Source organism: Hymenobacter lapidarius (genome assembly GCF_001816145.1).
GTDB lineage: Bacteria > Bacteroidota > Bacteroidia > Cytophagales > Hymenobacteraceae > Hymenobacter > Hymenobacter lapidarius.
Map to the genome: position 1 here is coordinate 110725 of NZ_MDZB01000098.1, position 57671 is coordinate 168395.

Sequence of the window (57671 nt, forward strand, 5' to 3'; positions counted from 1 at the left end):
AATCCCGCTTCCAAATAGGTGCCACCGCCGAAAACCTGCTGAACGTGGACTGGAACGAAGCCCAGTTTGCCAACCCCAGCCGCCTGCGCGGCCAGACCACGCCCGTAGAGGAGCAGCTGCATTTCACGCCCGGCACGCCGTTCTTCATTAAGGTGAACGCCAGCGTGCTTTTCTAGGTAATGGCTGGTCTTTGCATCGAAAGCTAAAAACCAAAAAGCCTCTCCAGGAGTTGGAGAGGCTTTTTTCGTGGTTCAGGAATAGCTCGCTGAACTTACCGCAGTGCCACTTTGCGGCTGATTCTGAACTCCGGCACCGTCAGCTGGTACAGGCCGGTTCCCAGGGCCCGCTTCACGTTCAGGCGCGCTTCATTGGAGCCAGGGTAGAGGCGTAGAGTCTCTTCGTGCACCAAGCGGCCGGTGAGGTCGTGCAGGCGCACGGTGACGTTCTGCTGGCGGTTGGTTTGCAGCACCACGTCAATGCGGTCGGCAGTGGTAGGATTGGGAAACACCGAGACCTCGGCGGCCGTCAATTCTTCGGCGGCCTTGGTGACCACCGCGTCGCGGCGGCCGGTCATGGCGCCGGTTACCACGGTGGGGGCAGTGTAGGTCACCTTCACAAAGGCGCGCTGGGCGGGGTTGGTGGCCACGGCGTTTTTGGCTTTAAGCGTGTACCAGCCCTCGGCGGTGGGGGTATAGGCACCCACGCGGTTGCCGGTGCCGGTGCTGCTGCTCACTACCGTGCCGGCGCTGTTCAGCACGGCCACGGTGAGGCTGCGGGTAGCATCGGTGGGGAAAAGGGTGTAGCTGATGCTCTTGTTGGCGGCCACGTAGATGCGGCCTGCCGTGCGGTAGGCCGTGGAGGAGGCTGGAAGCTGACCGCCTTGCTGCAGGGAGCGGGCGTCGGAGTCGCCCAGGTCGTCGGCCAGCTCCCATTCCTGGGTGGTGGCGCGGCCCACTTTGGCGTAGTTGGTAACGGCGGTGGTGGGGGCCCACACCGAGTAGCCCCGGCGGCCGCCGGCCGCAGTGCCGTTGCAGGGCGGCGTGTTAATCACCACCGTCTGCGAGCCGCTCACCGTGACGGTGGTCGTGCCGTTGGCCCCGGAGTAGTCCTTGAGCACGGTGCCGGGCGCGAAATCGCAGCTCACGGTGCTGTTCTGCCAGGTGCTGAAGTTGTCGTTGATGCCGATGATGGCCTTGGTGCTGCGCTCAATCACGAGGTGGTCGGCGGCCTGCCAGCGCACCTTGTAGGCACCTTCCTTAAACTTCAGGTTTTGGTGGCACCAAATCAGGTTTTCGATGTCGGAGCGCACGGGCAAATCCACGGTGCTTTTGGGGCTGTGCGAGTAGCGCTTGCCGGTGCTGCCGATGTTGAACAAGTCCTCGAAAAACAGCTGAGGTGAGCCGTCCACGGACAGCAGCACGGCATAGGCCGCCGAGAGGCGAGGGTCGAAGGGGTCGATGTGCGGGGCCAGTTCCGAGCCGGTGTTCCAGCCGGTGTAGTTGCCGGTGGCGTCTACCTGCGGCCGGAACGTGTCGTGGTTGTTCACGAAGGGCACCGTGCGGTGCACGTAGGTGCCGTTGGTGAGCACCACGCGCCGGCCCTGCTGGTAGCCGGGCAGGTTGCCGATATTGAAATTGCCGCCCCCGCTTACCATGGAGTAGATGCCGTCGCGCATGCCAAAGTCAAACGTACCGGCGCGGTCCTGCACCTCGGTGCACCACTGGTCCAGTTGGCTCGCGCCGCCCACCCATTCGCCCACGGCGTACATGGTGGGGCCACCGTTGGCCCAGCCGGCGCTGCTTTGCATGCTGTAGAGAAAATCCTCCATGGCGAAGGACGGGAAATGCTTCACGGCATCAAGCCGCACGCCGTCGAAGCCTACCTGTTTCTTGTACCAAATCAACCATTCGCGCTCCTTGTTGCGCATGTAGTCGGCGCCTTGCACGGGGTTGAAGGTGGCGTTGGAGCTTTGGCCGTACGAGCCGTTGTAGTAGCTGATGTCGGGCCCGAAAAGCACGGAGTTCAGGTCGCCGCTGGTGGTGTTGTTGCCGGGGTTGGGGTTGAAGTTCTGCCAGTTTTTGGAGAAGCGGCCGCTGCGGGCCAGGTAGTTTGCCGATGTTTCGGCGGTTGCCGGCGTGGCGTAGCTCACGTAGCGAAAGTTCTTGTACTTGCTGGTCGTGAAGTCTTCGTACGCCGCCGGGTCCTGGCCGCCCGCGCCGTTGGAAGAGCCCGCGCCGTCGTTGTGGTTCAGCACAATGTCCTGCACCACGTCGATGCCGTTGGCGTGCAGAATGGCCACGCCGCGCAGCAGCTCGTCCTTGTTGCCCACGCGGGTAGCCAGAAAACCCTTTTGGTACTTGTCGCCCAGGTCGTAGTTGTCGAAGGGCGAGTAGCCGTTGCCCTGGTTGGGGCTCTTGATGGTGGGCGGCATCCATACGGCGTCAATGCCCATGGCCTTGAGGCGCGGGGCCAGGTCGGCAATGTAGTTTGCCCAGCCGTTGGGGTAGTTGCTATTCCAGTAGTCCCACCAGAACCCCTGCAGCACCACCTGCTGGGCGCGGGCCGCCTGCGTGCCAAGACCCAGGAGCAGGGCCAGCAGTAGCAAAGGGCGGGTGAAAGAAAATTTTGTAGAATGCTTCATGTTTGGGAATTGAATTTGAGACAAAAAAAAGAACAAAATGCATCCATTTTATTTTTTTGATGCACCTGGAATGACTGAGGCTTAGGAGCTTGTAAGGTATTATTTTATTGCGTTTTCGCTGCCTGAAAGCCACAATGTTTTATACTCACTTTTCAACCAGTAACCTCTTGTATTTTTTGTAGGCGGAGAGCACGGCGCTGCGGCACGGAAAGCAGGCACGGCCGGGCCGAAGAACGGGCCCGCGGTGCACCCGGCAACCCGCATTCTTGCGCTACCAGGGGGACAATGGTTCGGGCTGCCGTACTTTCAGGCAATGGTTTGGTTGAATGAAATGAAGACGGCCGCGATAAAGACGGCGGATAACTGGAAATGGCTGGCTGCGGCCGCCGTGCTGAGCATAACGGGTTGCCAGCTCCGCGTTGATGAGCCAAGCCGCGCCGCCGCGCCCATGCAGCCAAAAATCAGCGCGTATGCCACAATACCGGGGGCGGCCGGTACGCTCCCCGATTCGTTGGCCCTCACGCCGGTGCCGGTAGTGGCCCACGTGCCCGACACCCTGCGCCTGGCTATCCGGCGGCTGCACGCCGTCCTGGGTCCCGCCGCGGCCGGCCTGCGTCCCGAAGTGCTCGAACAAGCCTGCGTGGGCTACCTCACGCTGCACCCCATCGGCCGCATTGAGCGCGCCGGCCTGCTGGCCGTGGCCGATATGGACCTGCCCAACACCACCCCCCGCCTCTGGGTGTTGGACCTGCGCTTGGGCCGGGTGCTGCACCACAGCTTGGTGGCCCACGGCGCAGGCTCGGGCAAGCTGCGCGCCACGCGCTTTTCCAACCAGGAGAAGTCAGCCTGTACGTCGCTGGGCTTCTATCGTACCGCCGATACATACAATGGCATTCACGGCTACTCGCGCCGCATCGAGGGGCTCGATAAAGGCCAAAATGCCAATGCTTTCGACCGCTACGTGGTGTTGCACGCCGCCGACTACGCCAGTCCCAGGTACATTGAGCAGCATGGCCGACTGGGCTACAGCCGCGGCTGCCCCGCGCTGCCGCCCGAGCAGTACAAAGCAATTATTGCCTCGGTGCGGGTGGGCAGCATGCTGCTCATCAGTGGGCCGGGGCTGGCTTCGCGCTGGCTCGATGGCCGCGCCGCCGGCAAGCGCTTCCTGGCCCGGGGCTGGGATTGAAACCGGAAGAATGGAGGCCGGCGCGAAGGAGACAACATAGCCCAAACGGAATCTTTTGGCCAGTCCAGTTGTTCATAAACCAGCCGCCAGTCCGCAAGCTTCGTATAAGGTTGCGGACCAACAGCTACACACGAGCCAACTGGTTCGGCTTGCCTCACCTGCCAATTCCAAGAAACTATGCACCAGACCAGCGTAATTCAGCGCAAACGCAAGATGCAGCGGGCCCGATTAGCACGTCGGGTGTTGCCTTTCCTCGCGTCGTTGTTTCTGGCCACTCCGTTGGCAACCCCCGTTACCAAGTCGATGGCTGGTAATGTGGGCAATGAAATCCGCATGCCCAAGGTGTCCATTTCGCCAACTGCGATGTTCGACCTGAAGCTGCGTTCCAGCTACGAAGCCCTTGGCGCTGAGCAGCAGGGCCTCAAGTTCGAAACCTTTGCCAAGGCCATGACCGGCTACCTCAACCTGCGCGAAGCCGGCCAGTTGACCGAGGACAAACAGCTATTGACGGTGGTCGATTTCGACCTGCCTTCCACCGAAAAGCGCCTGTGGGTGTTCGACTTGGCTACCAATCAAACCAAATTCCACACCCTCGTGGCCCACGGCCACAACTCCGGCGAGAACGAGGCCACCAACTTCTCCAATACCGACGAGAGTAACATGAGCAGCCTTGGTTTCTACGCCACCAGCAAGGAGTACCAGGGCAAGCACGGCCGTAGCCTGCGCCTTGAGGGCCTCGATGAGGGCTTCAATACCAACGCCGCGGCCCGTTCCGTGGTGATGCACGGCGCTGATTACGTCAGCGAGGCCTTCATCAAGCAGAACGGCCGCTTGGGCCGCAGCCTCGGCTGCCCCGCTTTGCCCATGGATTTGAAAGATGAAATCATAGAAGCCGTGAACGGCGGCACCTGCCTGTTTATCAACAAGTCTAACGCCGGCTACGATTCGAAGTACCTGAACCAGAAAGCCGCAATGACTGCTTTGGTGTCCACGGCCACGGCCGCCGCCCACAGCTAGTTAACAAAATTGCTGCAATACAAAAGGCCCGTCTGGATTTCCAGATGGGCCTTTTACGTTGTTTGCTGGCACGGATTGCACAAGGCGGCTTTAAAGCACCTGCGCAAAAGTAAACGCACATTGAATTTCCGTAAAGCACTATAGGACGGACCTAAGCTTGCGGCCTTTAGCTTAAAGCTCATGGCTGACTGCTTACTACAGCTTCACGCCAAATTTCTGCCCGACGCCTTCTAAGTCCTTTATTACAGCGTCCAGCAGCGGAATACCGTCCAGCAGGCGCACGGCGGCCATCTCGCGTTCCGGGTCGCCGGGAATGAGTACTTTTCTGCCCTCAATGGCGTGCGCATTGCGGAATGTGGTAATCCAGTTGTCCATGTGCGCCTTGAACTCGTCGGCGGGCCGGAACGCATCCACGCGCATAGCCCCGAAAAAGTGGCCCAGGCCCTGGCCCACGGGGTCAGTGGGCGGCTGAAGGAAAGCTACAAACGGCGGCACCCACGGCCCGTAGTTCGCCCCCGAAAGCACGGCCGAAAAAATATCAACCACCGCGCCCAGGGCGTAGCCCTTATGTGAGCCCGTGGCGCCGCCCAGGGGCAACAGTGCGCCGCCGTTCTTAACGGCGTTGGCATCGGTTGAGGCGCTGCCGTCGGCGTTTTGCACCCAGCCTTCGGGCACGGGCAGCTGCTTGCGCTGGGCGATTTCGAGCTTGCCGTTGGCGGCGGTGGTGGTGGCGAGGTCGGCCACGAAATCGGGCTGCTCGCCGGCGGGCACGGCCACGGCAATGGGGTTGGTGCCCAGCAGGCGGTCGAGCGAGTGGGTGGGCGCGACCAGGGGCGAGGCATTGGTCATGGCCACGCCTATCATGTCGTGGGCCAGGGCCAACATGGCGTGGTAGCCGGCAATGCCGAAGTGGTTGGAGTTCTTCACAGAAACCCAGCCGGTGCCTACTTGTCGGGCTTTTTCGATGGCCACGCGCATGGCTTTCGGACCCACCACCAGGCCCAGGCCACCGTCGCCATCCACCACGGCTGTGCTGGGCGTTTCGTACGTCACGCCCACTCTGGGGGTCGGGTTGATGCGGCCCGCTTCCCAGAGGCGCACGTAGCCCACCAGCCGGGCCACGCCGTGCGAATCGATGCCGCGCAGGTCGGCCGAAAGCAGGGTTTCGGTGGCCAGGGTGGCATCGTCTTCCGGGCAGCCGATGCTGCGAAAAACGGCCTCGGTGAAGGTAAAAAGCTGGTTGTAGGAAAACGTCATAGGTAGGAGTTAAACGGCCAGCATTTCCGCCAACAGGCCTTCTTTCAGGGCGTAAGCTGAGGTCCGAATGCGGGTGATGCCAGAGATGCCCAGCACAAAATCGATGAGCACGGCGGCCACCACCAGCATATCGGCCCGCATGGGCAAAATGCCGGGCAGGGCCATGCGCTGCTCGTGGTTGCCGCTGAGCAGGTGCCGGTAGCTCTGCTGGAAGCTCTCGGCCTGCAGCTCGGTGTGCGGCGGCAACTGGGCTTCGGTGCGCAGCTCGCCAAGCTGCATGTCGGCCAGGCTATCAAAGCTGCCCGAAGCACCAATCAGGCCCACGGGTTTGTAATGCGCAATGGCTGCGGTGAGCGGCGCCAGCACGGTGTTGAGGTACTGCTGTTCGGCGGCCACCGCCGCGGCGGGCATTACGCCTTCGGGATTGGGAAAAAACTGGTCCAGCAGGCGCTGGGCCCCAATCTCGAAGCTTTGCTTCCAGAAGATGGTGGCCTCGTTGGCAATGATAAACTCCACCGAGCCGCCGCCGATGTCCATGAGCAAATGCGGCTCGGAGCCCAGCGCCACGGCCTGGCGAATGCCGGCGCAAATCAGTTCCGCCTCCCGCTCGCCGGCAATTACATCAACCTGAATGCCGGTTTGCGCAAAAATATCGCGCACCAGGTCCGGGCCGTTGCTGGTCACGCGCATGGCGCTGGTGGCTGTGGCGCGGATTTCGGTCACTTCGTGCAGCTCAATCTCCTCCTTAAAGCCCGCCAGCGTGTGCAGGGCACGAGCGTAGGCTTCGGGCGCAATAATGCCCTGGCTGATGCCGCCCTCGCCCAGGCGCACGCCGGCTTTGGTGCGCAGCAGGGGCACGGGCTTTTCACCGGGCTGGGTTGGCATCTCCACAATGAGCAGGTGGAAGGTGTTGGTGCCGAGGTCAATGAGGGCGAGGCGGCGAGGATGAGTGTGTGCGGTGTGCATGGAGTAGCAGGATACTCCCCTCCTTACCAAGGAGGAGATATTTTTGCGAAGCTAAAATTGGGGTGGCGGGCGTTGAACGACTCGCATAAATGTCATTCCGATACCGTTCAACGCCCGCAACCACCCCCGTCCGAGCCGTTGGCTCGAACATCCCCTCCTTGGTAAGGAGGGGAGTTTGATGTTCAGTTAGCAAACCGACAGAACGTGCCCAGCGGCAGCTTGCGCTGGCCCGCATCGTGCAGGTAAATTTCGCCCAGCTCCCGCACGGCTTTCGGGCCCGGGAAGATGGCCGTGGTCAGGTTATCCAGAATCAGGGCCGAGAAGCCCAGGGAGTACAAGTTCACCACGAAAAAATGGTCTTCCGGGTCCAGCAGCTGCTGGCTGAGCTTGAGCATCTCATTCAGCTCGTCTTCGAGCTGCCATTTTTCGCCGTTGGGGCCGCGGCCGTAGGCGGGCGGGTCCAGGATGAGGCCCTGGTACTTGCTGCCGCGCTTCACTTCGCGCCGCACGTACTTCATGGCGTCTTCCACCAGCCAGCGGACGCCGTCGAGCTGGCTGGCTTCCATGTTGTCGCGGGCCCAGAAGTTCACCTGCTTCACCGAATCGAGGTGCGTAACGTCGGCGCCGGCGGCGCGGGCGGCCAGCGTGGCCGCGCCCGTGTAGGCAAACAGGTTGAGCACGCGCGGCAGTTTGGCCCGGCGCCGGCGCGTCTGGTTGTAGATGAACTGCCAGTTGGGGTCCTGCTCCGGAAACAGGCCCACGTGCTTGAACGACGACAGGCCCAGCCGAAACTTTAGCTTCAGGCCGTCGGGCCGCTCGTAGCCAATCACCCACTGCTCGGGCATGTCGGGCTTGAGGCGCCACTGGCCCTTTTCGGTGCTGCCGGGGGCGCGGGCGAAGGCGGCATCGGCCTTCTCCCATTCTTTCAGGGGCAGGTGCGGGTCCCAGATGGCCTGGGGTTCGGGCCGGGCCAGCACGTATTTACCAAAGCGTTCCAGCTTCTGAAAGTTGCCGCAGTCGATGAGCTCGTAGTCGGGCCAGGGCGAGGTGGTGAGGAAATCGTACATAGAGCGCGCAAAGGTAGGGGCCGGCTAATTGGGTAGTAACCCTGCCCAAGCCCTTTGGGGGCTGGGGCCGTATAGGGCTACAACCAGCTTCTGATTAGTTGTTGGTTGGTTGTTGTCAATTATCAGTGTTCGTCCAACCTGTTGGCTGAGAAGTGCCAACAGGTATATGACTACTCGCGTCGGCCAATAAGTCTCAGCAGCTACGTAAACTACTTCCGCATAAAACACAGATGTTCAAAATTCGAAAAGACCCGGAATTACCGGCTTGGGTGTTCCTGACCCTGCGGCTGGGTTCGCTGCTCGCCGTGGCCGTAATTGCCGCCGTTGTGGTCAAATGCAGCGGTTACTAATTCCGGTGCGAAAATTGGATAGGAGGGGTAGGGACGCAAGATGTTGCGTTCCTATATGTACAAATATTCAAAAGCGGATACTTGGTAATTACGTCTCATCTGCAGAGTCGCTAACCTCGTTTGTCGAAAAGTGTCAGCTACCCTTGCAGTCACCACCTAGCTTTAGCAGATGTTAATGGCTCTTGCCCCCTGGAAAACCTGTCTTTTTGCCTGCGTTCTGATGCTGACGGCTTGTTCATCGCCGGCGCAACAGCCCGAAGTGCTGGTGGCGGATTCCTCCCTGGGGCCCCTTACCCCGCGCCGCGACCTGTCGGAATTACCCCGGCGGGGCCGCGTGCTCGACCGCAACGACTCCGTGCTGGTAGCTACCCGGTCGGTGTACCTGCTCACCCTGCCGGTGCGCCCGCCGCTCGACTCCGCCGGGCTCAACCGCCTGCTAGGCTGGCGCGACAGTGCGCTCCGGGACCGCATTGCCGCGGCCCTACCCTACGAAGGCGCCCGCCCCAAAGGCGGCGTGAAACTGCTGCTCACCAACGCGGAAGCCGAAAGAGTCCGCAAGCGCCAGAAGGAGTGGCCCATGCTCAGGCTCACGCAACAGACCATGCGCACCTACACCACGAGCACGGGAGCGCCCATACTTGGCTACGCCGCCGATCAGGCGCAGGCCTTCCTTAGCTCGGCTCAGCGCTACCGCCGGGGCCGGTTCTACCGCCTGCGCAATGGTGGGGTCGAAAGCTACTACAACGGCCTGCTCAACGGCCGCCGCGGCGCCCGGCACCCGCTCCTCGACTCCACGGGCCAGGAACGGGGCACCTGGGCCGCCGACACCGTCTTTCAGCAAAGCCAGGACCTGCACCTTAGCCTCGATACCAAGCTGCAGGCCTATGCCGAAAGCCTGCTGGGCGGCCGCAAGGGCTACCTCATTGCCCTGGACCCGCGCACCGGCGAAGTGCTGTGCGCTGTGTCGGCGCCCACTTTTGCGCCCGGCACGCTCACCGCGCCCGACCGTGCCGGCACCCGCCGCCAGTTGCTGGAAAACGAAGACATGCCCCTGCTCAACCGCCCCGCCACCCTGGCCAACCCGCCCGGCTCGGTGTTTAAGCTGGTGAATGCGGCCATTGCCCTGCAGATGGGAGCCATCCGGCCCACGTCTGGGTTTCGGTGCGACCAGTCGCTCATCAATTGCGTGCACCACCACCCCCGGCCCAATAACCTGACCGTGGCCCTGCAGTACAGCTGCAACCCCTATTTCTACCAGGTGATGCGCAGCCTTATCGACCACGTGCCCGATAGCTTGGTGGCCGATACCGTGACTGCCCGCCACGCCAACCTGGCCACCTGGCGGCGCTACGCCCGCACATTCGGCCTCGACACGCTGCTGGGCGTGGACTTGCCCCGCGAGCAGGCCGGCTTCCTGCCCACCCCGGCGTATTACGACAAGGCCCGGCGCACCCGCAACTGGAAGTTTCGCTCCATCTATTCGCTGAGTGTGGGTCAGGGCGAAGTGAACCTCACGGGCCTGCAAATGGCCAACATGATGGCCATTATTGCCAACCGTGGCTGGTACTACACGCCGCATTTTGTGCGCAGCGTGGGCACAGATGGGCCACTGCCCCGCTTCACCGAAAAGCGCTATACCCTCATCGACAGCGTGAACCTGGAAGCGCTGGTGCCCGGCATGATAGCTGTGATGCAGCGCGGGGGCACGGCCGAGTCCTCCAGTCTGGCCGACGTGGGCATTACCATAGCCGGCAAAACCGGCACCGTGGAAAACGACGAAGGCGACGACCACGCCACCTTCGTGGGGTTTGCCCCCGCCCAAAACCCCAAAATTGCGATAGCCGTGTACTTGGAAAACGCGGGCTTCGGGGCAACGGCCGCCGCGCCCGCTGCCGCACTGGTTATTGAAAAATACCTGCGCGGTAGTATTGCACCCAAGCGAAAACGCTCGGAGCAGCGCATGAAATACCGCACCGCCAGCTACCAGCGTGAGCACCGGTAGGGCGGCAGGCGCCCCAACTAAGGCAGCGGCAGGAAGTAACCTTCTGCCAGAAAGGGACCACATGCCCGCAACAGTCTAAACTTGCTGACCTTTGCACCTTCTTCCATCGGGCGGCTCCACCGGCCGGCGGGAGGTATAAAACCAGTAGTTTAGCTCCGCGATGACTTTCCACAAATACCACGGCACCGGCAACGACTTCGTCATCATCGACGACCGCGCCATGCAGTTCGACGAAACCGACCACGCCCGCATTGCCCACCTCTGCCACCGCCGCTTCGGCATTGGGGCCGATGGGCTGATGCTGCTGCGGGAGCTGACCGGCTACGACTTCGAAATGGTGTACTTCAACGCCGATGGCCACCCCAGCTCCATGTGTGGCAACGGGGGGCGCTGCCTGGTCGCGTTCGCCAAATACCTGGGAATTGTGGAAGACGACGCCCACTTCCTGGCCGTGGACGGCCCGCACGATGCCCAAATTGAAGCCGACGGCACCGTGCGCCTCAAAATGCAGGACGTGGCCATGCCCCGGCGCGCGTCGGTAGGCGAGGGCGACGTGTTCCTGCACACCGGCTCGCCCCACCACGTGCAGTTCCTCGGCCCCGCGAAAATGCCGCTGGCCGAGCTTGACGTCTTTGCCGCTGGCCAGGCCATTCGCTACCACCAGGCCTACGGCCCCGCCGGCACCAACGTAAACTTTGTGGAAGTGCCCGCCGACTCCCGCCAGCCCTGGTCCGTGCGCACCTACGAGCGCGGCGTGGAGGGCGAAACCCTGAGCTGCGGCACGGGCGTGACGGCCGTGGCGCTGGCCGCCAGCAACCGGGGCGCCGCCTCCCCGGTGCGCCTGCGCACGCCCGGCGGCGAGCTGGAAGTTGCCTTCAACCAACGCCCGGACGGTGGCTTCGATAATATTTGGCTGAGCGGCCCGGCCGTGCGGGTGTTTGGCGGCGAAATATAGGTTCCGGTTTTAATCAGTAGCAAATGCCTGCCGACCCCGTTTTCCCAGCCGCTCATGCCCCCGCCGTGTACCTGCGCGCCCTGGAGCCCGAGGACCTCGACTTTCTTTTTGCGTTGGAAAACGACGCCGACATCTGGGGCGTGTCCGACACGCTGGCGCCGGTGTCGCGCCACGCCCTGCGGGAATACCTGGCCCATGCCAGCGCCGATTTCTACCTAGTGCGGCAGCTGCGGCTTGTGGTTACTACTGAAATTGGCCGCACGCCCGTAGGCGTGGTCGACCTCTTCGACTACGACCCGTTGCACCAGCGCGCCGGAATTGGCATCACCGTGCTGGCCACCGAGCGGCGCCACGGCTACGCGCGGCAGGCCCTGGCGCTAATGAAAGAACACGCCCGGCGAGTACTCCGGCTGCACCAGCTTTATGCTACCGTGGGGGCGGATAATACGCCCAGTATGAAGCTGTTCCATGCTACGGGGTTTCGGCAGGTGGGCACCCGGCAGCAGTGGCTGCGCACGCCCGGCGGCTGGCTCGATGCCGTGGAATGGCAGTGCCTGCTCTAAATCAACTACGCTTTACTGCAATAGTTACTTTTATGGCAACAGGACGCACACGGGTATGGGGGCAATTGGCAGGATAAGCTGAACCATATCCTTCGGTCGGGCTGGTGCGTATAGTAGGGCAAGCGCCCCGGTTATGTATCCCGCGTGTTGTGCCGGCGCGGCGCGAAACCTTACCTTCTTGCCGTTTTTCATGCCCCCATCGTCGACGGCGGAAGCACCCCTGCGTGCCTCCTCCAACGCTGTCCAGCCCAGCGCATCAGCTACCGAAACTACTGCTTACACCCTGCCGGACTTGGTTTGCTTTGCGCATTTGCATTGGGACTTTGTGTGGCAGCGGCCGCAGCATTTGCTGTCTCGTTTTGCGCAGCACGGCCGGGTTTTTTATGTCGAAGATGCTTTCTATCACCACGATGACCTCGTTGAGCCGCACATTGAAATAAAGGACCGCGACAACGGCGTAAAGGTGGTGGTGGTGCACTTGCCCCAGCACTTCCGCCACGACGAAGATGCCAGCGACCAGGCCCAGTTTGAGGTTTTAAGCCATTTCTTTGCCGAGCACAGCATCACCAAATACGTTTTCTGGTACTACACGCCCATGGCCCTGGGCAAGTCGCGGCATTTCCAGCCCCTGCTCACCGTGTATGACTGCATGGACGAGTTGGCCAACTTCAAGTTTGCCCCGCCCGAGTTGAAGAAGCGCGAGCAGGAGCTGTTCCAAAAGGCCGACCTCGTGTTTACCGGCGGCCACACGCTTTACGAAGCCAAGCGCGAGCAGCACCCCGACGCCCACGCCTTCCCCAGCAGCATCGACAAGGCCCACTTCGGCCAGGCCCGCGGCCCCCTGCCCGAGCCCGCCGACCAGGCTTCCATTCCACACCCGCGCATTGGCTTCTTCGGGGTGGTGGATGAGCGGCTGGACATTGAGCTGCTGCGCGAGCTGTCCCAAAATCATCCTGAGTGGCAATTTGTCATCATCGGGCCGGTCGTGAAGATTGACCCGGCCACCCTGCCCCGCACGGCCAACGTGCATTACCTCGGTGGCAAGGATTACAAGGAACTACCTGCCTATTTGAAGGGTTGGGATGTAGCAACATTGCTATTCGCCGATAACGAAAGCACCAAGTTTATTTCGCCCACCAAAACCCCCGAGTACCTGGCCGCCGGCAACCCCGTGGTGAGCACCCCGATTCGTGATGTGGTGCGCCCCTACGGCTATTTGAAGCTGGTGCACATTGCCGACAATGCCGCCGATTTCGGCAAGGCCATTGCCACGGCCCTCACCCAGCGCACCGACGCCGATTGGCGCCAGCGCACCGACGACTACCTGGCCACCATCTCCTGGGACCAAACCTGGCAGGACATGGTGAGCCTGATGCAACAGCGCCTGGCCGCCAAGGCCCCCGATGCGGCCACGGCCGCGGGCACCCCACTGGCCAGCAAGGTGTCGGAGGTAACGCCTCCAACTGCGTCTGCGCCCTACTAGCCCAACCCATTCAATCAGTCCTTCTACACTTCCATACTCCTACGCACCATGTTCGATTACCTCATCGTTGGGGCCGGTTTTGCCGGCAGCGTGCTAGCCGAACGGCTGGCCACCCGCAGCAATAAGAAGGTCCTCATTATCGATAAGCGCAGCCACATTGCGGGCAATGCCTACGACCATTACAACGAAGACGGCATTCTGGTGCACAAGTACGGCCCGCACATCTTCCACACCAATTCCAAGGACGTATTCGATTACCTCGGCCACTTCACCGACTGGCGCCCATACGAGCACCGCGTGCTGGCCTCGGTAGACGGCCAGCTGGTGCCCATGCCCATCAACCTCGACACCATCAACCAGCTATACGGCCTGAGCCTGACCAGCTTTGAGGTGGAGCAGTTCTTCGAGTCGGTGGCCGAGAAGGTGGACGTCGTTAAAACCTCAGAAGACGTGGTGGTGAGCAAAGTAGGCCGTGAGCTCTACAACAAGTTCTTCAAGAACTACACCAACAAGCAGTGGGGCCTCGACCCCTCACAGCTCGATAAGTCGGTGACCAGCCGCGTGCCTACCCGCACCAACCGCGACGACCGCTACTTTACCGACACCTACCAGGCCATGCCCCTGCACGGCTACACCCGGATGTTCGAGAAAATGCTCGACCACCCCAACATCAAGGTGATGCTCAACACCGATTACCACGAGGTAATGGACTTTATTCCTTTCAAGGAAATGATTTTCACGGGCCCGGTTGATGAGTATTTCGACTTCAAATTTGGCAAGCTGCCCTACCGCTCGCTGGAGTTCCGGCACGAGACGCTGAGCAAGGAAAAGCACTTGGCCGCGCCCGTGGTGAACTACCCCAACGACAACCTCTACACGCGCATCACCGAGTTTAAGGCCCTCACCGGCCAGGAGCACCCCAAAACGGCCATCGTGTACGAGTACCCACAGGCCGAGGGCGACCCGTACTACCCCATTCCGATGCAGGAAAATGCCGAGCTCTACAACAAGTACAAGAAGCTGGCCGATGAGACGCCCAACGTGCACTTTGTGGGCCGCTTGGCTACCTACAAGTACTACAACATGGACCAGGTAGTAGCCCAGGCCCTCACGCTCTACAAGAAGCTGACTGAGAAAGAGAAAGCTACCAAACCGGTACTGCCCACAATCTCGGGCAGCACGGCGCTGGTCGACAAGCTGGTGAGCCGCTCGCCTAAGCAGGAGTAGTTTTTCGCTCTGCAGAATAGATAAAGAACGTCATGCTGAGCGTAGCCGAAGCATCTCTACCGCTGTAGTAACCCAATCAAAAGGGCTAGAGGCGCGGTAGAGATGCTTCGACAAGCTCAGCATGACGTTCTACAAATTCTAGGAATCCCCGCCTGGCAGGGCTCCGCCAATTTGGCGGGGCTTTTTGTTTTGGGACGGTTTTAGCGGAACGCTCCGTAAATTTGCGGGGCGCGCCAGCGCCATTCGCTATAAAAACCACCTGATGTTTGAATTCCTAGGCAAGACCGTCGCCAAACTATTTGGCTCCAAGTCGGAGCGCGATTTAAAGGAAATCGTGCCCTACGTGGCGCTGATTAACGCCGAATATGCCAAACTGGCCGGCCTGACCGACGACCAGCTGCGCGAGCAGACCCAAAGTGTCCGGGTGCGCATTGCCGAGCGTCTGGCGGGCATTGATGAGCAGATTGGCGGTTTGCATGGGCAAATCGATAACCAGCCCCAGCTCGACGTAGCCCAGAAAGAGGTGCTTTTCGAGCAGATTGACGTGCTGGAGAAGCAGCGCAACAAAGACCTCGAAGCCGTGCTGCTGGAGGTGTTGCCGGCGGCCTTTGCCATTGTGAAGGAAACTGCCCGCCGCTACAAGGAAAACGGCCAGCTGGTGGTGACGGCCAGCGCCCACGACCGCGAGTACGCCGCCACGCACGCCAACTGCGTGATTCAGGGCGACCAGGCCATCTGGGCCAACAAGTGGCTGGCCGGCGGTGCCGAAATCACCTGGGACATGGTGCACTACGACGTACAGCTCATCGGCGGCGTGGTGCTGCACCAGGGCAAAATTGCCGAAATGGCCACGGGCGAGGGCAAAACGCTGGTCTCGACTCTGCCGTCGTTCCTGAATGCGCTGTCGAAGCGCGGCGTGCATCTAGTGACTGTCAACGACTACCTGGCCAAGCGCGACTCCGAGTGGAACGCGCCGCTGTTCGAGTTCCACGGCATCACCGTGGACTGCATCGACAAGCACCAGCCCAACACGCCCGAGCGCCGCGCCGCCTACCAGGCCGACATTACCTACGGCACCAACAACGAATTTGGCTTCGACTACCTGCGCGACAACATGGCGCGCGACCCCGAGGAGCTGGTGCAGCGCAAGCACCATTTTGCCATGGTCGACGAAGTAGACTCCGTGCTGATTGACGATGCGCGGACGCCGCTCATCATCTCCGGACCCGTGCCGCGCGGCGACGTGCACGAGTTCTACCAGCTCAAGCCGCGCATCCAGCGCTTGGTAGACGAGCAGAAGAAGGTGGTGCAGGCCTACCTCGTGGAATCCCGCAAGCAGATTGCGGCCGGCAAAACCGGCCCCGAGGAGGGTGACAAAAACGGCGAAGGCGGCCTGATGCTGTTCCGCGCCCACCGCGGCCTGCCCAAGAGCAAGCCCCTCATCAAGTTCCTCTCTGAGCCCGGCATTCGGGCGGTGCTGCAGGCCACCGAAAACCACTACCTGGCCGACAACTCGCGCCAGATGCCCAAGGCCGACATGCCGCTGTTCTTCACGATTGACGAGAAGAACAACCAAATTGAACTGACCGAAAAAGGCATCGACCTGATTACGGCCCAGGGCGAAGACCCGCAACTGTTCATCATGCCCGACATCGGCATGGCCATTGCCGACATCGAGAAAAGCGCTACGCTCACCAGCGAGGAAAAGCTGCATCAGAAGGAGAAGCTGATGAGCGACTACCAGGAGAAAAGCGAACGGGTGCACACCGTGAACCAGCTGCTTAAGGCCTACACCCTGTTTGAGAAGGACGACCAGTACATCCTAACCGACGACGGCAAGGTGAAAATTGTGGACGAGCAGACCGGCCGCGTCATGGAAGGCCGCCGCTACTCCGATGGCCTGCACCAGGCCATAGAGGCCAAGGAAAACGTGCGCGTGGAAGACGCCACCCAGACCTATGCCACCGTGACGCTGCAGAATTACTTCCGCATGTACCACAAGCTGTGCGGCATGACCGGCACAGCCGAAACCGAAGCCGGCGAGTTCTGGGAAATCTACAAGCTCGACGTGGTAGTAATTCCCACTAACCGCATCATTTCGCGCAAGGACTCCGACGACCAGGTGTACAAGACGGTGCGCGAGAAATACAACGCCGTAGCCCTGGAAATCCAGAAGCTGGTGGAAGCCGGCCGCCCCGTGCTCGTGGGTACGACTTCGGTCGAAATTTCGGAACTGATGTCGCGCATGCTCAAGCTACGCGGTATTCAGCACCAAGTGCTGAACGCCAAGCAGAACCAGCGCGAGGCTGAGATTGTGGCCGGCGCCGGTTTCCCCGGCACCGTGACCATTGCCACCAACATGGCCGGTCGCGGCACCGACATCAAGCTGCGCGAAACGTCGAAAGAATCGGGTGGCCTGGCCATCATTGGTACGGAACGCCACGAAAGCCGCAGGGTAGACCGCCAGCTGCGAGGCCGCGCCGGCCGCCAGGGCGACCCGGGCACCTCGCAGTTTTTCGTGAGCCTGGAGGACAACCTGATGCGCCTGTTCGGCTCGGACCGGATTGCGAAGCTGATGGACCGCATGGGCATGGAAGAGGGCGAGGTGATTCAGCACTCCATGATTACCAACTCCATCGAGCGCGCTCAGAAGAAGGTGGAAGAGAACAACTTCGGCACCCGCAAGCGCCTGCTGGAATACGACGACGTGATGAACGCCCAGCGCGAAGTGGTGTACAAGCGCCGCCGCAACGCCCTGCACGGCGACCGCATGGAAGTTGATATCCTCAATATGATTTATGACGTGAGCGAGGACATTGCGGCCGGTCACAAAATCACGGGCGACTTTGAGGACTTCAAGCTGGCAGTTATCAAGGTGTTCGGCTACGATACGTACCTCACGGCCTCGGATTTGACCAGCCTGCAGCTGCCCGCGCTTACCCAAAAGTTGTACGAAGAGGCCCTGGGATACTTCCAGAGCAAGAATGAGCACATCGCCAGCAATTCCCTGCCGCTGGTGAACGACCTGCTCAACAACGGCTCGCCCTACGAGAACATCGCCGTGCCCTTCACCGATGGCAAGAAGCAGGTGCAGGCCATTGCCAACCTGAAGCGCGCCCAGGCCACCGGTGGCCACGACATTCTGCGTCAGATGGAGAAAGTGGTGGTGCTGAGCGTGATTGACACGGCTTGGACCCAACACCTGCGCCAGATGGACGACCTGAAGCAAGTGGTGCAAAACGCCGTGTACGAGCAGAAGGACCCGCTGTTGGTGTACAAGTTCGAATCGTTCGAGCTGTTCAAGCGCATGATTGGCAAGGTGAACGAGGAAACGACTTCGTTCCTGTTCCACGCCGACGTGCCGGTGCAGCAAGGCGCTGTGGGCACCAACGAAGAGCAGGACTACTACCTCGAGGACGAGGAGCCCACCCCGGAGCTGACCTCGGAGCACGAGAGTAATCTGGACAGCTTGGGCGCCGGGCCCGAGGACATGGGCCCCGACTATCAGTCGCCCCAGGTGGCGGAGAAGCAGGTGCCTGTGCGCAGCCAGAAAGTGGCCAACCGCAACGACAAAGTGAACGTGCAGTACATGGACGGCACCGTGAAACGCGACGTGAAGTACAAGTCCGTGGAGCAGGACGTGGAAAGTGGCCGCGCCGTACTAGTGGAATAACGAACTGCATTTAAGATGAACGTAGAAACGCCCCCGGCCAATTGGTCGGGGCGTTTTCGTTGGTGGGGCCAGATAGGGCAAGCAGGCTGGGTATATTTACCGAGCCCGAAACAAACGGGTGCCGTGGCTGGAAAGCTTTTTTTGGATGGAAACCATATACTCTTGTGTGCGTGGCTGGCAATTTGCTGCATTATTATTGGTCTTGGCCATGGGGCCAATTGCTCGCGGGCAAGCGCCGGCCTGGCAAACAGTGGTGAGTGCCAATCAAGCTAGTGGCAGCTTTTCCACTGCCAGAGCAGTCGCAACCGATGCTGCTGGTAATGTGTATATAGCCGGAGCTTTTCGCGGCACGGTTCAGTTTGGCAGCATCGCTTTAACCAGTAGTGCCAGCAACGACATCGAAGGCTTTTTGGCCAAGTGGAATAGCGCCACCGGGTTTGCCTGGGCGCAGCGCTTTGGTGGGGGCGGTAGCTTTTCTGTGCGGGGGTTGGCCGTAGGGGTGAATGCCGTGTATTTGGTGGGTTCGTTCAGGGGCACCACCAGCTTTGGCAACATTAGCCTGACCAGTACCGGCGGGAATGATGGATTCGTGGCTAAGCTCACTGATGCGGGTACCGATGCAAGCTTTGACTGGGCCAAAACGGCCGGTGGGGTCGCCGATGACGACGCTCAGGCAGTAGCCGTGAACGGGAACAGCGTGTACATAACCGGTGATTTTTCAGGAGCCCAGGCTAGTTTCGGCACTGCGCGTCTCAGCAGCGCTGGGGGGCAGGACCTGTACGTGGCCAAACTGACCGACACGGGCGCGAGCGCTGACTTTGCCTGGGCCCAACAGGCTGGCGGCTCCGGCGACGACTATTCCCAGGCGGTAGCCGTGAGCGGGGCGAACGTGTACATAGCTGGTAGCTCCAATAGCACGGCTGCGGCGTTTGGCGGCGTCACCTTGACCACTACCGGACTAAGCGACGTAATTGTGGCCAAACTCGCAGATGCCGGCGCCACCGCAAGCTTCGTGTGGGCCCAGCAGGCCGGTGGGGTGCGAAACGACCGCGCCGTGGCAGTGGAAGTAAGTGGGTCAAATGTGTATGTGGCCGGAACGTTTGAAAGCTCGGCCAGCTTTGGCAGCATTGCCTTAACCAATGCTGCACCTGCGGGCAGCTTTGCCACCGATGCCTTTGTAACGAAAATGACGGATGCCGGCACCAGTGCCACCTTTACCTGGGCCCGCCAGGCGGGGGGCGAAAGCGACGACTTTGTCACTGACATGGTACTGAGTGGCCCGAGCGTCTACCTAGTGGGTCGGTTCAACAGCGAAACTGCCAGTTTCGGCAACACGGCTTTAACCAACTTAGGTTACAATGGCGTCAACCCCGATATTTTTGTAACCAAGCTCACCGATGCGGGTTCGGCGGGCACCTTCGTTTGGGCGCAGCAGGCAGGCGGCGCGTTTTCCGATATAGCCACCAGCGTGGCCCTGAGCACTACCAACCTCTACGTGACGGGCGCAGTTAACCCGCCGGCTCGCTTCGGTAGCCAAAACATCACGGGGCTTTCCACTACTGCCACAGTTGCTTACTTGGCTAGCTTTAGCACAATCACCGGCCTGAGTGCGTTGTCTCCGGCATTACCTGATGGCTTGGCGGTATTCCCTAATCCCTCGCACACGAGCGTCACGGTGCAACTGCCGCCCATTGTTGGGGCTGCCAGGGCCACGCTCACCGTGCTCGACGCCCTAGGACGCGCCGTGCATACCCAAACTGTAGCGCTGCCCGCGTCAGAACGCCAACTGGAATTAAACTTGGCTGGCTTCCGCGCCGGTCTGTACGCCGTGCAGGTAAGCGCCGGTGGCAAGGCCGCAACCTGCCGCCTCGTGGTGGAGTAGGCCAGACTTACCCGCTACCTTTGCCCCATGACCCTTGCCGCCCACATCGACCACACCCTGCTGCGTCCGGATTGCACCGAAGCACAGATATTGCACCTGTGCGAAGAAGCCGCCGCTCACGGCTTTGCCAGCGTGTGCGTGCCGCCGTGCTACGTGGCCCTGGCCGCCGAAAAGCTGGCCGGGACAGCGGTGGGCATTTGCACCGTAATTGGATTTCCGTTGGGGTATTCTGCTTCCAACGTTAAGTTCAAGGAAGCGGAAGTGGCGCTGTACAACGGTGCCACCGAGTTGGACATGGTTATCAATATTTCGGCCCTGAAGTCGGGCAAGACCGAGGCCATTCAGGCCGAAATTATCGACTTGGCCGACCTGTGCCACGTCCACCAGGCCCTGCTGAAAGTCATTATTGAAACGGCTTTGCTTACCGAAGCCGAAATAGAGCTGGCCTGCCAGCTTTGCGTGGCCGGCGAGGCCGACTTCGTGAAAACCTCCACCGGCTTTGCCAGCCGCGGCGCCTCGGTGGCCGATGTGGAGCTGATGCGCCGCGTGCTGCCCGAAACCGTGCGCATCAAAGCCGCCGGGGGCATTCGCACCCGCGAAGCCGTCGATGCCCTGGTAGCTGCCGGCGCCGACCGCATCGGCTCGTCTAATAGTGTGGCCCTGATTACTGCAACCGATGAAACGACTGCTGCCTAAGATGCTGATGGCTTCCCTGCTGCTGGGGCTGGCCGCCTGTGCCAGCACCGCCACCCAGGCCCCGCGCGCCAGCGCCCCGGCCGACACCACCAAAAAGCCGGCTTCGGCGGCGGCCAGCGCCGCGCCCATGCCGGCGGAGGACGTGACCCGGTACCGGCCCGTGTTCCCGGCGCCCAAAGCGGCGCCCGCGGGAGCCCCCGTGCGCCCGGCCCCGGTGCCCACCAACCAGGTGAACGCCCAGATAGAGCAGCGCCTGCGTGACCAGGCCTACACCAACCAGAACGTGAAATATGCCCAAGGCTACCGCATTCTGGTGTACCTGGGCCTGGAGCGCGACAAGGTGATGGCCATTCGCCGCAGCATTATTGGGCGCTACCCAGAAGAGACCGATTACATCACCTTCAAGTCGCCGGTGTACCGCCTGTACATCGGCGACTACCTCACCAAGCTGGAAGCGGCCCGGGCGCTGGCCAAGCTGCGCGGCCTGGCGCCCAAGCTGGAGCTGGAATCCACGCAGGTGCTGCTGAATAAGAACCCGTAGGGGAGGGGGAAAGAACGGTAACTCCCCTCCTTACCAAGGAGGGGACGCCGGTGCGAAGCACCGGCTGGGGTGGTTGTAGGCGTTGCAAGACTTGCGAGCGAGCTGTTCCGTTACTGTTCAATGCCTTTACCACCCACGTCCGCGCTGAAGCACGAACATCCCTTCCTGGCTAAGGAGAAGAGTTTACCGCCAACGTTTCCTGTTATGTCCGAAATCCTCGCCCAGATTCAGCGCCTCGCCACCCAACACGCCGCCGATACCGTGGCCCTGCGCCGCCACCTGCACGCGCACCCCGAGCTGTCATTTGAGGAAACCAACACGGCGGCTTTCGTGACGCGGGAATTGGAAAAGCTCGGCCTGCAGCCCCGGCCCATTGCCAACACCGGCGTGGTGGCCCTGATTGAAGGCCTGCCCGGTGGCCCCACCATTGCTCTGCGGGCTGATATGGATGCGCTGCCCATTCTGGAGGCCAACGACGTGCCCTACAAATCCACCAACCCCGGCGTGATGCACGCCTGCGGCCACGATGTGCACACGGCCTCGCTGCTGGGCGCGGCGCGCATTCTCAACGAGTTGAAGGGCGAGTTCAAGGGCAATATCAAGCTGATGTTTCAGCCGGGGGAGGAGCGACTGCCCGGCGGTGCTTCGCTCATGATTAAGGAAGGCGTGCTAGAAAACCCAGCGGTTTCCCGCGTGCTGGGCCAGCACGTATTTCCGCATTTGCCGCGGGCAAGGTGGGCCTGCGCTCAGGCCGCTACATGGCCAGCACCGACGAGCTGTACCTGACCGTGCGCGGCAAGGGCGGCCACGGTGCCATGCCCGAAATGAACCTCGACCCGGTACTGGTAGCGGCCCACATCATCGTGGCCGCGCAGCAGATTGTGAGCCGCCGCGCCAACCCCAAGCTGCCGTCGGTGCTGAGCTTTGGGAAGGTCATCGCCAACGGCGCCACCAACGTTATTCCCAACGAAGTCTACCTCGAAGGCACCTTCCGAACCCTGAACGAGGAGTGGCGCAACGAGGCCCACCAGCACCTGCGGCGCCTCTGCGAAGGCCTGGCCGAGAGCATGGGCGCGGTGTGCGAGCTGGAAATCCGCCGGGGCTACCCGTATCTGGAAAACGAGCCTGCCCTCACGGCCCGCGTGAAAGCCGCCGCCGAAGAATACCTGGGCCCTGAAAACGTGGTGGAGCTGGACCAGTGGATGGCGGCCGAGGACTTTGCCTACTTCTCCCAGGCTGGGCCGGCCTGCTTTTACCGCCTCGGCACGCGGCACGAGGACGGCCGCTTTGCCGCTTCGGTGCACACGCCCACCTTCGATATCGACGAAAAAGCGCTGGCCACCGGCCCGGGCCTGATGGCCTGGCTAGCAGTAAAAGAGCTGGCTGGGAAATAAGCCCGGTTCCATATCATCAATTTACACCCTTCCCGAATGCGTCCTGTCCCTCGTTTGCTGCTTGCAGCGGCTGGTTTGTTGCTGTCCCTGCCTGCGGTTGCGCAGCGCCGAAACGTGGGGAACCTTGCCCTGCAGCCGGAAGCACAAGTAGAGCTGGCACTGAAGGGCAGCGATTATTTGCTGGTGGGAATCAGCGCGCTGGCGCCCGGGAATAGCGGCGGTCCCACTTTTGCCGGTGGGCAGCTGCGGCTGGGATACGAGCGTTTCTGGAGCGAAAAGTGGAGCAGCGGGGCCACACTGCGCATTTTGGGCGGCCCTAATGACGGCTACGGCGACTTCATCGGGCAGGCTGGCAACATCATTCCGGGACTGCTGCTGCGGCACACGAGCACCGCTGGCGGCTTTGTTTTCGGCCAGCGGCTGGGGGCCGAATACGGCACTACCTACGATGTGCTGGGCAGCGACGTGAAGGACCGCGCCCTGGCGCGCCTGCGCTTGGACGTGGAACGGCCGCTGGCCGTGGGTGAAAAAGTGAGCCTGCGCCCCCGGCTGGCCTACGAAGCGGCAGCCTACGTCCGGCTGCAGCGCGACGACAACGAGTTGAAGGAGCGGGTGGTCGATTTCGGCAACCTGCGCGGGGAGGTGGGCCTGCGCTTTTCGTCCTACCTGGACATCACGCCCTGGGTGGCGTCCCAAACGTGGTACATCAATACGCTGCCCCAGTTTGACAACGCGGGCAAGCAAGTGGGAGGGGGCCGCACCAATCTGCTGACCCCGCTAGTGGGCCTGGACGTGCGGCTCACGCTCGGGGGTGCCGCAGCGGCAGGTGAGCGGCGGCAGCTGCCCAGCCAGCATTAGGGTAACTGGAGGTTCTGTGCCAAAATGACGCAATCTGGTTTTCCTAAAAAATTCAGCTCACTGCTGGGAGTGATGTTTTGCAACAGGTTGCTGCCAAGTTGATTACTGTCGGTTCTGTTTCAAAAAGACAAAATGGCGCAATTAGAACGCTCCGCGGATTTGGTATAGAATTTAAGGAATGTAGGTGTGCCCGTTGCGGCACTACCTGCTATTTGTCACACTTAAATTACTCCTACCATCATGGCAACTTTGCTCTATAATACCCGCTCTTCTTTGCGTCCGAATCGCGCTCTGAGCGCGATGCTGGCCGGCATGCTGCGCGACCCGCAGGCCGCTTCCGCACCGGCCGCACCGGCCTTCACGCCCGCCGCCGATATTCTGGAAACGGCCGAAGGCTTTGAGCTGCACGTAGCCCTGCCGGGCGTGCGGCGGGAGTCGGTAAACATTGAATTTCTTGAAGGCCAACTCGTGGTTTCCGGCACTCGCCCCAACCCGGCGCAGCCCGCCGAAGCGGCCGCGCCAGCCGATGACCAGCAGCCTGCCCCGGCAACTCCAGAGGCCAGCGCGGCCCCGCAGTTCCGCCGCCTGGAAACCAACTACGGGGATTTTACCCGCAGTTTCCGCCTGCCCGATACGGTGAACGCAACGGCCATTGGCGCCGAGCTCACCGATGGCATTCTGCGCCTCATGCTGCCCTTCGACACCGCGAAAGTGACCAGGCACCGCATCGAAATTCGGTAATTTCCGATGGCCCGATAAAAAAAGGCGCCCCCTGGGGTGCCTTTTTTGCGGTTATCGTTGTTATCCTATCAGCGCCGCGATTTGGCCTGCTTTCTGCCAAAAGCAACCTTGAGACACGAAAGCGAATCCTTTCGTCGTTGCTAATAAAATTCCTAGTCGGGGCACTTGGTTTACCCGCCGTTTACCTAAATTAGGTTCTTGAAATAATCAAATCATCTTTCCCCGTTTTTCCCTTACCCATGCAAGCAAAACAAATGATGCTCGGCCTGCTCGGTTCCGCCATTCTCGGCGGCGGCGTGGCCGTAGGGGGGTACAAGCTGTTGGAGCCGGCCCCGGTGGCGCCCCAGGCTGTTTCTGCCGACCCCCAGGTGCGTTATACCTCTGAGATGCGCAGCAGCGCCTACGCCGTGCCCGAGGGTCTGAATTTCGTGGCCGCCGCCGCCGCCGTAACCCCGGCCGTGGTGCACGTGATGACCGAGTACGCCGCGCCGGCCGTCGACCGCCGCCAGCAGCAGATGGACCCCTTCCTGCGGCAGTTTTTTGGCGACCAACTGGAGCAATTTCAGGGACAGATGCCTCCTGGCCACCCGCAGGTGCCCCGTGGCGGTGGGCAGGGTTCGGGTTCGGGCGTGATTATCGCCGCCAACGGCTACATCGTGACCAACAACCACGTCATCGACAAGGCTTCTAAGATTGAAGTAGTGCTCGACGACAAGCGCAAGTTTGAGGCCGAGTTGGTGGGGGCCGACCCCAACACCGACTTGGCCGTGCTGAAAGTGAAGGCCGACAACCTGCCCTTCGTGAAGTATGGCAACTCCGACGACGTGCGCGTGGGCCAGTGGGTGCTGGCCGTGGGCAACCCTTTCAATCTGAATTCCACCGTGACGGCCGGCATCATTTCGGCCAAGGGCCGGAACATCGACATCCTGCGCCGCAAGGACAACATGGGCATCGAGTCGTTTATCCAGACCGACGCCGTGGTGAACCCCGGTAACTCGGGCGGGGCCCTCGTGAATCTCAACGGCGACCTTATTGGCATCAACTCGGCCATTGCTTCGCACACGGGCTCGTTTGAGGGCTATGCCTTCGCCATTCCCAGCTCGTTGGCCAGCAAAGTAGTCGATGACTTGCTGAAGTACAAAGTGGTGCAGCGCGCCCTGCTTGGCGTGCAGATTCAGGAAGTAGACGCCAGATTGGCCTCGGAGAAAAAGCTAGCTACCCTGAATGGGGTGTACGTGCAGGGCTTTAGCGAGAGCAGCGCCGCCGCCGCCGCCGGTCTGAAAGCGGGTGACATCATCACCAAAATCAACGGAGCGAGCGTGAACACCTCCTCGCAGCTGCAGGAGCAAGTGGCGCGTTTCCGTCCTGGCGATAAGATTAAAGTGAACTTCCTGCGCGGCACTGCCGCAAACGAGGTGACTGCCGTGCTGCGCAACGCGACCGGTACCACCAGTGTGGTGCGCGAGGAGCCGGCTTCGGCCACGGTGAAATACGAAGGCGCCACGTTGTCGCCGGTGCCGGCCCGCGAGCAGAACAAGCTGGGCCTGGAGGGCGGTGCCCAAATCAGCGGCATCAAGGGCAGCAACTTCCGCGAGACGGGCATTGCTGACGGTTTCATCATCACCCGCATCGACAAAAACCAAGTGAACAATCCGGCCGACGTGAAAAAATACCTCGACGAAGCCCGCGAGAAATCGGGCGCGCTGGTGGAAGGGGTTTACCCCGATGGCCGCAAGGCGTACTATCCCATCGGCCAGGAATAAGCTCCAGTTGTTTACAAGTCAAAAAAGCCCCTTCCACGCTGGAAGGGGCTTTTTTTGTGGGTTTAGGAGGGGGATTGCCTGTGGTTGCCGCTTAGGCGGTACACAAGCCCGAAATGCGCTTTAGGGGCCGCGCCGGGCCTTGCCAACCAGCAACAACTGCCTGCCCAAAATTGGGTTTTGAGCCCAATGCGGGCTAAACCTGGCTTTTGCTTGCCTCGTACAACTGACGAGCTAAATTTTTGCAGTGCCGGTGGCTACCTTCTCAAACAACGCTTTTCCTTTGGAATACCGCGCCGATTTAGGAATCCTGATTGGCCGCTGGCTGCATGCCTTGCCCCCACCCGAACTACAGGGTACGTACGAGGCCATGCTGGATGCGGCCAAGGCCCACGGCAGCTGCCGCTTCTGGCTGCTGGACCTGCGCCGGCGCCCGCTGGCCGGCCCCGACCTCAACGAGTGGTTTCGCGAGCAGTTCTCGCCCCAGATTGCTTCCGCGCTTGGTGGGCCGCTGTTTACGGCCTACCTGGCCGGTCCGCACCAGCGCCTTGCGGCCGAAAGCGCCGAAATGGAGCTGCACCTGCGCCACGCCGCCACCCTCGATTCGTACCCGTTGTTTTACGACGATGAAGCCGAAGCCGTAATCTGGCTGACCGACCAGCAGGAGCGCGCCGGCGTTCGGACCGCTGAAAAAGCCAGTGCGGAGTAGTTGCGCGGCTCTTATAATGAGCGCTGGTTATCCTTGATTACGGGATGGGGGAAGGGAAAAATGGCAACGGATGGTTGCGGCACTGGGCTTTCCGTAGCTTTGCGGCAGCATTACCCATTGTATTTCCACCCGTTCCTCATGAAGCAAGCCCTCGAACAAGCTACCGCACCTGACGTAACCGTAGCTCATCCCCACGAAGACCCCCACGGCATCCAGGACGTGCTGCGCCAGCTGGGCGTGCAGGCTGAGAACGCGGCGTATAGCACCGGCCGCCAGTGGGGTGGCAGCGCCAACGCCGAGCGCCGCACCGTGCTGGCCCCCGCCGACGGCCGCTCGATTGCCAGCGTGGCCTTTGCCACCGTGGAAGACTACGACACCGTGGTTAAAACCGCGCAGGAAGCCTTCAAGACCTGGCGCCTGATGCCGGCCCCCAAGCGCGGCGAGATTGTGCGGCAAATTGGCAACAAGCTGCGCGAATACAAGGAGCCGCTGGGCAAGCTGGTGAGCGCCGAGATGGGCAAAATCCTGCAGGAAGGCCTGGGCGAAGTGCAGGAGATGATTGACATCTGCGACTTCGCGGTGGGCCTCTCGCGCCAGCTGCACGGCCTGACCATGCACTCGGAGCGCCCCGCGCACCGCATGTACGAGCAGTACCAGCCGCTGGGCCTGGTGGGCATCATTTCGGCCTTCAACTTCCCGGTGGCCGTGTGGAGCTGGAACGCCATGCTGGCCGCCGTGTGCGGCGACGTGAGCATCTGGAAGCCGTCGGAGAAAACCCCGCTCACGGCCGTGGCTGTGCAGCACATCATCAAGGACGTGCTGGCTGAGAACGACATTCCCGAGGGCGTGTTCAGCATCATCATCGGCGGGGCCGACATTGGGGCCGCTATGGCCGCCGACAAGCGCGTGCCGCTGGTTTCGGCCACGGGCAGCACCCGCATGGGCCGCAAAGTAGGCGAGGTAGTGGGCGCCCGCCTGGGCCGTGCCCTGCTGGAGTTGGGCGGCAACAACGCCATCATCGTCACCAAAAACGCCGACCTCAACATTGCCATTCGCGCCATTGTGTTTGGGGCGGTGGGCACGGCCGGGCAGCGCTGCACCAGCACGCGCCGCGTCATCATCGAGGACAGCATTTTCGAGGAAGTGAAAAGCCGCCTGCTGGCCGTGTATCCCAAGCTGCCCATCGGGCACCCGTTGCAGGAAGGCACGCTGGTGGGCCCGCTCATCGACGGCGACGCGGTGAAGATGTTTGATGAGGCCCTGACCAAGGTGCAGGCCGAAGGCGGCAAGCTGCTCACTGGTGGCCAGGTGCTGAGCGGTGCCGAGCTGCAAGGCGGCCACTACGTGCAGCCCGCGCTGGTGGAAGTGGAAAACCATTACCACACGGTGCAGGAGGAAACCTTCGCGCCCATTCTCTACCTCATCAAGTACAGCGGCGACGTGGAGCAGGCCATCGCGCTGCAGAACGACGTGCGCCAGGGCCTGTCTAGCAGCATTTTCACGCTGAATATGCGCGAGGCCGAAGCCTTCCTGGCCGCCACCGGCTCCGACTGCGGCATTGCCAACGTGAACATCGGCACGAGCGGCGCTGAAATCGGCGGCGCGTTCGGCGGCGAGAAGGAAACCGGTGGCGGCCGCGAGTCCGGCTCCGACGCCTGGAAAATCTACATGCGCCGCCAGACTAATACCATCAACTACAGCACGGAGCTGCCGCTGGCGCAGGGCATCAAGTTCGACGTGTAAGCAGTGGCTTGATAGCAGTAACAGAAAACCCCATCGGTAGTACCGATGGGGTTTTTTGTTGCTGCCCGGCGGTGGTCGGTTGGCCGGCATGGCTGCGTAACAGACAGGACTTAAGCAGGAATCCTTAAATTTACTACGCACCGCACCTATCCGTGCGGTGCAACCCCGGCGCCCGCCGTGGGGTCTCTTGCTCGCTTACTCATTCTTAATTCGCCTTTCTGCATGGAAGCCGCTGCTGCCTACGTTGACATCAACGCGCCCCTGGTGGAGCGCTGCCGCCTGAACGACCGCCAAGCGCAGGCTGAGATTTACCGCCGCTACGCCAAGGCCATGTTCAACGCGGCCCTGCGCATCACCGGCGACTATGCGGAGGCCGAAGATGTACTCCAGGAGTCGTTTCTGAGCGCCTTTCGGGAGCTTAGCGGCTACAAGGGCGACTCCGCGTTTGGGGCGTGGCTCAAGCGCATCGTCGTCAACAAAAGCATTAATTGCCTGCGGCAGCGGCGGCTGGCGCTGGTGCCGCTGGGCGAGCAGCACCACGAAGAGCGGGACGAGGCCGCGCCTTCGGCCGAAGACGAAGCCGATGCCCACTACCGGGCCGACGTGCTGCGCCGCTGCATTCAGGAGCTGCCCGACGGCTACCGGGTGGTGCTGACCCTGTACCTGCTCGAAGGCTACGACCACCTCGAAATTGCCAGCATCATGGGCATTTCCGAATCTACCTCCAAATCCCAGTACAGCCGGGCCCGGGTTCGGCTGCGCGAATTAGCCGCCCAGCGCGGTCTTAGCTAATCATTTATTCTGTTTCCGCTGTTAATTAACCCCCACCACGCTTCACTCTTCGGCACTCGGTTGCGTTTATCCCCGCCTATCCCCGCCACCTGCCGACTCTGGAAGAACCGTGCGTTTGCTTCTCTTTCATGAATACTCATAAGCCTGATTCTTTAGAAAAATTCGTTGAGCGGCACCGTGCCGATTTCGACACGCACGAGCCGCGCCCGGACCTATGGGCCGCCTTGGAGCAACAGCTGGCCGAGCCGGTGGCGGCCCCTGCCACGCCGGTTATGCGCTTGGCCGATGCAGCCAGTGCCCCTGTGGCTTCGGCTCGCGCAGCCGGCGCGGCTGTGGCTCCCGGGCGGGCCAACTGGCTGCAGCGCTACGGCGTAGCGGCGGCGCTGGCCCTGCTGGTGTTTGCCGCCGGTGCCAGCGAAGCCTGGAAATCCAGGTACAGCACGCCAGTGCCGGTGGCCGCCGCGAGCTACGAGGGCACCCACACCGCGGCCGAGCCCGACGCTGCCCTGTACCAGAGCAGCGCACCCATGGCCATGACGGCGGCCGACCGCAGCACCGGCGCCGATAGCCAACTGGTGCGGGCCGTGCGCGGCATGGAAGCCTACTACACCAGCCAGCTGGCCCGCCGCCAAAGCGAGCTGCACGAGATGACCGGCCCCGGCATGGCCGGCATGACCGCCGATTGGCAGCGCGAGTTGGTGTCGCTGGACTCCAGCTACCGCAAGCTGAAGGTGGAGCTGCTGCACCACCCGCAGCCCGATGCCGTGCTCACGGCCATGAACCGCAACCTGCAGATTCGCCTCGATATTTTGGACCAACAGCTGCAGGTGGGCACGCCCACCGAAGAAAACGGCCCCAACGCTTTTGTGCTGGCTGACAGCCGGAACTCCTCCAATAAATGAAACCCCGGATGGCTACGATAACCTGGCGGGCCGCAATGGTGACGCTGGCGGTGGCGGGGCTGTGGCAGCCCCGCGTGGCGCTGGCCCAAACCAGCCAGTGGGTAGCCGTGTGCCCCACCCGCGCCATGCGGGCCCTGGAAGTGCAGGCGTTCGTAGCCGAGGATTTCCTGACCGGCGCCGGCCAGCTGCCCGCCCAAAACCTGCAACCGGAACAGCCCACCGAGCAGGAAGAGGCCACGCTGCAAGTGGAGCAGCGCCGCCGCGTGAGCCGCAGCTACGCGGTGCCCAAAAGCGGCCGGGCCTTCTCGCTGCACACGCGCTACGGCCGCGTGCAGGTAAACCCCTGGAATAAGAAAGAAATAAAGGTGGAAGCCGAGCTGGTGGCCCGCTCCGAATCCGAAGCCGGGGCCCGGCAGGTGCTGGACGCGCTGGGTGTGCAGTGGCTCGACTACGATGCCAAAACCGGCGGCGTGGCCGTGAGTACGCTGTTTGGCCCCGCGCTGCGCGGCCGGGCCGGTGGCTGCCGCTACGAAGTGAACTACACCGTGTGGCTGCCGCGTACCACGGCCCTGGCCCTGTACAATAGCTTCGGAGAAATTGCCATCAACGGCGACCTGAGCGGGCCCACCGAACTGGCGGTGGAATACGGCACCCTGCGCACCGGGCGTCTCGAAGGGCCGCAGAACCTGGTGCGCATTGGCAACGGCAACTGCACCATTGCCTTCGCGGGCCAAGCCAGCATCGACGCCAGCTACGCCCGGCTGCGGCTGGACCAGGGGACTACGCTGGTGCTGCGCAACAACCATTCCGACGTTGACATTGGGACGGTGGAGGACCTCACCATTCACAGCAAGTACGGCGACGTGGCCCTGGGCACCGTGCGCAACCTGCGCGGCTCCTCGGGCTATTCGCGCTTCACGGTGGACAAACTCGACCAGGGCCTGGACATGGCCCTGCGCTACTGCCCCGACTTTGTGGTGCGTGACATGGGCCCCAACTTCCGGCAGGTGAACCTGGACGGCGGCTACAGCTCCATCCGGCTGGGCTTTGCCGAGTCGCCGAGCTTTCGCTTCGATGTGAGCACCGAGCAGGGCCAGCTGTTGGTGGATAAAGACATGGTGCGGGTGCTCTCGCAGGAAAACGGCCCGCTCACCAGCGACGTGCTGGGCACTTTTGGCAGTAGCATCCCGAGCCGTAACGCTGGCAACGTGAACATCAAAGTGCGCTACGGCACGGTGCGCTTCAGCAAGTAGGCGCGGGGTTTTTAGGGAGTACAGCGGGGATGTCGTGCTGCGCCGCGCCGCCGCGTGCCGTTCTTTGGGGTAATGTCAATGCTGCGCTTCTTTCTCCTTGTGGTGCTGGCTGGTCCGGCAGTTGCCCAAAAAAATCCTGCCGTGCCTGCTGCTCCGTCATCCCCATTAAAAACCTACGCCCTGCGCCTGCGGCCCGGCGATGATTTGCGCCAGCAGCTCACGGCCTTTGTGCAGGCCCAGCACATGCGGGCCGGGGCCGTGCTCACCTGCGTGGGCAGTCTCACCGTGGCCACGCTGCGGCTGGCCAACCAGGACGGGCCCACCGAGTACCGGGGCCATTTTGAGATTGTGTCCCTGGTCGGCACGCTGTCCACCAACGGCTCGCACCTGCACTTGTCGGTGGCCGACAGCACGGGCCGGACCATTGGCGGGCATTTGCTCGACGGCTGCCGCGTGTACACCACCGCCGAGATTGTGCTCGGCGAATTACCGGCTTTAGAATTCCGCCGCGAACCTGACCCCACTTTTGGGTATCAGGAACTGGTGATTTACCCCGCGCCAGCCCCGGCACTGCCTCAGCCGAAGGCGCCATCAAAAAAGGGCATCAGCAGGCCAAAGAAATAAAGGCGCTGATAGGCGGCCTGCGGCACGGCCAGTCGTAGTGGATGTTTGCCACTCGCAGTGCTACCAGCTACCTTCGCCCCATGCCCGCCCTCACCGACACGCCCCAAGCGGCGGCCTTTCGCCGCCAGGTGCTCAGCCCCACGAAGCTGCGGCTGTTTATGCTGCAAAAGCTGCCCATGGCCTGGCTGGCGGGGCTGCGCCTCGTTGGCCTCACGCCCGAAGAGGCCACGGTTACGGTGCGCTTCAAGTACCTCACCCAAAACCCGTTTCGCAGCATCTATTTTGCCTGCCTGGCCATGGCGGCCGAGCTGGCCAGCGGCATTCAGGCCATGATGCACGTGCAGGCCGGCAGCCCGGTGTCGATGCTTGTGACAAAGATGGAGGCCGATTTTGCCAAGAAAGCAGTAGGAGTCATTGCCTTCAACTCGCCCAACGGGCCCGACATCGCCCAGGCCATAGCCGAGAGCCGCGCCACCGGCGAGGGCCGCACCGTAGTGTGCACCAGCACCGGCGTAGACGAGGCCGGCGACGTGGTAGCGGTATTCCGCATCACCTGGTCGTTTCGCGCTAAGAAGTAAATGCCCACCCCGTTTACAAGGGCGTAGCGGCCGGCTTGCGGGCACTAGGCACGTGGGGCCTTCGGCTGGCATACCTTCGCAGCATGACAATTCTTGTCCGGTTCTCGTGCTGTGTGCTGCTGGCTATTGGCGTGTTATTCTGTGGTGGCTGCAGCTCTGCTGAGCGCCAACAGCGCGCCAAAAATCCTGCTTTTGAGGTGACAGAAGCCTCTATTGAGGACGTGCAGGGGGCGCTGCAGCGCGGTGACTGCACCTGCGAGCAAGTGGTGGGCGCCTACCTGGCCCGCATCGCGGCCTACGACCAGCCCACCACGCTCAATTCCATTGTCATCACTAACCCGGAGGCCCTCGAAACGGCCCGGCAGCTGGACGCCGAGTACAAGCGCACCGGCACCATGCGGCCCCTGCACTGCATCCCGGTGATTGTGAAGGACAACTACAACACCGCCGGCCTGCAAACCACCGCAGGCTCGCTGGCGCTAAAAGGCTTTGCGCCCACCACCGATGCCTCGATGGTGAAGGTCCTGAAAGCGGCGGGGGCCATTGTGCTGGCCAAGTCGAACATGGCCGAATGGGCCTTCAGCCCCATGGTCACTATCAGTTCCATTGCGGGCGAAACCCGGAATCCCTACAACCTGGCGCATGTACCGGCGGGCTCCAGTGGCGGCACGGCCGCGGCGGTGGCGGCCAGCCTGGGCACCGTAGGGCTGGGCACCGACACCGGCAATTCCATCCGGGGGCCTTCGTCGCACACCGCGCTGGTTGGTTTTCGGCCCACGTTGGGCTTGCTGAGCCGGGCCGGCATCACGCCGCTGTACCTGCGCAACGACACCGGCGGCCCCATGACGCGTACCGTGGCCGACGCCACCCGGCTGCTGGAGGTAATGGCCGGCCCCGACCCGGCCGACCCGCTCACGGCCTACAGTGCCGACAAGATTCCGGCCGGTGGCTACCGCCAGTTTCTTGATAAAAACGGCTTGAAAGGCGCCCGGATTGGCGTGTTGGGCACGCTGAGCGAGCGCAACCCCGACCCGCAGGTGAAAGCCGTATTTGAACAGGCCGTAGCCGACCTACGCAAAGCGGGCGCGGTGGTCGTCGAGGTCGAAATCCCAAATTTTGACGAAATCAGCAAAGGCCACTGGTGCACCGTTTTCAAGCACGACGTCAATGTCTACCTATCGGATTTGGGCCCCGGGGCTCCCGTAAAAAACATCAACCAGGTGCTGGCCTCGGGCAAATACTCGGCCTACATCAAAGAAAACCTGGAGGATGAGTTAGCCAATGGGGTGCTGCCCGGCCAGGCCACCGCGGGCTGTGGCGAAGCCTATACCGACCCGCGCCGCATTGCCTTCCGCAACGCCGTTACGGCCGTGATGGACCAAAACCAGGTGGGCGCTTTGGTATATCCCACCTGGAACAATCCACCCGCCAAAATAGGCGACCTCAAAGGCTACCGGGGCGACAATAGCCAGTTCATCGCGCCGCACACCGGGCAGCCGGCCTTCACTGTGCCCATGGGCTACACCTACGATAACCTGCCGGCTGGTTTGCAGTTTCTGGGGCGCTCATTTGATGAGCCGACGCTGATAAAATACGTTTATGCCTATGAGCAGGCTACCCGGCATCGCAAGGCGCCCGCGCTGTTTCCGGCGTTGCCGGCTGCGAAGTAGCCTTAAGGCCACAGTAGCTAAAAGCCCGTCATGCTGAGCTTGCCGAAGCATCTCTACCGCGTAAGTAATCAGACTTACTACAGCGGTAGAGATGCTTCGGCAAGCTCAGCATGACCATTTTAATTAGAGCATGTTGAGGCTGCTCCTAAAGGGAGGCTGGGGCCGCCGCTGGTTTAGGTTTGGGCATCGAAATGGCATCCACCGCCTTGTCGCGAATGAGCTTGTTGAGGGCGGGCACGTCCTGCTCGCGCAACTGCTTCAGGGCACCCAGCTGCTGGTCGATTTGTTCGGTTACTTCCTTTTTGAAGGCTACCAGCTGGTCCGTGGGCGCGTAGTTGCCTTCGCTGGCCTGGCCCACCAGGTTGGCGAGCTTGTTGTTGAGCCGAATCGGGAAGTTGAGGGGGTCCTGGCCGCTGCGGTTTTTGGTTTGGTAGAGGGCTTCCTCCACGGCGGTCATTTTCTTGTCGATGGCATCGGCCGCCTGCACAATTTCGCGATATGCGGCGTCGGCTTTTAGGGGCGTGGTCAGGGCCTTGAGTTGCCCGCGCATGGTGCGAATGTCGCGTACGGCGTCGTTGGTTTCGGTGAGCTTGTCGCGCACTTCCTGCAGGAAGGCAAACTGGGCCTGCAGCTCCTGCGGCGTGGCCTTGGCGCGCGGGTCCGGGAGCACCACGACCTCCGTTTCCTGCGGCGTTTCCTTGTTCAGGGTGAGGCGGGCGCGGTAGGTGCCGGGCGTAGCCCTGGGACCGTCGGTGCCGCCACCCCACAGGATAATTCCGTCGAACTTGCTGGCTTCGGGGTAGCGCATGTCCCACACAAAGCGGTTCAGGCCCTTCTTCGTAACCAGTTTATCCTTGTCGGCGCCGGGCGCGGGCTTTTTGTCTTTTTCAACGGCTTTCGCCTTGTTGGTAAACGCGCGAATCAGCTTGCCGTTGGAGTCGAGGATTTCCAGCTTCAGGGTGCTGGTGGTGTCCAGTTTCTGGGCCAGGTAGTAGTGCAGCATCACGCCGCCGGGGTGGTTCTGGCCGGCCGTTTTGGGCACGGTGGGGCCGCCGGCGCCCTCCAGGCGGTAGCTGGCCAGGGGCTTGAACAGGTGCACTTTGCTGGCGGCCACGGCGGGCGTGAGCTGGTGTAGGGGCGTAAGGTCGTCAATCAGCCAGAAGCCGCGGCCCTGGGTGGCGGCAATGAGGTTGTCGTTTTTCAGGGTGAGGTCGGTGATGGGCACCTGGGGCAGGTTCAGCTGAAACGGCTGCCAGCTGGCGCCGTCGTTGAACGACGTGTACATGCCGTACTCGGTGCCAGCGTAGAGCAGGCCGGCGCGCTTGGGGTCGGCGCGCACCACGCGGGTGAAGTGCGTGGCCGGAATGCCGGCCGAGATGCTCGTCCAGGTGCGGCCGTAGTCGGTGGTGCGGTAGAGGTAGGGGCGGAAATCGCCGGATTTGTAGCGCGTGGCGGCAATGTAGGCCGTGCCCTTGGCAGTGGGGTGGGCTTCGATGCTGTTGATTTGGCTCCACTCGGGCAGGTCCTTGGGCGTCACTTTCGTCCAGGTTTTGCCCTCGTCGCGCGTCACCTGCACCAGTCCGTCGTCCGAGCCCGTCCAGATAACGCCCGCCTCAACCGGCGACTCGGTGATGGCGAACACGGTGCCGTAGTACTCCACGCTGGTGTTGTCCTGGGTGAGCGGCCCGCCCGACGAGCCCAGGGTTTTGGGGTCGTTGCGGGTCAGGTCGGGGCTGATGGTGGCCCACGACTGGCCTTCGTTGGTGCTCACGTGCAGGTGGTTTGAGCCGGCGTAGAGCTTCTTGGGGTTGTGGGGCGAAAACAGGATGGGGTAGTTCCACTGGAAGCGGTACTTCGAGTCGATGGCGCCGTGGCCCATGGGGTTGTCGGGCCACACGTTGATGCTGCGGGTCTGGTCGGTGCTGTGGTCTACGCGGGTGAGCAGGCCGCCGTAGCTGCCGCCGTACACAATGTCGGGATTGGTGGGGTCCACGGCCAGGTGGGCGCTTTCCGAGCCGGCCGTGGTTTCCCAGTCCCGCTCGCCAATAGTATTGCCGCTGCTGCGGTGCAGGATGCGCACGGTGGAATTGTCCTGCTGCGCACCATAGATGCGGTAGGGGAAGTGGTTGTCGGTCACCACGCGGTAGAACTGGGCGGTAGGCTGGTTGAAATAGGTAGTCCAGTTCAGGCCGCCGTCGCTACTGATTTGGGCGCCGCCGTCGTCGGCAATAATCATGCGGCTGGTGTTCTCGGGCGCAATCCACAGGTCGTGGTGGTCGCCGTGCGGGGCGTTGCGGGACTCAAAGGTGGTGCCGCCATCCTTGCTTTTGTGGTACGACACGTTCATCACGTACACCACGTCCTCGTCCTTGGGGTCGGCGTAGATGCGGGTGTAGTACCAGGCCCGCTGGCGCAGGCTGCGGTCTTCGTTGGTTTTTTTGAAGGTCAGGCCGCCGTCGTCGGAGCGGAACACGCCGCCGTTTTCGGCTTCCAGCAGCACCCACATCCGGTTGGAGTTCACGGGCGAAACCGTGACCGCCCCAATGCCCAGTGTGCCCTTGGGCAGGCCTTCGCGGCGGGAAATGTCCTGCCAGGTATCACCGCCGTCGCTGCTTTTCCACAGCCCCGAGCCCGGCCCGCCCGACGAGAAGCCGTAGGGCGTACGGCGCACATTCCAGGTGGTGGCAAAGAGGATGCGCGGGTTGGTGGGGTCAAAGGTCAGGTCCACGGCCCCGGCGTCTTTATTGGCAAACAGCACCCGTTCCCAGTTCTTGCCGCCGTCCTTGCTGCGGTACACGCCGCGCATTTCGCTGGGCTGGTAGAGGTCGCCCATGGCGGCTACGTACACCAGGTCCGGGTTTTTGGGGTGAATGCGGATGCGCCCGATGTGGCGCGAATCCTTCAGGCCCACGTTCTGCCAGCTCTTGCCGGCATCGGTTGATTTCCACACCCCGAAGCCCGACGACACGTTGCCGCGCACCGTTTTTTCGCCCTGGCCCACGTAGAGCACGTTGGGGTCGGCCTCGCTCACGGCCACCGCCCCAATGGAGCCGCCGAAGTACTTGTCCGAGATGTTTTCCCAGGTGCCGCCGCCATCTTTGGTGCGCCACACGCCGCCGCCCGTGGCCCCCATGTAGTAGAGGTTGGGCTGGCCGGGCACGCCCGTTACGGTGCAGGAGCGCCCGCCCCGGTACGGCCCAATGGAGCGCCACGTCAGCCCGTTGTATAGCGCCGAATCAAACACGGCCACGGTGCCTTTGGCCGGTTTGCTCTTGCTCTTGGTTTTCGATTGCCCGAAGCTGCCCGATGCCACAGTGAGCACCAGAAGCAGCGCAAGGAAGCCGGTTTTGAGGGAGGTGTAGGAGTGAGGCATAGGAATGGACAAAAAAGAACAATTAAAAAAAAACGTCATGCTGAGCCTGCCGAAGCATCTCTACCGCAGTAGTAATCAATGCTGATTCAACGAAGTGGTAGAGATGCTTCGGCAAGCTCAGCATGACGTTCCAAATGATTTTTATTGGGTAAAATAGCCGCTCACTTAATCTCCGTCCGCGCCAGGAATTCCAGCAGGTACTCGCCCCAAATGGCGGGGTTGGAGTGGGTGCCGTGGCCGGTGGTAAGGTCCGTGATGGGCAGCAGGATGTAGCGGCCCTTCGGCACCTTTTTAATTTCGGTTTCCATAATGCCCAGCTCGGGCGGGTTCACCTGGTCGTCGGCCGAATTGATGGCGAGCAGGGGCGCCTTGATGGCGGCCAGGTACGGGGCAGGATTGTAGGTGCGGGAGGCGTCGAACTGGTAAATGAAGTCGTTGGCATCGAGCGAGCCCAGAAAGCGGGCCTGGGTCTTGGCCAAAGCGGCTTCGGCCAGCTCGCGGGTGGGGGCCTGCTTCTGCATCTGCTTGGGGCTGCTGGTCATGAACAGCAGCGAGGAGATGGCGCCTGTGAGGCCGGTCTGGGGCTGGGTGGTGTAGGCGCGCCCTGCCAGGCGGGGTCCATCTTTATCAGGTCGATGGCCATTTTGCGCAACATGCGGTTGCGGCCGGCTATTTCCACCGGCAGGCTGGCCAGCGGCATCAGGGCGTCCATGAAATCGGGGTATTTGTAGCCCCACATCCAGGTTTCCATGCCGCCCATGGAAGTGCCCATCACCAGGCGGGCGTGGGCCACGTTCAGCTTTTCGGTGAGCAGGCGGTAGTTGGCCACCACCATGTCGTCGTACGTGTATTTCGGGAATTGCATGCGCAGGCCGTTGCTGGGCTTGCTCGACTTGCCGTGGCCGATGGCATCGGGCAGGATGAGGTAGTACTTAGCCGCGTCGAGCAGCTGCCCGGGCCCGAAGAGGCGGCTGGCAAACAGCTCGCTCAGAAAAGCCTGCCCGCTGCCCGTGGTGCCGTGCATGATGAGTACTGCGTTCACCACTTTGCCCGCTTTGTCCTTGCGGGGCTGGCCCACGGTGGTGTAATGCAGGTTGAGGGCCGGCAGCGTCTCGCCGCTCTCAAACCGAAACTGCGGCAAGCTGAAGTCGCCCTCTACCGGGGTGGGGTAGCGCGACTGGGCCTGCCCCACCGCGGGTAGCAGCAGCCAGCCCCACAGTAGGAACAGCAAGGGTCGAATAGTAGCCATGAGGAGAAAACAAAGCGTCAAAAAAAGAAAGCAGCCCCGCCTGCGCGGAACTGCCTCCAAATGACGCCCATAAAAACCACAATTCCATACCCAGCCCCCATGGGGTACGCGGGTTACTCCTCCTGTGCGGACGTGATGATGTCCGTCAATCCATCTTCGCTCACCACCACGGCCAAGCAGGGATAGTCGGAGCTTTCCACGTAGCGTAGGGCCGAGTTGTAGCGGGCCCCGCGGGTGCTGTCGCCGCGCCCGGAGGCCCGGCCGTCGAGAATGACGCCGATGGAGTAGCAATACCCTTCGGGGTCGAGCAAAACCGCGCCGTCGATGCTGGTAACGAGGCGCGTGATGAGCGGGGTGAGCGGCACAGGCTCTACCAGGGTGCACTGCAGCTTGAGGCGGTCGGCCTCGGCCAGGGCCTCGGTGGTGATGACCAGCAGCGTGCCGTGCTTCTGGCGGCTGGCTTCGAGCACTACCTCCCAGAGGCGCTCCACTTTGGGCGGGTCGGTGAGAGCAAAGGTGCGCTTAAGCGCCCGGCGAAAAGCGGTGCGGCTAAGGCGGTTGCGCGCCAGTCCGGGCAGGCCATAGTGGGAGCGCAGCAGCACGTGGGTGTCGTGCTGCAGCTCCCAGGAGTAGTGCGTCACAAAATTGATGATGAACAGGTCCTCGCGCACGGCGTCGTACTTGCCCACTTGTCGGCCCAGGGCGTACACGTTTTCGCCGTTGGCGAGCAGGTGCACGTCGGGCGTGGCCATCTCCAGCAGCTTGCGCACGGCCCGGTAGTCGGTCAGTTCCGTGGGGCAGGTCAGGGCAAATACTTCTTCGATGTTGGGGTGGCCGCGGCGGGCCAGCAGCAGCTTGCCCACGCCCTCGGCGCCCTCGTAGCGCAGGCTGCTGATGGTGTTGCAGGTGGCAAAGAGCTTGGTGGTGGAGGGGTCGAGGCCCAGGGCCTGGGCGGGGGTGTCGAGCAGGGTTTTGCCGGCGGCCCGCAGCAGTTCCTCGCTTTCGCGGGGACGCACAATGAAGCCCGCGCCGGGCTCGGGCTCGGTCAGGGCCTTCACGCTTTCTTCGTTGAAGCGGTACATGGCCGCCACGAGCAGCGACGGCGCCAGCGGCCGGCCGTCGGTATAAAAGCGGTGGGGGCGGAGCGACGGGTAGGCGCGCAGCGGCTTGCGCTGCAGGCGCAGCACCGTCACCACAAAATGCCCTCTTATTTCGATGGGGTAGCCCGCAAAGTGCTGGTGGCTTTCGTGCTCATCGAGGGCGTCGAGGGTTTCCTGCACGGCATCGCGCACGCCCAGGCCCTCGTGCTTGCGCCGAAGCATGGCCGGGCTCACGTCCTCGCGCTCGGGGTAGGGCCAGGGCCGCGCGTTTTGGATGAAGCGGCCGCGGGCCACTACGCCTGAAAATGCACCGGAGTCCAGCCCACAGTCGGCCGGCTCCAGGCAGCGGGCGGGTTGGGCGGGGTCGCTGGGCAGGGCCAGCAGCACCACAAAGGGGTTCAGGTCTTCATCCAGGCCCGTAAACAGGTCGGTGGCCAGTGCCTGGGCGGCCTTGCGGTAACGCTCCTGATGGGGCCAGAGGAGAACGGGAGCAGGGGCGGGGGCAGGCATGATGACGGAAAAACAAGCAGCAAATCGAAGACGCCCTGCTCAGCCGAAGCAAGGAAGGGTGGAGCCGTGCGGCCGCACGAGCGGGGCTACAACTGGAACAGAACCGGCAATATCATCTTTTGCTTTAAGGGCTTGCCCTGATACGAGGCGGGTTCCCACTTGGGGGCCGCTTTTATCAGGCGCAGGGCTTCTTCGTCGAGGCCGGAACCCATCTTTTTCACCACGCGCGCATCGGTCAGGCTGCCATCAGTCTGCACCACGAATTCGACCAGAACTTTGCCCTGAATCTTGCGCTGACGGGCCAGCAGCGGGTACTTCTGGTTTTTTTCAATCCATTCGAAGAAGGCGGCAGTGCCACCCACGGGCCGGGTGGGGTGGTCGGGGGCCACCACGGCGGGCCGGTTGGGGTTGGCCGACGCTGCAATGTCGGCCGCGGAGGTGGTGATGGGCCGCTCCTTGGCGCCCGTGGTCACTACCTCGCTGCCCGGCGACATCACGAACGACACCGGCACGTAGATGCGCTGGCGCACTACCTGGTTGCGGTGCTTGGCGGGCGTCCACTTCGGGCCGCTCTTGATGAGGCGAATGGCTTCGGCGTCCAGCTCCGGCGAAACCGGCGCATCCACTTTCACCTCGTTCACGGTGCCGGTTTTCTCCACAATGAAACTCACTTTCACCGTGCCCTGAATGCCTTTTTGCATGGCCCCGGCGGGGTAGCGCTGGTTGGCGGCCAGGAACTGCGCGTACCTCTCGGTGCCGCCCAGGGGCACGGCGGGCTGCGCCACGGAGTCATACACCTCGGTGGCCGACGGCTTGGGGGGCATCTTCCGCTTCTGCGCCTGGGCGCCAAAAGAGAGGAGCAACAACCCGGCAAGCGGGACTACTAGTGGTTTGGGTACACGGAAAAGCATAGCGTATCGTATGTTATGGGAATAAGTAGGACCCTTTTTACAAAGTACGGCAACCCGAAAAGAACGGTGGCCGCAACGCAGCGCCCTAAAAACCTTGCCAGGACCAGCGGTGTCGAGCAGGCTGACGTTCTTTGGAGCCATTTACTTTCATCGCCTGCTGTTTTTTGCATGACCGAGCAACCATCCCGTGCCCCCGAGCCCGTGGGCGCCTACCCCTACACGCGCCGCGTGGGCAACTTATTGTTTCTGTCCGGCGTGGGCCCGCGCCAGCGCGGCCAAAAAGCCATTCCCGGCGTCGAGCTCGACGAAGACGGCAACATCCTGAAGTACGATTTTGAAAGCCAGTGCCGCGCCGTGTTTCAGAACGTGCGCTACATCCTGGAAGAAGCCGGGGCGCAGTGGGACGATTTGGTGGACGTGACCGTATTTCTGACCAACATGAAGGACGACTTCCCGGTGTACAACCGCCTCTATGCCGAGTATTTTTCCACGGCGCAGCCCTGCCGCACCACGCTCGAAATCAACTGCCTGCCCACGCCCATTGCCATCGAGTTGAAATGCATCGCGGCGGTAAGTAACTGACCTGATGCACCGCGCCCGTCAACCTCACCCCCTAGCCCCCTCTCCTTAGGAGAGGGGGAACTAGTTTTAATTTTAAAGATATGATTTATAGAGATTAAGACTAAAAGTTAGTTCCCCCTCTCGTAAGGAGAGGGGGCTAGGGGGTGAGGTTGACGGGCGCACTGCGTAAGGTCACTGATAACTGCTAACCCTTAACTGATAATTAACGCCCTATGTACGTTCGGAAAAATCTGCGCTTTGGCGTTGTCTGGGCCCTGTCGTGGCGCAGCTTGCTGCTGTTTACCATCTACGACTCCCTCGTTTGCCTGGCGTATGAATTCTGGCACGTGCACTGGATTGACATTCCCTGGGGCGGCGTGGCCACGCTGGGCACGGCGGTGGCGTTCTACATCGGCTTCAAGAGCAACGGCAGCTACGACCGATTCTGGGAGGGGCGCCAGCTGTGGGGCACCATCGTGAACGTGAGCCGAATCTGGTCCATTCGGGTGTTTCACTTCGTGGAGCCCATGGCCGGCGACCGCCTGCCCGACTACGAAGACCTCCGCGACCTGCACCACCGCCTGCTCTACCGCCAGATAGCTTGGGTGAACGCCCTGCGCCTGCACCTGCGCCGCCAAACCGCCGAGCTCTGGGACACCGACGTGGCCCCCTTCCTCGACCCCAACGAGGACGCCGACGTGCGCCGTATGAGCAACCCGCCCACCCACCTGCTCCGCCAGCAGAGCGACGAGCTGCGCCAGTTGCACCAGCGCGGCCTGCTCACCGAGTTCCGCCACGTGGCCATGATGGACACCATCCAGGATATGTTTAACGCGCAGGGCGGCTGCGAGCGCATCAAGAACACGCCGTTTCCGCGGCAGTACGCGTTTTTTAGTTTCCTGTTTGTCTGGATTTTTGCCCTGGTGCTACCCCTGGGCCTGGTGGGGGAGTTTTCCAAGCTGGGACCCAACCACATCTGGCTCATGGTGCCGTTTGCGGTGCTGGTGTCGGGCGTGTTCAACACCATTGAGACGGTGGGCCACATCAGCGAAAACCCCTTCGAAAACCAGATGAACGACGTGCCCATGACGGCCATCTGCCGCAGCATTGAAATCGACCTGCGCGAGCTGCTGGCCGAAACCCGCCTGCCCGCGAAGATTGAGCCGATTGACGACGTACTGTTTTAGGCCACGGTGCCCAGGCGCCGGCAGTGGGCAGGCCCACTGGAATATTGCACCATCCGGAACTGCGGGCATCCCTGGCCCGGTTCTGCTCGTTTCTTTGCGTAGCATGAACACCCGAACGCGCAATCTGCAGTATTTCTTTTTCGGCCAGAATTTCTCGGACGGATTGCGCACCACGCTGGCCATTCTGGTGCCCACGCTGGTGTTGTCCCAACTGGGGCAATTTGAATGGGGCTTGATTATGTCCACCGGGGCCTTGTGCGTGAGCGTGACCGATACGCCCGGCCCGGCGCGCCACCGGCGCAACGGCATGCTGGCCACGCTGGCCCTGGTAGTCGTCACCACCTTGGCCACCGGCTTGGCCGCCGCCAACGTCTGGCTGCTGGGCCTGGTGGTGGGCGGGTTCGCCTTTCTGTTCACCATGTTTCTGGTATGGGGTGCCCGGGCGGCCGCCGTGGGCACGGCGGGCCTGCTCAACATGATTTTGCTGCTGGCCCGGCCGCCGTCGTTCAACCAGCTGCTCCCGCACACCGGGCTGCTGGTGGCGGGGGCGCTCTGGTACGCCGGGCTGGCGCTGCTGGTGCACCGCGTGCGCCCCTACCGGCCGGCCCAGCAGGCCCTGGGCGAGTGCGTGCACGCCCTGGCGCGCTTCCTGGCCCTGAAAGCCCGTTTCTACGACCCCACCACGGCCCTCGACGACAACTACCGGCAGTTGGTGGCCCAGCAGGTGGTGGTGAATGAAAAGCAGGAAGCCGCGCGCGACCTGCTGTTTCGCACCCGCCAGATTGTGAACGAAAGCACCAGCATCGGCCGCCGCCTGGTGCTCACCTTCGTGGCCACCGTGGATTTGTACGAGCGCATCACGGCCACGTACTACGACTACGCCACCGTACGGGCCGGCTTTGGCCAGACCGGGGCGCTGCCGGCCGTGGCCACGCTCATTCGGCACGTGGCCACCGAGCTCGACCACCTCGGCATCGCCATTCAGGCCAACCGCCCCTACGACGCCCCCGGCCCCGACCTGGACGCCGAGCTCAGCCTGCTGCAAACCCGCCTGGCGGCCCTGGACACCGACGCCAGCATTGAGGGCAGCACGCTGGTCCTGAAAAAAATAATAGTCAATCTGCGCGACATCATCCGGCGCGTGGGCAACATCCGGCGCTACTTCGACGAGGGCATCGACGAAGCCGCCCCCGCGCCCGGCCGCGCCGCCGAGCATACCCGGTTCATCGCCCCGCAGCACCTCGACCCAAAAGCCCTGCGCGAAAACTTTACGCCGAAATCGGCGGTGTTCCGGCACTCGGTGCGCATGATGCTGGCCTGCCTGGTGGCGTATGGCGCGGGGCAGTGGCTCTGGCGCGGCGAGCACAACTACTGGATTCTGATGACGGTGGCCATCATGCTCAAGCCCGGTTTCAGCCTCACGCGGCAGCGCAACACCGAGCGCATTGTGGGCACGCTGGCCGGCGGGGTGCTGGGGGGCGTGGTGCTTTGGCTGGTGCCCTGGACCGAGGCGCAGTTCGGCGTGCTGGTGGTGTTTATGGTGGTGGCGTACAGCTTCCAGCGCACAAAGTACGTGGTGACGGTGGTATTTCTGACGGCCTTTTTGCTGATTCTATTCAGCTTTCTGGGCCTGAATTACATTGGCGTGGTCGAAGAGCGAATCACTGATACCCTCATCGGCTGTGCCATTGCGTTTTCGGCCGGGTACTTCCTGTTTCCCAGCTGGGAGTCGGAGAAGCTCACCGATTTTATGGCCGCGGCCCTGCGGGCCAACCTGGCCTACCTGCACCAGTTGGCCAACCGCCTGGCCGGCCAGCCCCTGCCGCCCAACGAGTACCGCCTGTTGCGCAAAAACGTGTACGTAAGCGGCGCCAACCTCGCGGCCGCGTTCCAGCGCATGCTCAACGAGCCGCGCAGCAAGCAGCATCACCCCACCGACACTCACGAGTTTGTGGTCCTCAACCACATTCTGTACTCTAACGTGGCCGCCCTCACCGCCACGCTTCGCGAAGCGGCCCCTGCCGTGCCGCCCTTCCTGCCCGAGAGCCGCCGCGCCCTCACCAGTGCCCTGGCCGCCTTGCACAAAAGCCTGGTGCTGCTGGTGCCCGGTGCCCCGGCCGTGGCGCCTCTGCCGGAACGCAGCCCCACCGCGCCCGAGGCCACCCCGACCCCGGAAGACAAGCTGGTGCTGCAGCAGCTGGTTTTCCTGCAAAAGGTGAGCGGCGACATCAGCAAAGTGGCCGAGGTGCTAGCGAAGTAATGAATTATAAAGCAACCGTAGCTAAAAGGCCGTCATGCTGAGCGCAGTCGAAGTATGACGTCTTACTCCGAAGACGATTGCTGCTACACGAGCCCCTAAATAGTTATGCAATAAGCTAATGCCTGCTTACAGGCATATCGGCCCATACAGCTTTAGTATAAGGCCTGAACCTGAGCGATTGAAAGGGTGACAGCGGCGTCGGAGTAGGAAACAAAAAAGCCCGCTCAACGAATTGAGCGGGCTTTTTTGGAAAAGGTAACGGGGGGATTAGTGGGTTAGAACCACCCGGCCGCTGTTGGATTTGCTGCCTGTGGTGAGCTTGTAGATGTACGTGCCGGCCGCGAGCTGCGTGCCGTCGAACAATTGCTTATGCACACCAGCGGTTTGCACCTCGTTGCGCAACGTCTTCACGCGCTGGCCCAGCAGGTTGTAAACGTCCAGACGTACAGCACCGGTTTCGGCCAGGATGTAGGTGAGTACCGTTTGGTTCTGGAAGGGGTTCGGAGCAGCCTCAATTACTTTAGCCGATTGCGCGGCGCTAGTAGCAGCACTGCCACGAGCAACTTGCACGGCGGGCATGTTCCACTGGTCGTGGGTGCGGGTCACGAGCACGGCGAAGTCGGCGCGCTTCACTACCTGCGCTGGATTGAACGTGGCGTGCAGCACGGGCTGCAAGTCGTTCGGGCCCTGCGTGAGGCTGAAGAAGGCGTTCATGATGTTCATGTCGAGTGCCACCTGCACGTAGCCAGCCAGGCCGGCTGGAATCTGGGCCGCGTCGTCTATCGCAATGCGCTGGCCGCTCACCAGCACCGTTACCGGTGCAGTGGCTTTCAGGGCGTTGTTTTGCAGGCCCAGGCTTTGCACCAGCGAGTAGGCCAGGCTGGCCCGCTGCACAGCGGCATCAGGCGAGAACACGCCGGGAGCAGTTGCCGTCATCACGCCGTTCTTGGTTTGGGTCTGGTCGCGCAGGGCAGCGCCCTTAGAAATCACCGACTCGGCCAACAACCGCTGGCTGCTGCTTACGTCGCTGAAGCTCCCCGAGCCGTCGAGGGGCATGAACTGGCGAATGGCCTGGCCCATCATCAGGTAATCGGCCAGCTGAATGCGGGTAAGGTTGGCATCGGGGGCAAAACCGGAAGCCAGGCCGTCCATCAGGCGCTTGCTCACGGCCAGTTTGATGGAGCCTTCGGCCGGATGGCCTACGGCGTCGTTCAGGCCGGTGGTGCCGGTGGCCTGGTTCAGCGAGATGTTACCCGTAACGCTTTCTGGGAAGGCAGCACCCTGCAGGCCTTCGAGGCGCACCGTCCAGGTGCCGGCCTCAGGCGATACCACGGCCACGGCGCGGCCGGGGCTGGTGGCAAACAGCACCGAGACGCCGGAAGCGAAACGTTTGCCCGTGGGCGATACCAATACCAGGTTAACCGGGTTGCCGGTTTCGCCCAGCACGCCGCTCACCTTGCAGCTCACTTCCATCGATGTCGTGCCGCTGCTCACGGCAAAAGTACGGGCGTTGGTAGCAGTGGTGGTCGGGTCGTATTCAATGCTAAAGGTGCTCTTGGCGCTGCTCGTGTTCACGCTGCTCACAAAGGCACGGGTGGCGTTGGAGAAGGCACCGTAGCCGGGGGCGGCGCGGAAGGCGCGGTCCACAGCGGCGTAAGCGTTTACCATGCCACGGCCCACTTCCCACGACTCGCGGTTGGGTAGGTTAGTAGCGGTTTCTTCCAGAATGGCTTTCACCTGGTAAGGATTCAGCGCGGGGTTGGCGTCCAGCATCAGGGCCACAATGCCGGCCACGTGGGGCGCGGCCATGGAGGTGCCGGTGAGGTGGGTGTAGAAAGGGAGCTGGCCAGCAGGAAGGACGGCTACGTCCTTCTGAGTGCTGAGTACACCTACGGGCGAGGCGGTCCGGGTCGAAATAATATCCGTGCCGGGAGCCGTTACCGTGGGCTCATCGCGCCAGGTGAAGTTTTCGCCGTCCACTGAGAACGTTCCGCCCACGCCCTTGCGGCCGCGTGACGACGACGGAGCCAGTACACCGGCCTTGTCGGAGTTAGCCACGGCAATTACCCAGGGTGCTTTTTTGTATTTGCCGGTGATGGTGCCCGAGCCCGAACCGGAGTTGCCGGCCGAGAACACCACCACGATGTTGCGGTCTACGCAACGCTTGGTGGCCACGGTGATGGGGTCAGCTGGGTCTACGTTGGTACCGATGTCGCTGGTGGTACCGAAGGAGTTGGTGATAACCCGGATATTGTAGCGGAACTGGTTCACCAAGGCGTAGTCGAACGCGCCGATAACATCGAGTATGAACAGGCCGGCACCGGTGCCGTAGCCCACGATGCTGGCACCGGGTGCCACGCCGGCATGCTGGCCGTTGGAGGCTGCGCCGGTGGCACCGGCAATGCCGGCCACGTGCGTGCCGTGGCCACCGCTCTGGTCGGTATTAGCAATGTCTTCGAGGTAGGTAACGGGCAGCATGCCGTTCTGTGCGTTGAGGTTGCTGGTACCCAGCACGTTCTGCTTCAGATTGGCGCCTAGCTTCAGGTCGGGGTGCGTGCCGTCCACGCCGCTATCGTTCACTACCAGGCCAATGCCGGTGCCGGCTACTGGCAGGCCGCCGTTGCGCTGCGTAAAGCTGCTCTCGTTCCGCACGCGCCGGGCGCCAGTGAGGTGCGTGGCGCCTTCGTTCTCTAGGCTCAGCGAGCGGTTGAGGTACAGCGACAGCACGTTGGGGGAAGCAGCCAGCTGGGCAATCTGGGCATCGGTGGCAAGCACGCCGGCAATGGGCAACTCGCGCAGCGTCCGGCCATTAATAATGCCGAGGCCGCTGAGGGTTTGCAGGGCTGCGGCCGATGGCGCGCCTGCTCCCTTGAACGTAACAATCACCTGCCGTAACTCGGCGCCGCCCACCATGGCTGCTTGCAGTTGAGGGTCGAGGAGGGCCTGCGCTTGGAGCGTCACCGCGCTGCTCGCGGAGAGCAACATCAGTAGTAGGGTTTTCTTCATCGTTTAAAAAAGCTTGTTTTTATAAAGAGTGAGAAATGATGACGAAACCTACGGAAGGACTGTAAAAACAGATTGCCAAATTTTTAATAATGTTGCTACATAAGTTCGTTTCCATAAAAATATTAGCGCGATTTCTTCATTTTTCAACATCAATTTCATTGAATATATTATGTAAGTCGTCCTTGTTTTAGGTTTTTTTTAGTCGTTCAAAAATCCACAAAAAGGCCTTTTTTGGCTTATTAAGGCCCGAATAGCTGAGCTAATTGACCCTCTTTGCGGTGGTTTCGACAATCGATTTGAAAAGAATTGAGTCATTATCAAATTAATAATTCGAGTTGACCCATTCGTTCAAGTATTGGCCCTGCCTTTGGGGGTGGCGGGCCCGTGCTTTTCCCAGTCCCTACGCCGCGTAGCCAACACGCGCGGCATCATCATAAGCACCTGGTTGGTGCGGGGAATTGGAGCCTTTTGGGGAAACGATAGCCGGGACGGGCGTTGGTGCCTCGTACTTTTGCCCTGCTCTGGCGGGCAGCCGGGCTTCCCGTGCGGTGCCGCCTACTTTCGTGCCGGCTCCGGCCTATTCTGCTCTCTTATGCGCCACGTTGCCGATATTCCCCATCCCGCAGTCAAAATCACGCTTCTGGCCTGGAACGGCAAGTTCCTGCTGAAGCTGGAGCAGGGCAACCTGGAGCAGACCTACAAAGTGGCCGAGCTCGACCTGCTCACCGGCACCGACGCCGAAGTGCGTGAACTGCTGGACGAGGAGTTTCTGGCCGGTGCCATTGAGCGTTTTCAGGCCATGCGCGCCGATTTGCAGGCCGCTTTCGACCGCCACGAGTTACGTTAAGGCCAATCTATTTCCCCATTTGTGATGCAAAAACTAGTTGTCCTGCTGCTCGCCCTCACGGGTTTTCTGGCGGCGGCCCCGGCCACGGCCCAGCTCTACGACGTGCGCGCCAGCGAAGTGAGCTACAATAAAGGCCCGCGCCCGGCGGTGAAAGTGCAGGTAGACGGCAAGGCCTCCGACGTGCGCGACTTCCTGCAAAGCTGGATGAAAAGCAGCTACAACATCAAATTTAAGGGCGGCGGGGTGCTGGGCCTTGGCAAGAGCGACGTGCTGGTGGCCCGCCAAACCCCGGCCAGCACTGTGTCGGGCAAGCTCGTGGACATCTACGCCAGCGTGGTAGCGCCCGCCGATACCATTACCGAAGTGGCGTTGTTCGGTGGGTTTGATGACAATACGTTTTTCGACCCCGACAAAACCGCCACCGAATACAACGCCCTGCGCACCATTGCGCAGAGCTTTGCCAGCGCCGCCCGCCTCAAGGCCTACCGCGACCAGGTAACCGAGGCTGAAAAAAAGCTCAAAACCGCCGAGAAAGAAAAAGACAAGCTCGAAAAGAACCGAAACTACCTGCGCAGCAACACCGCCTCCAACCTGTCACGCATCGAAGACTTGAAGAAGAAAAACGCCGAAAACCTCATTCAGTCACGTTCCGACTCGGTTTCGCTGATATCGAACGGGCTGCTGCTGGAGCAAAGCCGGGTGCTCCTGCAGCGCCGCCGCGACCAGCTCTCCACGCTCGACCGCAAAAACTAGCCCCGCCGCCGGCCGTACTCAGGTCATGGACAACCCCACGTCGCCCCTCGAAACCCTGCGCCAGCTCAAGGAAATGCTGGATGCGGGCGCCCTCACGCCCACTGAGTTTGAGGCCCTGAAGCAGCGACTGCTATTCACGGACCCGCCCACTCCCCCGGCCCCGCCGCCGCCGAGCCCGCCCCGGCGGCCCCGTTTAGTACGCCCGAGCCCATTGTTCCGGCAGCACCCGTGCCACCCGCTGTTTCAGCCCCGCCGCCCGTTTTCACACCCGCGTCGCCCTTCAGCGAGCAGCATCCCGTGGTAGAAGACGTGCCCCAGCACTTCACCCCGAGCGGCAGCGCTGCCCCGCCGGTAGGCCCGCCCTGGGCAGGGGAGGAGCTGAGCAACGAGGTACCGCCGAGAAGCTTTGCCGTGCCGCCCGCCGCTCCTGCGCCCGATGCAGATGCCGGCTGGGTTACGAGCGAGTTTCCGGAGTCGGCCTCCCCGGCGGCCCGCAGCCCGCTGGCGCTCATCTTGTCCATTGGCGGCTTGCTGGCGCTGCTGGCCCTGGTGGTGTACCTGTCTATGAACCGCCCGCCCTCCGAGCGCCTCACCAGCACCAGCCAGACCGCCGCCGATTCGGTAGCCGCTACCATAGAGGTAGGGCCCCAGGCCGAGCCCCTGCCGCAAACCGAAGCAGTGCCCGAAACCATTCGGGTGGTGCCCACTAACCCGGCCCCCATGGTGCTGGAGCGTCCCACCGCTTCCGTTCGCGACTCGGCTGCTGCCCCGGCTCCGGTGCCAAACGCAACGTCTGCCCCCATCAGGCCCGATTCGACGCGAAATCCCTAGACTCTGGCTCCAGCAAGCTTGTTGGGCAGCACTTATTCAACGCGCCGGCCCAGTGGCCGTATGCTAAGTCCCGGCTGGTAACAGCCGGGACTTTTTCGTTTCCTTTCCACCACCCCTGCCCCATGCCGGTTACTCTGTACCACTCTTCCCGGATTTCGGCCGTGCTGGCCGCCGCCGGCCTCTTGCTCGGCAGCTGCTCCTCGCCCGGCAACGAATCGCAAAGCATTGCCGCGGCCGCCGGCCCGGCCACACCCACGTCGCCGCTGCAGGTAGTGGCCGAGTTCACCGGTCCTCAGATGGTGGGCGTGGCCGTAGCGCCCGGCGGCAAAATCTTCGCCTGCTTTCCGCGCTGGGACTACAACCCCGTGTACCCCGTTGCCGTGGTGGGCCCCAACAACACGCTCATCCCGTATCCGGATGCCAGCTGGTGCACCTGGACCGACGCCGTGAAGAACGAGCCCCAAAAGCACTGGATTTGCCCCCAGAGCGTATTCGCCGACAAAGCAGGCATGGTGTGGGTGCTCGACCCCGCCTCGCCCGGCTTTCAGGGCACCGTGCCCGGCGGCCCCAAACTGGTGAAAACCGACCCCAAAACCGGCCAGGTGCTGCTCATTATTCCGTTTCCCGCCAGCGTGGCGCCCAGCAAGTCCTACCTCAACGATGTGCGGATTGACCTGCAGAACAACTACGCCTACATCACCGATTCGGGCACTGGTGCCCTCGTGGTGGTCGATTTGAAGACCAGCAAATCCCGCAGCCTGCTCGGCAGCCACCCATCAACCAAAGCTGAGCAGGGCTTGGTCGTGAAAGCCGAGGACCATCCCATGGTTGACGCCCAGGGCAAGCCCGCCCAGTTCAACGCCGACGGCATTGCCCTGAGCACCGACAACGCCTATCTGTACTACTGCCCGCTCACGGGGCACACCCTGTACCGCATCAAAACGGCCGCTCTGCGCGACGCCTCCCTCAGCGAGGCCCAACTGGCCCAGCAAGTAGAAACCGTGGGCAAAATTCCTGCCTCGGACGGCCTGGAAATCGACGCTGCTAATAATGTCTACATCACCTCCTTCGAGCAGAGTGCCCTGCTGCGCCGCACACCCGCCGGGCGCATCGAAACCGTGGCCAAGGACGCCCGCCTGCAGTGGCCCGATACGTACAGCTTCGCCGCCGACGGCAACCTGTACGTGGCCAACTCGGCCATTCACAAAATGCCCACTTGGAACAAAGGCGTGGAGCAGCCCCACGAGCCCTTCCGCATCTTTAAAATGGCGCTTCCCAAGTAAAACCCCGGAGCTGTGGGCATCAAAAAAGCCGTGCCATAAAGTGGCGCGGCTTTTTTGAGGTAGCTGATATGATAAATATAATTACTCGAATGCCACTTTCTGGATTTTTACGCCTTTGGTAAAAACGTCCAGGTTTTCGCTGGTGTGGGCCAGAATATCCATGCAGTGGCGGTGCCGCTGATTCATGGTATCGTGGACGGTGTACACCCCATCTAGCTTTTTGGAGATGCCGGAGACGCGCACGGTGTCACCGAAATCAAATCCTCCACCCCAACGCTTCAGCAAATCGCGCGACAGGGCCATCCAGCGCTTTTTGGTTCCGTAGTGGGGCTTAATCAGGGAGTTGTCGGCCGTCACGAATGGCTCGTCGTCGGTTTGTCCCGGTACTGCCTCGTAAATGGTGGCCGTCACGCGGTAGGTGGGGCTCTGGGCAACGTACTCTTTTGACTTGTTAACTTTTGATTTGGCTACCCGGCGCTCGGCGGGGCGGCTCACTTCCAGCGGCGTAATAAACTTAACCAGACCGGATGCTTCGTTAGTGGCTGGTGAGGAGGAGAAAAGTGGGGCTGTTAACGCGGAGGCTGCTAAAAGGATGTCTAAAAATAACTGTACAGAACTCATTAAATAGGATTTCGTTCATCCGCCATTCTTCGCCTGGCAGTATGGGCGTCCCCGGTTTTTGTTTCTGGGGAAAGATTTAACGATTAGGCAGATAGATAAGTTTTCTGAAAATAAATTATCCAGTTAGAAGGCGTCTCAGGTGCTCCATGGGGCTATAATAATTGAAATTTTACAGCACGAATAGAAGAAATGGCTGAGTTTATCGGCGTGGCGCGCCTTATTAAAATAATGGCGAATTATATTATCTCAGCCCGCCCACGTAAGGAGTATCCTCAACCCTCTTATCAATTTTCAATAAATTGGCCAGCCAACCTGATTTGAGGCTTAAATCCAAAGAATGTAATGCGTTTGATTAGCAAGTGTATTCGTTTACCCGAATTTAGGTTTTTGCTTGGCATTTAAGCCCACTACATTTACGCAGCCCTATCCACCCTGATTCTCACATGGATTCATACTCGTATATCGCCAACGCTGACGCGGCGGCCATTGAAACCCTATACCAAGCGTATCAGCAAAATCCAGAGTCAGTGGATTTCGGCTGGCGTAAGTTCTTTGAGGGTTTTGATTTCTCCCAGCAATTCCCCGAAGGCGCACCCGTAGTGCCCGGTACCGCTGCCAATGGCACCGGCGCGCTGGCCACCAAAGCCGCAGACGCTCCCGGCCCCCGACCGCAGCCCGATTCCTACGGAGTCCTCGTTACCCCGGCCTCGACCAACAATGCCCCTGGTATGGCCAGCGGCGCACCAGCCGGTGACAAGGAAACGGCCGTGCGCAACCTGATTCACGCTTTCCGGAGCCGCGGCCACTTGCGCGCCAAAACCAACCCAGTGCGCGAGCGCAAGGACCGCAAACCCCGCCTCGACCTCGGCGATTTCGGGCTGGGCGAAGCCGATTTGGATGCCGTTTTCAAAAACGGGGAAGTCATTGGCCTGGGTGCGCAGGCCACGCTGCGCGACATTCTGGCGGCGCTGGAAAAGATTTACACCGGCCCCATCGGCTTCGAGTACATGTACATCCGCGACCCGCAGGTACTGGACTGGTTCCGCGAGAAGGTGGAGCGCGACTCGCTGGCTTTCAACCCCAGCGGGGAGTACAAGAAGCGCATTCTAAAGAAGCTCAACGAGGCGGTGGTTTTTGAAAACTTCCTGCACACCAAGTTCCTGGGGCAGAAGCGCTTCTCGCTGGAAGGCGGCGAAACCACCATTCCGGCCCTGGATGCCATCATTGGCAAAGCGGCCGAGCTGGGCGTGCAGGAAGTGATGATTGGCATGGCCCACCGCGGCCGGCTCAACGTGCTGGCCAACATCATGGGCAAAACCTACGAGCAAATTTTCTCGGAGTTTGAAGGCACTGCCGTGCCCGACCTGACGATGGGCGACGGCGACGTGAAGTACCACATGGGCTACTCGTCGGAAGTGGAAACGGCCAGCGGCCAGAAGGTGAACCTGAAGCTCGCCCCCAACCCCTCGCACCTGGAAGCGGTGAACCCGGTGGTGGAAGGCTTCGTGCGGGCCAAAATTGAGCATCAGTACGGCAACGACTACCACCAGATTCTGCCCATTCTCATTCACGGCGACGCCGCGGTGGCGGGCCAGGGCATTGGCTACGAGCTGACCCAGATGTCGTTGCTGGAAGGCTACAAAACAGGCGGCACCATTCACTTCGTTATCAACAACCAAGTCGGTTTTACCACCGATTTTGAAGATGCCCGCTCGTCGATTTACTCCACGGACCTGGCCAAAATTATTGACGCGCCGGTGCTACACGTGAACGGCGACGACCCCGAAGCCGTGGTGTTTGCCGTGCAGCTGGCCACCGAATACCGCCAGCAGTTCCACGCCGATATCTTTATTGACATGGTGTGCTACCGCCGCCACGGCCACAACGAGTCCGACGAGCCCAAGTTCACGCAGCCCACGCTCTACAACCTCATCTCGAAGCACCAGAACCCGCGCGAGGTGTACAATGCCATGCTGGTGAACCGCGGCGACGTAGACGCCGAGCTGGCTGCCCAAATGGACAAGGAGTTCCGTGACACCCTGCAGGAGCGCCTCGATTTGGTGAAGCAGGCGCCGCTTCCTTATAAGTACCAGGCCCTGGAAAACGAGTGGCGCAGCCTGCGCCGCAGCACCCCCGAGGACTTTGACCAGTCGCCCGAAACCGGCGTTTCGGCCGAAACCGTGGCGCAAGTGGCCAAAGCCCTGACCAGCCTGCCCGAAGGCTTCAAGCCCCTGAAGCAGATTGACAACCTGCTGAAGGAGCGCCGCAAGATGTTCTTCGAAACCCGCGTGCTGAACTGGGCCGCCGCCGAGCTGCTGGCCTACGGCTCGCTCCTGACGGAAAAGCATGTGGTGCGCGTGAGCGGCCAGGACGTGCAGCGCGGCACGTTCTCGCACCGGCACGCGGTGCTACACGATGCCGAAACCTCGGCCCCGTACAACTCGCTGAACCACATCGAAGGCGAAAACGAAAAGCTGAGCATCTTCAACTCGCTGCTGAGCGAGTACGCGGTGCTGGGCTTTGAATTTGGCTACGCCATGGCCAACCCCACGGCCCTGGTGGTGTGGGAAGCGCAGTTCGGCGACTTCGCCAACGGCGCCCAGACCATGATTGACCAGTTTATTGTGAGCAGCGAAAGCAAGTGGCAGCGCATGAACGGCCTGGTAATGCTGCTGCCCCACGGCTACGAAGGCCAGGGCCCGGAGCACTCCAACGCCCGCCCCGAGCGGTTCCTGCAGCTAGCCGCCGAGCACAACATAGTGGTGGCCAACATGACCACGCCGGCCAACTTCTTCCACGCCCTGCGCCGCCAGCTCACCTGGAGTTTCCGCAAGCCGCTGGTGGTGATGTCGCCGAAATCGATGCTGCGCAACCCGCTGTGCGTGTCGCCGATAGAGGATTTCACCAGCGGCAGTTTCCGCGAGGTGATAGGCGACGCCTTCGCCGATGCCAAAAAGGTGAAGCGCGTGCTGCTGTGCTCGGGCAAAGTCTATTTTGACCTGCTGGAAGAGCAGCGCGAATCCAAGCGCACTGATGTGGCCATTGTGCGCCTGGAGCAGCTGCACCCCTTCCCCAAAAAGCAACTTGACGCCGAACTGGCCAAGTACCCCAAAGCCAAGCTGTACTGGGTGCAGGAAGAGCCTGAGAATATGGGCTACTGGAACTACATGCTCCGCTACATGCGCCGCGAGTTGGAAGACGTTATTGCCCGCAAGCCGTCGGCCTCGCCGGCCACGGGCTACAACAAAATCCACGTCAAGGAGCAAAAGGAGGTAGTGGCCCGGGCCTTTAACAAACCCAAAGAAGCCGTGGCCGACGATACCATTAAGGCTACCGCCGAAATCGCCAAAAAGCAGGACTAGCGAAGTACGGTAAGCTTTAGCTTGCCCTATCAACGACTCTACAACCTCGCGGCTCATTCCCCAACGGCCCTCCGGTGGCAGCTAAATCTTTCCTCACTATGATAACCGAAGCTCAGATTCAAGCCGTGGTGCAGCGCATCGTTGAAGGCTACGCGCCCGACCGGATAATCCTGTTCGGCTCGTATGCTTACGGGGTGCCGAACGAGGACTCGGATTTAGACCTGCTCATCATCAAGCAGGGGGCTGAAAAAAAAACCGTTGAGCGGGATTTAACTATTCGCCATTTGCTTTGGGGAGGCGAAATGCCCCCGATGGACATCCTTGTTAGAACTCCCCGCGAGCTTCGCGACGCAGTGGCGCAGGTTTACACCATTGAAGCCGAAGCCGTGCAAAAAGGCCGAATTCTATATGCAGCAGCCTAAAACACCCGCGCAAATGCGGGTACATACTTTTCTGCGAACGGCTGACCGCGACATGGAAACAGCCGAAACGCTGGCTCAGCATTCGCCCCACCTTTACGAGAGCATCGGCTTCAGCTGTCAGCAGGCGGCCGAAAAATATTTGAAGGCAGCACTACTATTATACGGTCTGCCCGCGCCGTTTATTCACGACCTGACCAGCCTGGCCACCGGTTTGGCTACGCAAGTTGTGTTCGACCAAGACGATGTTTCGGCTGCCACGATTCTCACTGCCTTTGCAGTAAAGTGGCGCTACGAACACGACGACGCGCCTGATTTCGCCGTGGCCGACCTATTAGCCATGGCGCACCGGTTCCGCGCCAAGCTGCGCCCCTTGGCCGTAGCTTTTCTGACATAATTCTTCTTCACGTTTCTTACGTTTAGCACCTCATGCCCCTCGAAATCAAAATTCCCGCCGTTGGCGAATCCATTACCGAAGTCACCATCGCGAAGTGGCTCAAGCAGGACGGCGACGCCGTGAAGCGTGACGAAGTCATTGCCGAGCTGGAGTCGGACAAGGCCACGTTTGAGCTGCCCGCCGAAGCCGACGGCATCCTGAAAATCCGCGTAGCCGAAGGCGAAACCATCGGCATCGGCACCATCATCGCCGACCTGGATAGCGCAACCGGCAACGGTGCGGAAATTAAGATTTGGGAGCGGTGTAGGGGAATTTTTGGAAGCATTGCGCATCAGCGCGTCCACGATGGTTTCGGGCGAACTGAAAACCGAACCGGCGGCCAGGTAGTCGTACTTCCAGAGCAAAGTACCGGCGCTACCCTCGTGAATGTTCACGGTGATGTTGGCCTGGTTGGTGGCGCCCCAGGCGCCG

The 57671-nt window shown here is 61.6% G+C and carries 45 protein-coding genes and 2 pseudogenes (1 of these 47 running past the window's edge); 36 read left to right on the forward strand and 11 right to left on the reverse strand.

Annotation, left to right across the window (positions count from 1 at the left end; all coding sequences use genetic code 11):
- Positions 1 to 176: the 3' portion of a TonB-dependent receptor gene (locus tag BEN47_RS08880; protein ID WP_094123013.1), read on the forward strand. 2113 nt of this gene lie to the left of the window's left edge; only the last 176 of its 2289 coding nucleotides appear in the window; the start codon falls outside the window, past its left edge; it ends in the stop codon at positions 174 to 176.
- 95 nt (positions 177 to 271) lie between these two features.
- Here BEN47_RS08880 and BEN47_RS08885 read toward each other — a convergent pair whose 3' ends face one another.
- Positions 272 to 2641, reverse strand: coding sequence for an alpha-amylase family glycosyl hydrolase (locus BEN47_RS08885; protein WP_070727317.1), 2370 nt, complete (start codon positions 2639 to 2641; stop codon positions 272 to 274).
- 313 nt (positions 2642 to 2954) lie between these two features.
- Between BEN47_RS08885 and BEN47_RS08890 the strand changes: the two genes are divergently transcribed.
- On the forward strand, positions 2955 to 3827 hold the full coding sequence (locus BEN47_RS08890; protein WP_070727320.1) for a murein L,D-transpeptidase catalytic domain family protein: 873 nt from the start codon (positions 2955 to 2957) through the stop codon (positions 3825 to 3827).
- A gap of 177 nt (positions 3828 to 4004) precedes the next feature.
- Positions 4005 to 4844 (forward strand): murein L,D-transpeptidase catalytic domain family protein, encoded by an 840-nt coding sequence (locus BEN47_RS08895; RefSeq protein WP_070727323.1) that lies wholly within the window; start codon positions 4005 to 4007, stop codon positions 4842 to 4844.
- 195 nt (positions 4845 to 5039) lie between these two features.
- Here BEN47_RS08895 and BEN47_RS08900 read toward each other — a convergent pair whose 3' ends face one another.
- The 3 genes from BEN47_RS08900 to BEN47_RS08910 form a co-directional block, all read right to left on the reverse strand.
- The gene (locus BEN47_RS08900; protein WP_070727325.1) at positions 5040 to 6101 is read right to left on the reverse strand and encodes an Ldh family oxidoreductase; all 1062 of its coding nucleotides are present in this window, start codon (positions 6099 to 6101) and stop codon (positions 5040 to 5042) included.
- A gap of 9 nt (positions 6102 to 6110) precedes the next feature.
- Positions 6111 to 7067 carry a Ppx/GppA phosphatase family protein gene (locus tag BEN47_RS08905; RefSeq protein ID WP_070727328.1) on the reverse strand — a complete coding sequence of 319 codons (957 nt, stop codon included), beginning with the start codon at positions 7065 to 7067 and terminating at the stop codon, positions 6111 to 6113.
- Positions 7068 to 7249: 182 nt separating this feature from the next.
- Positions 7250 to 8134 (reverse strand): class I SAM-dependent methyltransferase, encoded by an 885-nt coding sequence (locus BEN47_RS08910; RefSeq protein WP_070727332.1) that lies wholly within the window; start codon positions 8132 to 8134, stop codon positions 7250 to 7252.
- Between the two features lie 525 nt (positions 8135 to 8659).
- Here BEN47_RS08910 and BEN47_RS08915 point away from each other — a divergent pair.
- The 21 genes and pseudogenes from BEN47_RS08915 (at position 8660) to BEN47_RS09015 (ending at position 34530) form a co-directional block, all read left to right on the forward strand.
- Positions 8660 to 10486 (forward strand): peptidoglycan D,D-transpeptidase FtsI family protein, encoded by a 1827-nt coding sequence (locus tag BEN47_RS08915; protein WP_158010940.1) that lies wholly within the window; start codon positions 8660 to 8662, stop codon positions 10484 to 10486.
- Positions 10487 to 10646: 160 nt separating this feature from the next.
- Positions 10647 to 11441: a diaminopimelate epimerase gene (gene dapF, locus BEN47_RS08920; protein ID WP_070727339.1), complete on the forward strand. Its 795-nt coding sequence runs from the start codon at positions 10647 to 10649 to the stop codon at positions 11439 to 11441.
- 23 nt (positions 11442 to 11464) lie between these two features.
- A complete protein-coding gene (locus BEN47_RS08925; RefSeq protein WP_070727341.1) occupies positions 11465 to 12004 on the forward strand; it encodes a GNAT family N-acetyltransferase in 540 nt (179 codons plus the stop codon).
- 190 nt (positions 12005 to 12194) lie between these two features.
- On the forward strand, positions 12195 to 13487 hold the full coding sequence (locus BEN47_RS08930; RefSeq protein WP_083322279.1) for a glycosyltransferase family 1 protein: 1293 nt from the start codon (positions 12195 to 12197) through the stop codon (positions 13485 to 13487).
- Positions 13488 to 13535: 48 nt separating this feature from the next.
- Positions 13536 to 14714, forward strand: coding sequence for a UDP-galactopyranose mutase (gene glf / locus BEN47_RS08935; protein ID WP_070727344.1), 1179 nt, complete (start codon positions 13536 to 13538; stop codon positions 14712 to 14714).
- A 262-nt stretch (positions 14715 to 14976) separates the two neighbouring features.
- A complete protein-coding gene (secA, locus tag BEN47_RS08940) occupies positions 14977 to 18387 on the forward strand; it encodes a preprotein translocase subunit SecA (protein ID WP_070727516.1) in 3411 nt (1136 codons plus the stop codon).
- Positions 18388 to 18595: 208 nt separating this feature from the next.
- The gene (locus BEN47_RS08945) at positions 18596 to 20269 is read left to right on the forward strand and encodes a T9SS type A sorting domain-containing protein (protein ID WP_158010942.1); all 1674 of its coding nucleotides are present in this window, start codon (positions 18596 to 18598) and stop codon (positions 20267 to 20269) included.
- Between the two features lie 27 nt (positions 20270 to 20296).
- On the forward strand, positions 20297 to 20965 hold the full coding sequence (gene deoC, locus BEN47_RS08950; protein WP_070727350.1) for a deoxyribose-phosphate aldolase: 669 nt from the start codon (positions 20297 to 20299) through the stop codon (positions 20963 to 20965).
- On the forward strand, positions 20946 to 21506 hold the full coding sequence (locus tag BEN47_RS08955; protein ID WP_125921590.1) for a sporulation protein: 561 nt from the start codon (positions 20946 to 20948) through the stop codon (positions 21504 to 21506). The genes deoC and BEN47_RS08955 overlap by 20 nt, the downstream gene beginning before the upstream one ends.
- 204 nt (positions 21507 to 21710) lie before the next feature.
- Positions 21711 to 22900: pseudogene (locus BEN47_RS08960) on the forward strand (M20 metallopeptidase family protein).
- Positions 22901 to 22936: 36 nt separating this feature from the next.
- On the forward strand, positions 22937 to 23758 hold the full coding sequence (locus BEN47_RS08965) for a hypothetical protein (protein WP_125921591.1): 822 nt from the start codon (positions 22937 to 22939) through the stop codon (positions 23756 to 23758).
- A 273-nt stretch (positions 23759 to 24031) separates the two neighbouring features.
- On the forward strand, positions 24032 to 24499 hold the full coding sequence (locus tag BEN47_RS08970; RefSeq protein ID WP_158010944.1) for an Hsp20/alpha crystallin family protein: 468 nt from the start codon (positions 24032 to 24034) through the stop codon (positions 24497 to 24499).
- Between the two features lie 239 nt (positions 24500 to 24738).
- On the forward strand, positions 24739 to 26262 hold the full coding sequence (locus BEN47_RS08975; protein WP_070727360.1) for a Do family serine endopeptidase: 1524 nt from the start codon (positions 24739 to 24741) through the stop codon (positions 26260 to 26262).
- 250 nt (positions 26263 to 26512) lie between these two features.
- Positions 26513 to 26968, forward strand: coding sequence for a hypothetical protein (locus tag BEN47_RS08980; protein WP_125921592.1), 456 nt, complete (start codon positions 26513 to 26515; stop codon positions 26966 to 26968).
- A gap of 138 nt (positions 26969 to 27106) precedes the next feature.
- Entirely contained in the window at positions 27107 to 28711 is a 1605-nt protein-coding gene (gene amaB, locus BEN47_RS08985; protein ID WP_083322281.1) for an L-piperidine-6-carboxylate dehydrogenase, read from the forward strand.
- Positions 28712 to 28933: 222 nt separating this feature from the next.
- Positions 28934 to 29503 carry an RNA polymerase sigma factor gene (locus tag BEN47_RS08990; protein WP_070727369.1) on the forward strand — a complete coding sequence of 190 codons (570 nt, stop codon included), beginning with the start codon at positions 28934 to 28936 and terminating at the stop codon, positions 29501 to 29503.
- 128 nt (positions 29504 to 29631) lie between these two features.
- On the forward strand, positions 29632 to 30405 hold the full coding sequence (locus BEN47_RS08995; protein ID WP_070727372.1) for a hypothetical protein: 774 nt from the start codon (positions 29632 to 29634) through the stop codon (positions 30403 to 30405).
- Between the two features lie 8 nt (positions 30406 to 30413).
- On the forward strand, positions 30414 to 31658 hold the full coding sequence (locus BEN47_RS09000) for a hypothetical protein (protein ID WP_125921593.1): 1245 nt from the start codon (positions 30414 to 30416) through the stop codon (positions 31656 to 31658).
- Between the two features lie 78 nt (positions 31659 to 31736).
- Positions 31737 to 32282, forward strand: coding sequence for a PPC domain-containing DNA-binding protein (locus BEN47_RS09005; RefSeq protein WP_094123015.1), 546 nt, complete (start codon positions 31737 to 31739; stop codon positions 32280 to 32282).
- An 80-nt stretch (positions 32283 to 32362) separates the two neighbouring features.
- The gene (locus BEN47_RS09010) at positions 32363 to 32860 is read left to right on the forward strand and encodes a PaaI family thioesterase (protein WP_070727379.1); all 498 of its coding nucleotides are present in this window, start codon (positions 32363 to 32365) and stop codon (positions 32858 to 32860) included.
- Positions 32861 to 32943: 83 nt separating this feature from the next.
- The gene (locus BEN47_RS09015) at positions 32944 to 34530 is read left to right on the forward strand and encodes an amidase family protein (protein WP_070727384.1); all 1587 of its coding nucleotides are present in this window, start codon (positions 32944 to 32946) and stop codon (positions 34528 to 34530) included.
- Positions 34531 to 34675: 145 nt separating this feature from the next.
- Here the strand turns inward: BEN47_RS09015 and BEN47_RS09020 are convergent, their stop codons facing one another.
- The 5 genes from BEN47_RS09020 to BEN47_RS09035 all read right to left on the reverse strand — a co-directional run bounded on the left by BEN47_RS09020 (position 34676) and on the right by BEN47_RS09035 (position 41625).
- Positions 34676 to 37903 carry a VPS10 domain-containing protein gene (locus BEN47_RS09020; protein ID WP_070727387.1) on the reverse strand — a complete coding sequence of 1076 codons (3228 nt, stop codon included), beginning with the start codon at positions 37901 to 37903 and terminating at the stop codon, positions 34676 to 34678.
- A 161-nt stretch (positions 37904 to 38064) separates the two neighbouring features.
- Entirely contained in the window at positions 38065 to 38445 is a 381-nt protein-coding gene (locus tag BEN47_RS21770; RefSeq protein WP_204378296.1) for an alpha/beta hydrolase family protein, read from the reverse strand.
- Complete coding sequence (locus BEN47_RS09025) at positions 38442 to 39152, reverse strand: alpha/beta fold hydrolase (RefSeq protein WP_204378297.1); 711 nt, start codon at positions 39150 to 39152, stop codon at positions 38442 to 38444. The genes BEN47_RS21770 and BEN47_RS09025 overlap by 4 nt, the downstream gene beginning before the upstream one ends.
- A 113-nt stretch (positions 39153 to 39265) precedes the next feature.
- Positions 39266 to 40762: a DNA integrity scanning protein DisA nucleotide-binding domain protein gene (locus BEN47_RS09030; RefSeq protein WP_070727390.1), complete on the reverse strand. Its 1497-nt coding sequence runs from the start codon at positions 40760 to 40762 to the stop codon at positions 39266 to 39268.
- An 86-nt stretch (positions 40763 to 40848) separates the two neighbouring features.
- Entirely contained in the window at positions 40849 to 41625 is a 777-nt protein-coding gene (locus tag BEN47_RS09035; RefSeq protein ID WP_204378298.1) for an energy transducer TonB, read from the reverse strand.
- A gap of 216 nt (positions 41626 to 41841) precedes the next feature.
- Here BEN47_RS09035 and BEN47_RS09040 point away from each other — a divergent pair, with 216 nt between their 5' ends.
- The 3 genes from BEN47_RS09040 to BEN47_RS09050 all read left to right on the forward strand — a co-directional run bounded on the left by BEN47_RS09040 (position 41842) and on the right by BEN47_RS09050 (position 45681).
- Entirely contained in the window at positions 41842 to 42255 is a 414-nt protein-coding gene (locus tag BEN47_RS09040) for a RidA family protein (protein WP_070727397.1), read from the forward strand.
- A 212-nt stretch (positions 42256 to 42467) separates the two neighbouring features.
- A complete protein-coding gene (locus BEN47_RS09045; RefSeq protein ID WP_070727401.1) occupies positions 42468 to 43421 on the forward strand; it encodes a bestrophin family protein in 954 nt (317 codons plus the stop codon).
- A gap of 103 nt (positions 43422 to 43524) precedes the next feature.
- Complete coding sequence (locus tag BEN47_RS09050; RefSeq protein WP_070727404.1) at positions 43525 to 45681, forward strand: FUSC family membrane protein; 2157 nt, start codon at positions 43525 to 43527, stop codon at positions 45679 to 45681.
- A 267-nt stretch (positions 45682 to 45948) separates the two neighbouring features.
- Here BEN47_RS09050 and BEN47_RS09055 read toward each other — a convergent pair whose 3' ends face one another.
- Positions 45949 to 48666 carry a S8 family peptidase gene (locus BEN47_RS09055; protein ID WP_239691547.1) on the reverse strand — a complete coding sequence of 906 codons (2718 nt, stop codon included), beginning with the start codon at positions 48664 to 48666 and terminating at the stop codon, positions 45949 to 45951.
- A 613-nt stretch (positions 48667 to 49279) separates the two neighbouring features.
- On the opposite strand from BEN47_RS09055, the gene BEN47_RS09060 reads away from it, so the two are divergent.
- The 5 genes from BEN47_RS09060 to BEN47_RS09075 all read left to right on the forward strand — a co-directional run bounded on the left by BEN47_RS09060 (position 49280) and on the right by BEN47_RS09075 (position 52401).
- Entirely contained in the window at positions 49280 to 49534 is a 255-nt protein-coding gene (locus BEN47_RS09060) for a hypothetical protein (protein WP_070727410.1), read from the forward strand.
- A gap of 24 nt (positions 49535 to 49558) precedes the next feature.
- Positions 49559 to 50287, forward strand: a complete 729-nt coding sequence (locus BEN47_RS09065; RefSeq protein ID WP_070727412.1) for a hypothetical protein — start codon at positions 49559 to 49561, stop codon at positions 50285 to 50287.
- A 25-nt stretch (positions 50288 to 50312) separates the two neighbouring features.
- Entirely contained in the window at positions 50313 to 50591 is a 279-nt protein-coding gene (locus tag BEN47_RS20250) for an SHOCT domain-containing protein (RefSeq protein WP_083322270.1), read from the forward strand.
- Positions 50585 to 51118 carry a hypothetical protein gene (locus BEN47_RS09070; protein ID WP_070727415.1) on the forward strand — a complete coding sequence of 178 codons (534 nt, stop codon included), beginning with the start codon at positions 50585 to 50587 and terminating at the stop codon, positions 51116 to 51118. Before BEN47_RS20250 ends, BEN47_RS09070 begins: the two co-directional genes overlap by 7 nt.
- A gap of 122 nt (positions 51119 to 51240) precedes the next feature.
- Positions 51241 to 52401 carry an L-dopachrome tautomerase-related protein gene (locus tag BEN47_RS09075; protein WP_083322271.1) on the forward strand — a complete coding sequence of 387 codons (1161 nt, stop codon included), beginning with the start codon at positions 51241 to 51243 and terminating at the stop codon, positions 52399 to 52401.
- A gap of 81 nt (positions 52402 to 52482) precedes the next feature.
- Here BEN47_RS09075 and BEN47_RS09080 read toward each other — a convergent pair whose 3' ends face one another.
- On the reverse strand, positions 52483 to 52896 hold the full coding sequence (locus BEN47_RS09080; RefSeq protein WP_070727418.1) for an RlpA-like double-psi beta-barrel domain-containing protein: 414 nt from the start codon (positions 52894 to 52896) through the stop codon (positions 52483 to 52485).
- A 569-nt stretch (positions 52897 to 53465) separates the two neighbouring features.
- Here BEN47_RS09080 and BEN47_RS09085 point away from each other — a divergent pair.
- The 4 genes and pseudogenes from BEN47_RS09085 to BEN47_RS20260 form a co-directional block, all read left to right on the forward strand.
- Entirely contained in the window at positions 53466 to 56384 is a 2919-nt protein-coding gene (locus BEN47_RS09085; protein WP_070727422.1) for a 2-oxoglutarate dehydrogenase E1 component, read from the forward strand.
- Positions 56385 to 56482: 98 nt separating this feature from the next.
- Positions 56483 to 56806 carry a nucleotidyltransferase domain-containing protein gene (locus BEN47_RS09090; protein WP_070727423.1) on the forward strand — a complete coding sequence of 108 codons (324 nt, stop codon included), beginning with the start codon at positions 56483 to 56485 and terminating at the stop codon, positions 56804 to 56806.
- A gap of 13 nt (positions 56807 to 56819) precedes the next feature.
- Positions 56820 to 57200: a HEPN domain-containing protein gene (locus BEN47_RS20255; protein WP_158010946.1), complete on the forward strand. Its 381-nt coding sequence runs from the start codon at positions 56820 to 56822 to the stop codon at positions 57198 to 57200.
- Positions 57201 to 57232: 32 nt separating this feature from the next.
- Positions 57233 to 57481, forward strand: a pseudogene (locus BEN47_RS20260) (biotin/lipoyl-containing protein); the annotation flags it as partial.
- Between the last annotated feature and the right edge of the window lie 190 nt (positions 57482 to 57671).

Excerpts from the sequence above, each read along its gene's own strand:
- BEN47_RS08885 (WP_070727317.1), bottom strand. The coding sequence starts at position 2,641 with ATGAAGCATTCTACAAAATTTTCTTTCACCCGCCCTTTGCTACTGCTG.
- BEN47_RS08890 (WP_070727320.1), top strand. The coding sequence starts at position 2,955 with ATGGTTTGGTTGAATGAAATGAAGACGGCCGCGATAAAGACGGCGGAT.
- BEN47_RS08895 (WP_070727323.1), top strand. The coding sequence starts at position 4,005 with ATGCACCAGACCAGCGTAATTCAGCGCAAACGCAAGATGCAGCGGGCC.
- BEN47_RS08900 (WP_070727325.1), bottom strand. The coding sequence starts at position 6,101 with ATGACGTTTTCCTACAACCAGCTTTTTACCTTCACCGAGGCCGTTTTT.
- BEN47_RS08905 (WP_070727328.1), bottom strand. The coding sequence starts at position 7,067 with ATGCACACCGCACACACTCATCCTCGCCGCCTCGCCCTCATTGACCTC.
- BEN47_RS08910 (WP_070727332.1), bottom strand. The coding sequence starts at position 8,134 with ATGTACGATTTCCTCACCACCTCGCCCTGGCCCGACTACGAGCTCATC.
- BEN47_RS08915 (WP_158010940.1), top strand. The coding sequence starts at position 8,660 with ATGGCTCTTGCCCCCTGGAAAACCTGTCTTTTTGCCTGCGTTCTGATG.
- dapF (WP_070727339.1), top strand. The coding sequence starts at position 10,647 with ATGACTTTCCACAAATACCACGGCACCGGCAACGACTTCGTCATCATC.
- BEN47_RS08925 (WP_070727341.1), top strand. The coding sequence starts at position 11,465 with ATGCCTGCCGACCCCGTTTTCCCAGCCGCTCATGCCCCCGCCGTGTAC.
- BEN47_RS08930 (WP_083322279.1), top strand. The coding sequence starts at position 12,195 with ATGCCCCCATCGTCGACGGCGGAAGCACCCCTGCGTGCCTCCTCCAAC.
- glf (WP_070727344.1), top strand. The coding sequence starts at position 13,536 with ATGTTCGATTACCTCATCGTTGGGGCCGGTTTTGCCGGCAGCGTGCTA.
- secA (WP_070727516.1), top strand. The coding sequence starts at position 14,977 with ATGTTTGAATTCCTAGGCAAGACCGTCGCCAAACTATTTGGCTCCAAG.
- BEN47_RS08945 (WP_158010942.1), top strand. The coding sequence starts at position 18,596 with ATGGGGCCAATTGCTCGCGGGCAAGCGCCGGCCTGGCAAACAGTGGTG.
- deoC (WP_070727350.1), top strand. The coding sequence starts at position 20,297 with ATGACCCTTGCCGCCCACATCGACCACACCCTGCTGCGTCCGGATTGC.
- BEN47_RS08955 (WP_125921590.1), top strand. The coding sequence starts at position 20,946 with ATGAAACGACTGCTGCCTAAGATGCTGATGGCTTCCCTGCTGCTGGGG.
- BEN47_RS08965 (WP_125921591.1), top strand. The coding sequence starts at position 22,937 with ATGCGTCCTGTCCCTCGTTTGCTGCTTGCAGCGGCTGGTTTGTTGCTG.
- BEN47_RS08975 (WP_070727360.1), top strand. The coding sequence starts at position 24,739 with ATGCAAGCAAAACAAATGATGCTCGGCCTGCTCGGTTCCGCCATTCTC.
- amaB (WP_083322281.1), top strand. The coding sequence starts at position 27,107 with ATGAAGCAAGCCCTCGAACAAGCTACCGCACCTGACGTAACCGTAGCT.
- BEN47_RS08990 (WP_070727369.1), top strand. The coding sequence starts at position 28,934 with ATGGAAGCCGCTGCTGCCTACGTTGACATCAACGCGCCCCTGGTGGAG.
- BEN47_RS08995 (WP_070727372.1), top strand. The coding sequence starts at position 29,632 with ATGAATACTCATAAGCCTGATTCTTTAGAAAAATTCGTTGAGCGGCAC.
- BEN47_RS09000 (WP_125921593.1), top strand. The coding sequence starts at position 30,414 with ATGGCTACGATAACCTGGCGGGCCGCAATGGTGACGCTGGCGGTGGCG.
- BEN47_RS09005 (WP_094123015.1), top strand. The coding sequence starts at position 31,737 with ATGCTGCGCTTCTTTCTCCTTGTGGTGCTGGCTGGTCCGGCAGTTGCC.
- BEN47_RS09010 (WP_070727379.1), top strand. The coding sequence starts at position 32,363 with ATGCCCGCCCTCACCGACACGCCCCAAGCGGCGGCCTTTCGCCGCCAG.
- BEN47_RS09015 (WP_070727384.1), top strand. The coding sequence starts at position 32,944 with ATGACAATTCTTGTCCGGTTCTCGTGCTGTGTGCTGCTGGCTATTGGC.
- BEN47_RS09020 (WP_070727387.1), bottom strand. The coding sequence starts at position 37,903 with ATGCCTCACTCCTACACCTCCCTCAAAACCGGCTTCCTTGCGCTGCTT.
- BEN47_RS21770 (WP_204378296.1), bottom strand. The coding sequence starts at position 38,445 with ATGACCAGCAGCCCCAAGCAGATGCAGAAGCAGGCCCCCACCCGCGAG.
- BEN47_RS09025 (WP_204378297.1), bottom strand. The coding sequence starts at position 39,152 with ATGGCTACTATTCGACCCTTGCTGTTCCTACTGTGGGGCTGGCTGCTG.
- BEN47_RS09030 (WP_070727390.1), bottom strand. The coding sequence starts at position 40,762 with ATGCCTGCCCCCGCCCCTGCTCCCGTTCTCCTCTGGCCCCATCAGGAG.
- BEN47_RS09040 (WP_070727397.1), top strand. The coding sequence starts at position 41,842 with ATGACCGAGCAACCATCCCGTGCCCCCGAGCCCGTGGGCGCCTACCCC.
- BEN47_RS09045 (WP_070727401.1), top strand. The coding sequence starts at position 42,468 with ATGTACGTTCGGAAAAATCTGCGCTTTGGCGTTGTCTGGGCCCTGTCG.
- BEN47_RS09050 (WP_070727404.1), top strand. The coding sequence starts at position 43,525 with ATGAACACCCGAACGCGCAATCTGCAGTATTTCTTTTTCGGCCAGAAT.
- BEN47_RS09055 (WP_239691547.1), bottom strand. The coding sequence starts at position 48,666 with ATGTTGCTCTCCGCGAGCAGCGCGGTGACGCTCCAAGCGCAGGCCCTC.
- BEN47_RS09060 (WP_070727410.1), top strand. The coding sequence starts at position 49,280 with ATGCGCCACGTTGCCGATATTCCCCATCCCGCAGTCAAAATCACGCTT.
- BEN47_RS09065 (WP_070727412.1), top strand. The coding sequence starts at position 49,559 with ATGCAAAAACTAGTTGTCCTGCTGCTCGCCCTCACGGGTTTTCTGGCG.
- BEN47_RS20250 (WP_083322270.1), top strand. The coding sequence starts at position 50,313 with ATGGACAACCCCACGTCGCCCCTCGAAACCCTGCGCCAGCTCAAGGAA.
- BEN47_RS09075 (WP_083322271.1), top strand. The coding sequence starts at position 51,241 with ATGCCGGTTACTCTGTACCACTCTTCCCGGATTTCGGCCGTGCTGGCC.
- BEN47_RS09085 (WP_070727422.1), top strand. The coding sequence starts at position 53,466 with ATGGATTCATACTCGTATATCGCCAACGCTGACGCGGCGGCCATTGAA.
- BEN47_RS09090 (WP_070727423.1), top strand. The coding sequence starts at position 56,483 with ATGATAACCGAAGCTCAGATTCAAGCCGTGGTGCAGCGCATCGTTGAA.
- BEN47_RS20255 (WP_158010946.1), top strand. The coding sequence starts at position 56,820 with ATGCGGGTACATACTTTTCTGCGAACGGCTGACCGCGACATGGAAACA.